At 47.6% G+C, this 57,671-nt stretch carries 46 protein-coding genes and 6 pseudogenes (1 of these 52 running past the window's edge); 48 read left to right on the top strand and 4 right to left on the bottom strand.

Translation table 11 applies throughout. The annotated features are described in order from the left end of the window. Positions 1 to 151: 151 nt before the first annotated feature. The 11 genes and pseudogenes from FYJ45_RS13645 to FYJ45_RS13695 form a co-directional block, all read left to right on the top strand. Positions 152 to 931, top strand: a pseudogene (locus tag FYJ45_RS13645) (ParA family protein); the annotation flags it as partial. Beyond that, positions 888 to 1,814, top strand: coding sequence for a ParB/RepB/Spo0J family partition protein (locus FYJ45_RS13650; RefSeq protein ID WP_154465064.1), 927 nt, complete (start codon positions 888 to 890; stop codon positions 1,812 to 1,814). The pseudogene FYJ45_RS13645 and the gene FYJ45_RS13650, both read left to right, overlap by 44 nt. A 12-nt stretch (positions 1,815 to 1,826) precedes the next feature. Further along, positions 1,827 to 2,102, top strand: a complete 276-nt coding sequence (locus tag FYJ45_RS13655; protein WP_154465066.1) for a DUF5720 family protein — start codon at positions 1,827 to 1,829, stop codon at positions 2,100 to 2,102. A gap of 18 nt (positions 2,103 to 2,120) precedes the next feature. After that, positions 2,121 to 2,312 (top strand): hypothetical protein, encoded by a 192-nt coding sequence (locus tag FYJ45_RS13660; protein ID WP_456298381.1) that lies wholly within the window; start codon positions 2,121 to 2,123, stop codon positions 2,310 to 2,312. 67 nt (positions 2,313 to 2,379) lie between these two features. Further along, positions 2,380 to 3,249, top strand: coding sequence for a DUF6017 domain-containing protein (locus FYJ45_RS13665; protein WP_154465070.1), 870 nt, complete (start codon positions 2,380 to 2,382; stop codon positions 3,247 to 3,249). Positions 3,250 to 3,283: 34 nt separating this feature from the next. Beyond that, positions 3,284 to 3,829: a conjugal transfer protein TraG gene (locus tag FYJ45_RS13670; protein ID WP_456298382.1), complete on the top strand. Its 546-nt coding sequence runs from the start codon at positions 3,284 to 3,286 to the stop codon at positions 3,827 to 3,829. Beyond that, positions 3,816 to 5,924, top strand: a complete 2,109-nt coding sequence (locus tag FYJ45_RS13675; RefSeq protein ID WP_154465072.1) for a type IA DNA topoisomerase — start codon at positions 3,816 to 3,818, stop codon at positions 5,922 to 5,924. Before FYJ45_RS13670 ends, FYJ45_RS13675 begins: the two co-directional genes overlap by 14 nt. Then, positions 5,921 to 6,199 (top strand): immunoglobulin, encoded by a 279-nt coding sequence (locus FYJ45_RS13680; protein WP_154465074.1) that lies wholly within the window; start codon positions 5,921 to 5,923, stop codon positions 6,197 to 6,199. The genes FYJ45_RS13675 and FYJ45_RS13680 overlap by 4 nt, the downstream gene beginning before the upstream one ends. 6 nt (positions 6,200 to 6,205) lie before the next feature. Next, positions 6,206 to 9,610 carry an LPD28 domain-containing protein gene (locus FYJ45_RS13685; RefSeq protein ID WP_154465076.1) on the top strand — a complete coding sequence of 1,135 codons (3,405 nt, stop codon included), beginning with the start codon at positions 6,206 to 6,208 and terminating at the stop codon, positions 9,608 to 9,610. Positions 9,611 to 9,612: 2 nt separating this feature from the next. Continuing rightward, entirely contained in the window at positions 9,613 to 9,828 is a 216-nt protein-coding gene (locus FYJ45_RS13690; RefSeq protein ID WP_154465078.1) for a transposon-transfer assisting family protein, read from the top strand. Between the two features lie 147 nt (positions 9,829 to 9,975). Continuing rightward, positions 9,976 to 10,767: a CPBP family intramembrane glutamic endopeptidase gene (locus FYJ45_RS13695; RefSeq protein ID WP_154465080.1), complete on the top strand. Its 792-nt coding sequence runs from the start codon at positions 9,976 to 9,978 to the stop codon at positions 10,765 to 10,767. 100 nt (positions 10,768 to 10,867) lie between these two features. Here the strand turns inward: FYJ45_RS13695 and FYJ45_RS30685 are convergent, their stop codons facing one another. Further along, positions 10,868 to 11,635: a hypothetical protein gene (locus FYJ45_RS30685; RefSeq protein WP_235930800.1), complete on the bottom strand. Its 768-nt coding sequence runs from the start codon at positions 11,633 to 11,635 to the stop codon at positions 10,868 to 10,870. On the opposite strand from FYJ45_RS30685, the gene FYJ45_RS30690 reads away from it, so the two are divergent. The 9 genes and pseudogenes from FYJ45_RS30690 (at position 11,634) to FYJ45_RS13730 (ending at position 24,412) form a co-directional block, all read left to right on the top strand. Then, positions 11,634 to 11,978, top strand: a complete 345-nt coding sequence (locus tag FYJ45_RS30690) for a TnpV protein (protein ID WP_456298383.1) — start codon at positions 11,634 to 11,636, stop codon at positions 11,976 to 11,978. The genes FYJ45_RS30685 and FYJ45_RS30690 overlap by 2 nt on opposite strands. 1,196 nt (positions 11,979 to 13,174) lie before the next feature. After that, positions 13,175 to 13,285, top strand: a pseudogene (locus FYJ45_RS33420) (MutS N-terminal domain-containing protein); the annotation flags it as partial. Between the two features lie 555 nt (positions 13,286 to 13,840). Beyond that, positions 13,841 to 18,142 (top strand): annotated as a pseudogene (locus tag FYJ45_RS13700) (DEAD/DEAH box helicase family protein); the annotation flags it as partial. A 576-nt stretch (positions 18,143 to 18,718) separates the two neighbouring features. Beyond that, a pseudogene (locus FYJ45_RS13705) lies at positions 18,719 to 20,535 on the top strand (reverse transcriptase domain-containing protein). Positions 20,536 to 20,639: 104 nt separating this feature from the next. Then, positions 20,640 to 22,502, top strand: a pseudogene (locus FYJ45_RS13710) (SNF2-related protein); the annotation flags it as partial. A gap of 1 nt (position 22,503) precedes the next feature. Then, positions 22,504 to 23,322 (top strand): DUF3849 domain-containing protein, encoded by an 819-nt coding sequence (locus FYJ45_RS13715; protein WP_154465084.1) that lies wholly within the window; start codon positions 22,504 to 22,506, stop codon positions 23,320 to 23,322. Positions 23,323 to 23,324: 2 nt separating this feature from the next. Next, positions 23,325 to 23,663 carry a plasmid mobilization protein gene (locus FYJ45_RS13720; protein WP_154465086.1) on the top strand — a complete coding sequence of 113 codons (339 nt, stop codon included), beginning with the start codon at positions 23,325 to 23,327 and terminating at the stop codon, positions 23,661 to 23,663. 150 nt (positions 23,664 to 23,813) lie between these two features. Beyond that, a complete protein-coding gene (locus FYJ45_RS13725; RefSeq protein ID WP_154465088.1) occupies positions 23,814 to 24,116 on the top strand; it encodes a hypothetical protein in 303 nt (100 codons plus the stop codon). Next, positions 24,113 to 24,412 carry a CD1845 family protein gene (locus FYJ45_RS13730; protein ID WP_117566188.1) on the top strand — a complete coding sequence of 100 codons (300 nt, stop codon included), beginning with the start codon at positions 24,113 to 24,115 and terminating at the stop codon, positions 24,410 to 24,412. The genes FYJ45_RS13725 and FYJ45_RS13730 overlap by 4 nt, the downstream gene beginning before the upstream one ends. A gap of 73 nt (positions 24,413 to 24,485) precedes the next feature. On the opposite strand, the gene FYJ45_RS13735 is transcribed toward FYJ45_RS13730, so the two are convergent. Beyond that, entirely contained in the window at positions 24,486 to 25,898 is a 1,413-nt protein-coding gene (locus FYJ45_RS13735; protein ID WP_154465090.1) for an ATP-binding protein, read from the bottom strand. A 114-nt stretch (positions 25,899 to 26,012) separates the two neighbouring features. On the opposite strand from FYJ45_RS13735, the pseudogene FYJ45_RS13740 reads away from it, so the two are divergent. The 19 genes and pseudogenes from FYJ45_RS13740 to FYJ45_RS13825 form a co-directional block, all read left to right on the top strand. Then, positions 26,013 to 27,257: pseudogene (locus FYJ45_RS13740) on the top strand (relaxase/mobilization nuclease domain-containing protein); the annotation flags it as partial. A gap of 81 nt (positions 27,258 to 27,338) precedes the next feature. Next, positions 27,339 to 28,025, top strand: coding sequence for a response regulator transcription factor (locus FYJ45_RS13745; RefSeq protein ID WP_154465092.1), 687 nt, complete (start codon positions 27,339 to 27,341; stop codon positions 28,023 to 28,025). After that, complete coding sequence (locus tag FYJ45_RS13750; RefSeq protein ID WP_154465094.1) at positions 28,025 to 29,056, top strand: sensor histidine kinase; 1,032 nt, start codon at positions 28,025 to 28,027, stop codon at positions 29,054 to 29,056. Before FYJ45_RS13745 ends, FYJ45_RS13750 begins: the two co-directional genes overlap by 1 nt. Before the next feature lie 128 nt (positions 29,057 to 29,184). Then, positions 29,185 to 29,445: a hypothetical protein gene (locus tag FYJ45_RS13755; protein WP_154465096.1), complete on the top strand. Its 261-nt coding sequence runs from the start codon at positions 29,185 to 29,187 to the stop codon at positions 29,443 to 29,445. A 244-nt stretch (positions 29,446 to 29,689) separates the two neighbouring features. Next, positions 29,690 to 31,486, top strand: coding sequence for an FtsX-like permease family protein (locus tag FYJ45_RS13760; protein WP_195841810.1), 1,797 nt, complete (start codon positions 29,690 to 29,692; stop codon positions 31,484 to 31,486). 250 nt (positions 31,487 to 31,736) lie between these two features. Further along, positions 31,737 to 34,160 carry an ABC transporter permease gene (locus tag FYJ45_RS13765; protein WP_154465100.1) on the top strand — a complete coding sequence of 808 codons (2,424 nt, stop codon included), beginning with the start codon at positions 31,737 to 31,739 and terminating at the stop codon, positions 34,158 to 34,160. A gap of 146 nt (positions 34,161 to 34,306) precedes the next feature. Next, complete coding sequence (locus FYJ45_RS13770) at positions 34,307 to 34,972, top strand: ABC transporter ATP-binding protein (RefSeq protein WP_154465102.1); 666 nt, start codon at positions 34,307 to 34,309, stop codon at positions 34,970 to 34,972. A 14-nt stretch (positions 34,973 to 34,986) separates the two neighbouring features. After that, positions 34,987 to 37,371 (top strand): ABC transporter permease, encoded by a 2,385-nt coding sequence (locus tag FYJ45_RS13775; protein WP_154465104.1) that lies wholly within the window; start codon positions 34,987 to 34,989, stop codon positions 37,369 to 37,371. 77 nt (positions 37,372 to 37,448) lie between these two features. Next, positions 37,449 to 39,833, top strand: a complete 2,385-nt coding sequence (locus FYJ45_RS13780) for an FtsX-like permease family protein (protein WP_154465106.1) — start codon at positions 37,449 to 37,451, stop codon at positions 39,831 to 39,833. A gap of 132 nt (positions 39,834 to 39,965) precedes the next feature. Further along, the gene (locus FYJ45_RS13785; RefSeq protein ID WP_154465108.1) at positions 39,966 to 40,289 is read left to right on the top strand and encodes a PadR family transcriptional regulator; all 324 of its coding nucleotides are present in this window, start codon (positions 39,966 to 39,968) and stop codon (positions 40,287 to 40,289) included. Next, entirely contained in the window at positions 40,286 to 40,702 is a 417-nt protein-coding gene (locus FYJ45_RS13790; protein WP_235930802.1) for a DUF2812 domain-containing protein, read from the top strand. Before FYJ45_RS13785 ends, FYJ45_RS13790 begins: the two co-directional genes overlap by 4 nt. A gap of 116 nt (positions 40,703 to 40,818) precedes the next feature. Beyond that, on the top strand, positions 40,819 to 41,229 hold the full coding sequence (locus tag FYJ45_RS13795) for an ester cyclase (protein ID WP_154465109.1): 411 nt from the start codon (positions 40,819 to 40,821) through the stop codon (positions 41,227 to 41,229). Positions 41,230 to 41,241: 12 nt separating this feature from the next. Then, positions 41,242 to 41,418: a hypothetical protein gene (locus tag FYJ45_RS29590; RefSeq protein ID WP_195841811.1), complete on the top strand. Its 177-nt coding sequence runs from the start codon at positions 41,242 to 41,244 to the stop codon at positions 41,416 to 41,418. A gap of 21 nt (positions 41,419 to 41,439) precedes the next feature. After that, positions 41,440 to 41,856 carry a DUF523 domain-containing protein gene (locus tag FYJ45_RS13800; protein WP_154465111.1) on the top strand — a complete coding sequence of 139 codons (417 nt, stop codon included), beginning with the start codon at positions 41,440 to 41,442 and terminating at the stop codon, positions 41,854 to 41,856. A 138-nt stretch (positions 41,857 to 41,994) separates the two neighbouring features. Then, positions 41,995 to 42,663: a response regulator transcription factor gene (locus FYJ45_RS13805; RefSeq protein ID WP_154465113.1), complete on the top strand. Its 669-nt coding sequence runs from the start codon at positions 41,995 to 41,997 to the stop codon at positions 42,661 to 42,663. After that, a complete protein-coding gene (locus FYJ45_RS13810) occupies positions 42,660 to 43,673 on the top strand; it encodes a sensor histidine kinase (protein ID WP_154465115.1) in 1,014 nt (337 codons plus the stop codon). The genes FYJ45_RS13805 and FYJ45_RS13810 overlap by 4 nt, the downstream gene beginning before the upstream one ends. A 101-nt stretch (positions 43,674 to 43,774) precedes the next feature. Then, positions 43,775 to 44,542 (top strand): ABC transporter ATP-binding protein, encoded by a 768-nt coding sequence (locus tag FYJ45_RS13815; RefSeq protein ID WP_154465117.1) that lies wholly within the window; start codon positions 43,775 to 43,777, stop codon positions 44,540 to 44,542. After that, positions 44,529 to 46,769, top strand: a complete 2,241-nt coding sequence (locus FYJ45_RS13820; protein WP_330588664.1) for an ABC transporter permease — start codon at positions 44,529 to 44,531, stop codon at positions 46,767 to 46,769. The genes FYJ45_RS13815 and FYJ45_RS13820 overlap by 14 nt, the downstream gene beginning before the upstream one ends. A gap of 14 nt (positions 46,770 to 46,783) precedes the next feature. Beyond that, on the top strand, positions 46,784 to 48,748 hold the full coding sequence (locus FYJ45_RS13825) for an ABC transporter permease (RefSeq protein ID WP_321170236.1): 1,965 nt from the start codon (positions 46,784 to 46,786) through the stop codon (positions 48,746 to 48,748). Positions 48,749 to 49,077: 329 nt separating this feature from the next. On the opposite strand, the gene FYJ45_RS13830 is transcribed toward FYJ45_RS13825, so the two are convergent. Next, positions 49,078 to 49,272: a hypothetical protein gene (locus FYJ45_RS13830; RefSeq protein ID WP_154465119.1), complete on the bottom strand. Its 195-nt coding sequence runs from the start codon at positions 49,270 to 49,272 to the stop codon at positions 49,078 to 49,080. A 36-nt stretch (positions 49,273 to 49,308) separates the two neighbouring features. Between FYJ45_RS13830 and FYJ45_RS13835 the strand changes: the two genes are divergently transcribed. From FYJ45_RS13835 to FYJ45_RS13855, 4 genes are all read left to right on the top strand, one after another. Further along, positions 49,309 to 49,734 (top strand): RNA polymerase sigma factor, encoded by a 426-nt coding sequence (locus FYJ45_RS13835; protein ID WP_154465121.1) that lies wholly within the window; start codon positions 49,309 to 49,311, stop codon positions 49,732 to 49,734. A gap of 536 nt (positions 49,735 to 50,270) precedes the next feature. Next, positions 50,271 to 50,501 carry a helix-turn-helix domain-containing protein gene (locus FYJ45_RS13845; protein ID WP_002571063.1) on the top strand — a complete coding sequence of 77 codons (231 nt, stop codon included), beginning with the start codon at positions 50,271 to 50,273 and terminating at the stop codon, positions 50,499 to 50,501. Positions 50,502 to 50,585: 84 nt separating this feature from the next. Further along, complete coding sequence (locus FYJ45_RS13850; RefSeq protein ID WP_154465123.1) at positions 50,586 to 51,803, top strand: tyrosine-type recombinase/integrase; 1,218 nt, start codon at positions 50,586 to 50,588, stop codon at positions 51,801 to 51,803. Between the two features lie 148 nt (positions 51,804 to 51,951). Beyond that, positions 51,952 to 53,163 (top strand): tyrosine-type recombinase/integrase, encoded by a 1,212-nt coding sequence (locus FYJ45_RS13855; RefSeq protein WP_154465125.1) that lies wholly within the window; start codon positions 51,952 to 51,954, stop codon positions 53,161 to 53,163. A 750-nt stretch (positions 53,164 to 53,913) separates the two neighbouring features. Here FYJ45_RS13855 and FYJ45_RS13870 read toward each other — a convergent pair. Next, a complete protein-coding gene (locus tag FYJ45_RS13870) occupies positions 53,914 to 54,927 on the bottom strand; it encodes a tyrosine-type recombinase/integrase (RefSeq protein WP_154465129.1) in 1,014 nt (337 codons plus the stop codon). Positions 54,928 to 54,990: 63 nt separating this feature from the next. Here FYJ45_RS13870 and FYJ45_RS13875 point away from each other — a divergent pair, with 63 nt between their 5' ends. The 5 genes from FYJ45_RS13875 to FYJ45_RS13890 all read left to right on the top strand — a co-directional run. Continuing rightward, complete coding sequence (locus tag FYJ45_RS13875; protein ID WP_330588669.1) at positions 54,991 to 55,524, top strand: response regulator transcription factor; 534 nt, start codon at positions 54,991 to 54,993, stop codon at positions 55,522 to 55,524. A gap of 10 nt (positions 55,525 to 55,534) precedes the next feature. Further along, positions 55,535 to 56,371: a sensor histidine kinase gene (locus tag FYJ45_RS13880; RefSeq protein WP_235930803.1), complete on the top strand. Its 837-nt coding sequence runs from the start codon at positions 55,535 to 55,537 to the stop codon at positions 56,369 to 56,371. Between the two features lie 24 nt (positions 56,372 to 56,395). Next, on the top strand, positions 56,396 to 56,770 hold the full coding sequence (locus FYJ45_RS30695) for a sensor histidine kinase (RefSeq protein WP_235930804.1): 375 nt from the start codon (positions 56,396 to 56,398) through the stop codon (positions 56,768 to 56,770). A 62-nt stretch (positions 56,771 to 56,832) separates the two neighbouring features. Next, a complete protein-coding gene (locus FYJ45_RS13885) occupies positions 56,833 to 57,516 on the top strand; it encodes an ABC transporter ATP-binding protein (protein ID WP_154465131.1) in 684 nt (227 codons plus the stop codon). Continuing rightward, positions 57,513 to 57,671, top strand: the 5' portion of a protein-coding gene (locus FYJ45_RS13890; protein WP_154465133.1) for an ABC transporter permease. Its footprint extends 2,175 nt past the window's final position; the window shows 159 of its 2,334 coding nt (coding positions 1-159); it begins with the start codon at positions 57,513 to 57,515; its stop codon lies beyond the right edge, outside the window. Before FYJ45_RS13885 ends, FYJ45_RS13890 begins: the two co-directional genes overlap by 4 nt.

Raw genomic sequence — 57,671 nt, forward strand, 5'->3', positions numbered from 1 at the left:
TTCTTGATTGGTTGAAATCGCTGTAAGGAGTTCTTCCGAATTATGCAAAGTCTAAAGAGCCCGTACACTTTATATAATCAACAAAGTGTGGGCTCCACTTTGCATAATAACTTACTTTTCATAACCAACGTTATGCGAAGCTTCGCATAACGTTGGCAAAACCACTACCTGTGCCAATCTTGGAATCGGCTTGGCGCAGGCCGGAAAGAAAGTCCTGCTGATCGACGGAGACCCACAAGGAAGTCTGACGATCAGCCTGGGCAATCCCCAGCCGGACAAGCTGCCCTTTACGCTGTCGGACGCTATGGGGCGTATCCTAATGGACGAGCCACTTCGTCCCGGCGAGGGTATCCTGCACCACCCAGAGGGTGTAGATCTAATGCCTGCGGACATCCAGCTATCTGGTATGGAAGTATCCCTGGTAAATGCCATGAGTCGTGAGACCATCTTACGGCAATATCTGGACACGCTGAAGGGGCAATACTCCCATATCCTCATCGACTGCCAGCCCTCTCTGGGTATGCTTACGGTCAATGCGCTGGCCGCTGCGAACAGGATCATCATTCCCGTTCAGGCGGAGTACCTGCCCGCCAAAGGACTGGAACAGCTGCTCTCTACGGTAAACAAGGTAAAGCGGCAGATCAATCCCAAGCTCCAGATAGACGGTATCCTGCTGACGATGGTGGACAGCCGAACCAACTTTGCCAAAGAGATCTCCGCGCTCCTGCGGGAGACCTATGGCAGTAAGATCAAGGTATTTGGCACAGAGATCCCACATTCTGTCCGGGCAAAGGAAATCAGCGCCGAGGGGAAAAGTATTTTTGCCCATGATCCCAGTGGCAAGGTGGCTGAGGGCTACAAAAATCTGACGAAGGAGGTGTTGAAACTTGAAAAGCAGCGCGAAAAAAATAGAGCTGGCCTCGGTAGATGATCTGTTTTCCACCGAAGAAGGCCGCCAGGATGCAAAGCTGGAAAAGATTCAGGAAATTCCCTTGTCCGAACTGCATCCGTTTAAGAACCACCCATTCAAAGTCAAGGATGACGAAGCCATGATGGAGACTGCCGACAGTATCAAGCAGTATGGCGTTCTGGTTCCGGCGATTGCCCGACCGGACCCGGAGGGTGGTTATGAGCTGGTAGCTGGACACAGGCGGCACAGAGCCAGTGAACTGGCAGAAAAGGAGACTATGCCAGTCATTGTTCGGGATTTGGATGATGATGCCGCCACAATCATTATGGTTGACAGCAATCTGCAACGCGAAAGCCTGCTCCCAAGCGAAAGGGCCTTTGCTTATAAAATGAAGCTGGATGCCATTAAGCACCAAGGAGCCAGGACGGATTTAACTTCGGCCCAAGTTGGGCCGAAGTTGACTGCAGCAGAAAAAATCGCGGAGAACATTCCAGATAGCAAATCACAGATTAAGAGATTTATCCGTCTGACAGAGCTGATTCCTGAATTGATGGATATGGTGGATGAAAAGAAGATTGCTCTGAACCCAGCCTATGAGCTGTCCTTTCTCAAAAAAGAAGAACAGGTAGATCTGCTGGATGCGATGGACAGCGAACAGGCTACCCCTTCCCTTTCCCAAGCCCAGCGGCTCAAGAAATACAGCCAGGAGGGACATCTGACCCTTGATATGATGCGTGTCATCATGGGTGAGGAAAAGAAAAGCGATCTGGATCGAGTGACATTTACCTCCGACACTTTGCGGAAGTATTTTCCCAAAAGCTATACGCCCCAACGGATGCAGGAAACCATCATCAAGCTGTTGGAGGCATGGCAGAAAAAGCGTCAGAGAGACCAGGAACGATGAAAGGAGCCGCCTATGAGGGATATTTCAGCCCGTGAGCTGAAAGGACACAACATTCTCGCCGTAGAGAGGTTTTGGGATAGTACTCGCTGGATGATCGAGTTTCCCGTCCTGCGTTCCGACACCGCTTATGGCAGCCCCGGAGAGGAAATGCGGCTGTTTTTGACTGAGGACGGGTATCAGGCCGCCCTGCAAAGCCAGCAGCGCCGGGAGATCAAGATCAAGCGTTACGCTCGTGTGATCGAGGGACATATCCTCGATTTCAAACCGGGAAAACGCCGCCGCTCATAAACCCATACAACGAAAGGAATGACTATGTGTACGGTAAAGGAAATTCAAGAAGCAATCCGGGAAGATTGCAGATCCCAGCATGACATGGATTCAACAGATATTGACTGCGTGATGCAAACACTTCCTTTCGCCCAGGAGGAACCATTTACAGGGGCGCGTCCCCAAAAGCCGCTGTTTTGGTTCTATGCGAGAAAATTTGAAAAGCGTTGAACACCGCAATTCTTTGAAATGAGGATTGCGGTTTTTTTGTACCCAAAATTCGGAAGGAGTGAGGTCGATGGCCGTTTTTTGCATTGAACGGACCCGTGATTATACCGTGATGAGCAATCATCATTTACGAAATGCAAACCTGTCGTTAAAAGCCAAGGGGCTGTTATCCATGATGCTGTCTTTGCCGGAGGATTGGAATTACACCACCCGTGGCCTTGCAACGATCTGTAAGGAGGGCGTGGACGCCATCGGCGCTGCCCTGCGGGAACTGGAACGGGCCGGATATATCGTGCGCCATCAGAAACGCGATAAAAGCGGGCGGATCACAGATACCGAGTATGTCATCTATGAACAACCACAGCCAGATCTGTCTCAGCCGGATACGGCTTCACCAGATACGGAAAACCCGGATATGGTAAAACCGGATACGGAAAAGCCCGCAGAATTAAATATAGAGAAATCAAATACAGAAAAAACAATTACTTATGGATCAAGTACCGATTCCATTCCCTTCCGGGAAACAGCGGCGGCAAGACCGCCGGAACGGAAAGGAAGGGATGCGATGTCTGTCACAGAGATAGAAAATTATCGGGAGTTGATTTTGGAGAATATCGAGTATGACTGTCTGAAGCGGCGTTATCCTCTCTACCAGGATGACCTGAACGAGATCGTAGAGCTGTTGGTAGAAACGGTCTGTGCCAAACGAAAGACCACCCGGATCTCTGGGGCAGACTTCCCTCACGAGATCGTGCGTTCCCGCTTTTTGAAGCTGGACAGCTCCCACATCGAGTTTGTCATGGACTGTCTGCAAAAGAACACCACCCAGGTACGCAACATCAAGCAGTACCTGCTTGCGGTGCTGTTCAATGCGCCTACCACCATGAATAACCACTACACTTCACTGGTCAATCACGATATGCACGCAGGCAGCTGGTAAAGGCCGCCTTTTATGATGCCAAAGGAGGCACGACATGAACCAGAATGCCATGACAGTTTCATTATCCATAGATTCCATTCGTCAGCTTTATTCCGGCGATGCGGCAGATTTTGTGGAAGAAAAGATCCTGCCAAATGCGGAGAAAACGATGGCTGTTTTGACGGACCGGGAACAGACAGCAGCCCGTCTGCTCTTATCTGCCCTGATCGGTTATCTTGCAGCTGAGGCCCCTATGGATGAACAGAGCTTTCCCATGATGATGGAACTTCTGAACTGCATGGAAGGGGAAAAAGAAGATGGTTGTCAGGACGCAGTAGATATTTTGCTTGAAGATACCGTCCGCAATACCCACCGCCATGAAGAATATTACAGCAATTATCAACGCTACCAGCTGATGCAGGTGGATAAAACCCGTGTCATTTTGGCTTGCCGCATCATCATCAATGACCTGCTGGGGAAACTGTACCGCTATGACTACCGGTTCGGTTATAACCTGCTGCTGGATGAGGAAAACAGCATAGAGAAAAAACTGCACACGCCTGTGCTGGAAGAATGGGAGGATGAAGATGATGAGATATAAGCTGGTAATCGCTGAAAAACCGTCGGTTGCCCAGAGTTTGGCTGCGGTGATCGGCGCAACTGCCCGTAAGGACGGGTATCTGGAGGGCAACGGCTGGCGTGTCAGCTGGTGCGTGGGCCATCTGGCCGATCTTGCGGATGCAGACAGTTATGACCCCAAATACGCCAAGTGGCGATATGATGACCTGCCTATCCTGCCGGAACATTGGCAGATGGTAGTGGGAAAGGATAAGAAAAAACAGTTTGATATTCTCAAAAAGCTGATGAACGCCCCGGATGTGACGGAGGTGGTAAATGCCTGTGATGCCGGGCGCGAAGGCGAGCTGATCTTCCGCAGCGTCTATGAGCTGGCAGGCTGCCAAAAGCCCATGAAACGCCTCTGGATTTCTTCGATGGAGGACTCCGCCATAAGGGAGGGCTTTACAAACCTGCGCCCCGGTGCGGACTATGACGGACTTCGGGATGCTGCCCTCTGCCGTGCCAAGGCCGACTGGCTGGTGGGGATCAATGCCACAAGGCTTTTTTCCGTGCTGTACCACCGCACCCTCAACATCGGGCGCGTGATGTCCCCGACACTGGCGCTCATTGTCCAGAGGGAAGCTGAGATCGACACCTTTAAGCCGATCCCCTTTTATACCGTGGCGCTGGAGCTGCCCGGTCTTACCGTATCCGGGGAGCTTATGGCAGATCAGGCCGCTGCCCAGCAGCTGAAAGAAGCCTGCCAGGGCGCAGCTGTCACAATCAAAAAGGTGGAGTGCAAGGAAAGGGCCGAAAAGCCGCCTGCCCTCTATGACCTGACCACCCTGCAAAGGGATGCCAACCGTCTGCTGGGATATACGGCCCAACAGACTTTAGATTATCTTCAGGCATTGTATGAAAAGAAGCTCTGCACCTATCCCCGTACTGACAGCCGCTATCTGACCGGTGATATGGCAGACAGCCTGCCGGTGCTGGTAAATCTGGTTGCCAACGCCATGCCGTTTCGTAAAGGGATCGCCATTACCTGTGACCCCCATGCGGTCATCAACGATAAGAAAGTAACCGACCACCACGCAGTAATCCCTACCAGAAATCTCAAGGATGCAGACCTTTCTGCCCTTCCTGCGGGAGAAAAGGCGGTGCTGGAGCTGGTGGCCCTGCGTCTGCTGTGCGCCGTAGCCCAGCCCCATATCTATTCGGAAACGGTTGTGATTGCCGCTTGTGCGGGTGGGGAGTTTACCGCCAAAGGAAAAACCGTAAAACACCCCGGCTGGAAAGCACTGGAGGACGCTTACCGTGCCAAAATGAAGGATGCAGAGCCGAAAAAAGAGGACGCAGAGAAAGCCCTGCCGGAGCTGACCGAGGGACAGTCCCTTTCCGTTTCTGCGGCAATCGTCAAAGAAGGCAAAAGTAGTCCTCCTCAGCACTTTACGGAGGACACCCTATTGTCCGCGATGGAGACTGCCGGAAAAGAGGATATGCCGGAGGACGCTGAGCGAAAAGGTCTGGGTACACCGGCCACCCGTGCCGGTATTTTGGAAAAGCTGGTATCTGCCGGTTTTCTGGAACGAAAAAAGAGCAGAAAAACGGTGCAGCTCCTTCATTCCCACGATGCAGTCTCCCTGATCACAGTCCTGCCGGAACAGCTGCAATCGCCGCTTCTGACTGCCGAGTGGGAGTACCGACTGGGTGAGATCGAGCGTGGGCAGCTTGCCCCGGAGGAGTTTCTGGACGGGATCAGCGCCATGTTGAAAGATCTGGTGGGGACTTATCAGGTCATCAAGGGAGCCGAGTACCTGTTTGCCCCGCCCCATGAGGTGGTGGGTAAATGCCCCCGCTGCGGCGGTGAAGTTGCAGAATTGCAAAAAGGCTTCTTCTGTCAGAGCAAAGATTGCAAATTTGCAATCTGGAAAAACAACAAATGGTGGGCTGCCAAGAAAAAGCAGCCGACCAAGGCGGTGGTGTCTGCGCTGCTGAACGATGGCCGTGTCCGTGTGACGGGGCTATATTCGGAGAAAACCGGCAAGAGCTACGATGCCACTGTGGTTTTGGAGGACGATGGACAGTACGCCAACTTCAAGCTGGAATTTGACCAGCGGAAAGGAGGCAGCCGATGAAGCTCTCTTTAGTGGAACGGGAAACCATTCTCCTCTATAACCAGGCGGAGCCAATGGCTGAGGTCTACACCCACGATCCCCGCTTGATGGAGAAGCTGGAACTGCTGGCAAAAAAGCACCCCGACCAGATCACCCGAAAGGACGCCCATAACTTTATCGTCCCCAAGCGGTGTGTATCAGTCAGGGAGCCATACAGCGCAGAACGCCGCAAAGCCGCAAGTGAATGGGCCAAAGCTGCCGGATACCAGCCCCCTGTGAGAAAGTCCAGCAGTTAAAGGCGCATGGCAGAGAATGTATTTGAAGCGGTCAAGCAGTCGGTCAGCACCAGAGAAGCAGCAGAGTTTTACGGGATAAAGGTCAGTCGAAATGGCATGGCCTGCTGTCCCTTCCACGATGATAAGAACCCCAGCATGAAGGTAGACCAGCGGTTCCACTGCTTTGGCTGCGGTGCAGATGGGGATGTGATCGACTTTACTGCAAAGCTCTTTGACCTCTCCCCAAAAGAAGCGGCGGAGAAACTGACACAGGACTTTGGCCTGATCTATGACAGTCAGGCCCCTCCCCGCAGGAGGTATGTCCGGCAGAAAACCGAGGCACAGCAGTTTCGGGAGGACCGGCAGCGGTGTTATCGCATACTGTCCGATTATTATTATCTGCTGAAAAAATGGGAGATCAACAATTCTCCCCGGACGCCGGAGGAAGAACCGCACCCCCGCTTTGTGGAAGCAATCCAGAAGAAAACCTATGTAGAGTACCTGCTAGATCTTTTTCTTTATGAAAGTGAAGAAGAACAAAAGGCATGGATTGCAGAATACACAGCAGAAATCACACACTTGGAAAGGAGATTGAAAATCATGGCTGAGAACAAACCCACCAACCGAGAGCGGCTAAGGGAAATCACGGACGGCATCGAGCAGGGCATCAAGGAACTGTTCGAGAGTGAAAAGTATATGCGCTATCTGTCCGTTATGTCCCGCTTCCACCGCTATTCGGTAAACAACACCATGCTCATCTATATGCAGAAGCCGGACGCCACACTGGTAGCCGGATACAATAAGTGGAAAGACCAGTTTGAGCGTCATGTAAAAAAGGGCGAGCATGGCATTACCATCATTGCCCCCACACCGTACAAGAAGAAAATCGAGGAGCAGAAGCTGGACCCGGATACCAAGGCTCCGATTCTGGATCAGGACGGAAAGATCGTTACAGAGGAAAAAGAAATCGAGATCCCTATGTTCCGCCCGGTCAAGGTCTTTGATGTGAGCCAGACCGACGGGAAAACTTTGCCGGAGCTTGCCTCCTCCCTTTCCGGCAATGTGCCAAATTATGAGGCATTCATGGAAGCCCTGCGCCGCAGTGCGCCGGTGCCGATCACTTTTGAAGCAATGGCCGCTGATACGGACGGCTATTTTTCTGCCGAACATCAGAAAATCGCCATTCGCCATGGTATGAGCGAGGTGCAGACGGTTTCGGCCACAGTCCACGAGATTGCCCACAGCAAGCTCCACAATCAGAATAAGGTTCAGATTGCCAATGACGAGAAGTATCAGGAGATCGAGCTGTTTGATAAACCCGGTCTGTTCTCCAATGGGCGGATTGCCCGTGATACTTTGCCGGAGGGTGTTTACTGCTATGACCTGCGCGGTTCTGACTATGACCCTGGCGATCCGATTTATGTGGAGGACCGAGTTGGTGTAAACCATGCAGGCTCTGTGATACTGGCAGAACCCTTAGACCTTTCAAAAGAAGGGTATCTTCGGTTGACCGAGGAAGAAGGGCTGAATTTTGTCGGTGGCTTTTCTACCATCGCTCAGTTTTTGCAGGAACAAAAGAAAGACCGCCACACGGAGGAAGTGGAGGCTGAAAGCATCTCCTATGCGGTCTGCAAATATTTTGGGATTGAGACCGGAGAAAACAGCTTCGGCTATATTGCCAGCTGGAGTCAGGGCAAGGAACTGAAAGAGCTGAGAGCCAGTTTGGAGACCATCAACAAGACCTCCGGCACTTTGATCTCTGATATTGATCGTCACTATAAGGAAATCTGCAAAGAGCGTGGGATTGACCCCAATGCAAAAGCAGAGCCGGAAACCGCCCCGATAGAACAGGCAGCAGATGCCGCTAAGGTATCCGATAGACAGCCGACCGGTACTCTGACCTACTATGCAGCAGAGTGTATGGAGTTTCCAAACCTCGGAGAATACCACGATAACCTGTCTTTGGAGGAAGCGGTCCGCATTTATCAGGAGATTCCGGCAGAGCGAATGAACGGGATCAAAGGCATTGGCTTTGAGCTGAAAGACGGAAGCGACTATGAAGGACCGTTCCCGATTTTGACCGGGCAGACCATTGACCTGGACACCATTCAGGCAATCGACTATTACCGTGATAATCCTCTGGTGCAAAAAGCGGTAAAGGATCTGGCTGCGGCAATGCCGGAAATGGAGGTGCTGGGGGCGGACGCCAACCAGCAGGAGGCTTTGTTTCTAATCGACGACGCCACCTATCTTCATATCCAGCCCTGTGACAGCGGCTGGGACTACACCCTATACGATGCTGCGTCCATGAAAGAGCTGGATGGAGGTCAGCTGGATATGCCGGAGCTTTCCCGCAAAAATGCAGTTCTCCAGATTTGTGATGACAACGATCAGGACAGCACTTCGCTCAGACACGCGCCCCTGTCCATGATCGAGACCTTGCAGGAAGCGGCCTACCAGCAGATGCAGGCAGAGGTCAGTCAGATGACCGCTTCTGCCCAGCTGCCGGAGGCACAGGAGCAGGCTCTGGATGAATACCCCATGCCGGATGAGCAGGTTTCTACACCGGATATGCAGGAATACGGCTACTCCTATGATGGGATGCTCCCTGTTACCAGAGAACGGGCGCTGGAACTGGATGCCGCCGGTTTGACTGTCTATGTGCTGCATGAGGACAATACAGAGAGCATGGTGTTTGACCCACAGGAGATCATGGAGCATGGCGGTCTTTTCGGTGTGGACCGTGAGGAATGGGAGAAAAGCCCTCAGTTCCATGAAAAGGTCATGGAGCGTCAGGCACATCAGCAGGAACGAGAACAGGCATTTCTCTCCCAGAACAGAGACTGCTTTGCCATCTATCAGGTGAAGCATACCGATGAAATGCGGGACATTCGTTATGAGGGGCTGGACTGGCTCCGATCCATCGGGCAGGCGGTAAAGCGTGAAAACTATGATTTGGTCTACACTGCCCCGCTGGAGCCATGCAAGTCTCCACAGGTTGCCGTTGAACAGCTTTATAATCAGTTTAACAACGATCATCCGGCAGACTACCACCATCCTTCCATGAGCGTCAGCGACATCGTTGCGATTAAACAGGACGGTAAGGTATCCTGTCATTACTGCGACAGCGTTGGTTTTACCCAGATCCCCGGATTCTTGCCGGAAAATCCGCTGAAAAATGCAGAGATGGCCGTGGAGGACGATTACGGAATGATCGACGGCATCATCAATAATGGTTCAAAGGAACCGACCATGGCGCAGCTGGAACAGCAGGCCCGCAGCGGTCAGCCCATTTCCCTGATGGACTTGGCAGCCGCTGCCCATCGGGAGGAACGGGAAAAGAAAAGATCTGTTGTGGACCAGCTGAAAAGCCAGCCCAAAGCAGAACACAAAAAGACAGCACCCAAAAAGAGTGCAGAAAGAGAGATTTGATTATGGAAAACTTCACTTTTGAGGAAATGAACCTGATGTGCATTTACAATACCGGCAGCCGCACCGGACTGATTGACAGCCTGCGTGAGATGCGCGGAGAGCTTTCGCCGGAGGAAACAGAACTGAGGGAGCTGACCGACAGCGCCCTTACGAAGCTCTGTACGATGACCGATGAGGAGTTTGCAGAACTGGAGCTGTACCCGGATTTTGACCAGTAAGCCTAAAGCTGTTCTTTGTAGGGGACAGAAAGATATTTATTCTACTATTTTTCAAGTAGAGTTTTACCAAAAAGGATGTAGCTCCTTGACAAGATGATGTATAATGTACTTTATGTAAATTAGAAAGCACCAAGGAGTTTTAGAAATATGAAAAAGCTAATAGAAGTATCATTAAAATCTATCATTTTCTTTGTTGGATGGGCAATTTGCGCATCAGTTATACCGATTCCCGATATTGATAATGCAGCGTTGTGGAGGTTCTTGGCAGAACTAATACCGTTTTTAGCGATTGTTGTTATGACCGTCATTTTTTGGTTTGTAGATTATAAAAAAACTAAGTTACATCTCACACAACGCCCCGTCTATAATGGTATATTAGGAGGAATAGTGGGATTAAGCTGGTTAGGTATATCTGTTGGTATTTTGCTTTTTACCGGGTCTGCACGGATAGAAGATACGAATCATATTTCTATGCTCTGGCTCTGGATACTATCAGCCTTTATCAACACAATTATGCAGGAAATGTTGGTTCGTGGTTACCTATATCAGATGATAAAGAGAAACTACAATGTGGTTGCGGCAACTGTTGTGTCTACCATGCTGTTTACTTTTGCGCATGGAGGTGCTTTTGAAGCAGGAATTTTCCCTGTTTTGAATGTTTTGACAATGAGTTTGTTTATGACGGCAGTTTTGGAATATACCAATTCCTTGATTGCACCTATAATTATTCATTTTCTCTGGAACAGTGTAGGAGCGATTATTTTGGGAGGTGTATCACTTGCAGAGGACTATCCGCATCTGCTTAACATGACATTCAGTGGCAATCAACTGCTATCTGGTGGAATTTATAAAATTGAAGGCAGCGTTGTAGTATTTGTTTTGAATGTGCTTATGATAATTGGATTTATTATAGCGAAGAAAAAGAAGAATATTGTATAAGAAGCTATAAAGCAACAAGCAGGAAATCATTTCGGTTTCCTGCTTTTCTTTTACCCAAAAACCGAAAGGAGGACAGAACACTATGCCAACCAAAGCTGAACTATATGCACAGATGGCAGACAAGGTGGCAACGCAGCTCACGGGGAGCTGGCAGGAATGGGCAGGGTTTCTTACCACTGCCTCCCGCCTTTACAAGTACCCGTTCCATGAGCAGCTGATGATCTACGCCCAGCGCCCGGACGCTACCGCCTGTGCAGAGTACGACCTGTGGAATGAAAAGATGGGCCGGTATGTAAGGCGCGGTTCCAAGGGGATCGCGCTGGTGGATGATTCCGGGGACAGACCCCGCCTGCGCTATGTCTTTGATATTTCTGACACCGGAACCCGTGAACATTCCCGCACGCCCTGGCTGTGGCAGCTGGAGGAGCGCCATCTGGATTCCGTGCAGGCCATGTTGGAGCGTACCTATGATGTTTCCGGCGATGACCTTGCCGGACAGCTTACCGAGGTAGCCGGGAAACTGGCTGAGGAATACTGGACGGAGCATCAGCAGGACTTTTTCTATATCGTTGACGGTTCCTTTTTGGAGGAATATGATGAGTATAACATCGGAGTGCAGTTTAAGGCAGCCGCCACCGTCAGCATCACTTACGCTTTGATGTCCCGCTGCGGACTGGAACCGGAACGCTACTTTGACCACGAAGATTTCATGGCGATCTTTGATTTCAACACCCCGTCCACCATCGGGGCGCTGGGAACAGCGGTCAGCCAGATCAACCAACAGGTGCTGCGGCAGATCGGCGTTACCGTCCGAAATGCAGAGCGCGAAGCCAACCAAGAAAGGAGCAAGCAAGATGAACAATCCCATGACCTACATCCAGAACGGAGACTATCTGATTCCCGACCTGAAGCTGAGCCAGCAGCCGGAGAAACCACTGGGCAAGTACGGCAGGATGAGGAAAACCTACCTGAAGGAACACCGTCCCATCCTCTACAACCAGATGTTGCTGAGCGAGAAGTTGTACCCGCACCTTCTGGAGATCGACGAGACCGCCCAGAACAGACTGGAGCAGATGATGCCCCAGATGGCGAAGGAAGCGGGAGCCACAGAGGAACTGAAAGCCAGCGATCCCATGAAGTGGGTGGGGCTGATGAACACCTGCAAAGCCCAGGCAGAGGAGATCCTGATGGCGGAACTTATCAACAGCTGACCCTAAACCTGTTCCTCTCCGAAGCGGAACAGATCCAATCCATAGAAGAAGCAGAGAATGTAGCGCATACATCCTCTGCTTTTTCTTTTGCCCAAAATGACATCGACCATGTGCTGCGTTTGGGCGGCAATACACACCGTCAGAGGGAGCGTGTGGTTGCGGTCTTTGAAAAGCAGAAAACCACCGCTGAGATTGCCGAGATACTGAAAACGCTGTACCACGGCGGCAATGGCCTTGGCAGCGTGAGCGCATGGTATGCCGAGGACGGTATCCATCTTTCCCACGGGAAGTCTGTCCGTTATGACAGGTCTGCCCAGGTAATTTCCTGGGAGAGCGCCGCAGAGCGTATCGGGGAGCTTTTGGAGAGCGGCCAGTTTGCCTCCAATGTGGAGCTTGCAGAAGCGGCAGGCTATGAACGCTATCTCCTTGCGGAAAAACTTTGGTATTTGTACCACGATTTCAGTGAGGATGCCAGAGAAACCGGGTATCTTTCCTGCCTGTCGAGTATCCAGCGCAATGGGTTTCCGACAGAAACAGAATGGCTTGCCGAGCAGCTGAGTGACCCGGCTTTCCGCCAGACCCTCAAGGAAGAATACGCCGCCTTTTGGACTGCCTATCAGCAGGATCGTGACCTGTTGCGTTTTCACTACCATAGACCAAGGGAGATCTGGGAGAGCCTGAAGGACCTTGACCTGCCACGCAGGACTTTTACTTCTGACCTTTCCCAAGTGCCAACCGTCCAGCACTTCATTACCGAGGATGAGATCGACGCCGCCATGACCAGAGGAAGCGGTATCTCCGGTGGTAAAGGCCGTATCTATGCGTTCTTCATGGAAAACCATACGGATAAGGAAAAAGTGAGATTCCTCAAAGACGAGTATGGCATGGGCGGACGCTCTCATGCCCTGTCCGGCGCTATGGGAAGTAATGAAGATCACGATGGAAAAGGACTGCACTATACCAAGCAGGACTGCCCGGATGTTCACCTGAACTGGGAAAAGGTTGCCAGGCGCATTACCTCTCTTGTCCAGAAAGGCCGCTATCTTACTGAACAGGAACAGGCGCAGTATGACAAGGTCCAGGCTGAAAAGGAACTGGCAGAAGAAGATTCCATCCAAGCACAACAGCCGGATTCTGCTGTATGGGAATATAACGATGTCAAGGAGCGCCACCCGGATGATATGGTCCTGTATCAGATGGGCGATTTCTTTGAGCTGTACGGTGAGGATGCCAGAGAAGCCGCTGTGGAACTGGACATCAATCTCACTACCCGTGCGATTCCGGGCGGTGGCCGTGTGGAAATGTGCGGGTTCCCGGCAAACCGGCTGGAACAGATGGTGGAACGGCTGCGTGATCAGCATGATGTGACCATTTCCGCTGTCCCGGAGGGCGGCAAGGAGCGTCAGGAATATTCCATGCCCTCTATCGACCATGAAGCAGAACAGCACATCAACGCTCAGGAAGCGGAGTTTGGTGCAGACGGGAACAGAGTATTCCGGGATACAAAGGCAACCGCACCCCCTACAATTCGGGAACAGTACGAGAAATATAAGCCTGTGGTAACTGCCGCCATTTCCGAGGATGTAGCATACCGCAATGCCTGCGGCCATTCTGACCGTGAAAATGCTGTCATCGAAGGCAATGCCGCTGTGCGTCGTGCGGTCCTTGGTTCTAAGGATATGGAGCTGATCCGCCTCTATTCGGATGTGCCGGAGTTCCGCCAGCGACTGCACCGGGAAGTGATCGACGAAACCTATTCCAAGCTCCACGAGTTGCTGCATCCTCTCTCGGACAATGACATCGACAAGGCTATTCAGAACTGGACCAGTAAAATCGAAAGTAAACACGCCGTTGTCCGTTACATGGAAAAGCATGGGCGGGAAAAAGATACCGCCGCATGGCTGGCTCATGAGTTTGACGGTGGCGATGGCAAAACCCCGTTTTCGGTTCGCCCGGAAAGCCCCGAAGGAACGCAGCTGCCCTGGCCGAAGGTACAGCGCCGGCTTGCCCAGCTCATTCAGGAGGACCGGTTTTATACCCAGGAAGAACAGGACCGATTTGACAACATCGACCCTATCGCCATCCGAGAAGCCCTGGAGGAAAGAGGGATCGTCAACGGCCAGGTGGCAGACCCGGAAAAACTGAACAATGACCCGTTTATCCAGCGGGTAATGTCGGATGCAGAGCAGAGCGCAGCTGCCGGGACAGAGCAGACTTCCGAAGTTTCCATTTCCGATGAGGAATATGACGCTGTTCGCAGTCCCATTCCGCAAAGAACCTCCTATGACCCTGCCGCCCCGGTCTATGCCGTGGGCGATACCGTGTATATCGAGGATGACGCCTATCAGATCACGGAGCTGCGGGATGACACCGTACAGCTTCTGCCCACCGGTATGGTGTATCCTATCTACCGTGCAGAACGCAAAGAACAGTTTGAACAGCTGCTTCGGGCAGACCGCCGCAATGCCTACTATACCGAGTTTCTTCCAATTGACCCGGACAAGGCAGATCAGGACATGCGGGATGTATTGGCCCATGGATTGATGGATGAAGCGGATAAACAGCAGCTTTCCACGCTGCTGCAATCCGGCAGGAGCAACCGTGAGATTGCCTACTGGCTGAGTAGAAACTATCTCCGTGAGATCGAGACGCTGAATCTGGAGACCGGCGATATTGCCGATTACCGTACCACGGCACAGGGCATGGAGCTGGAAGTCCTGGACGCAGAGGAAAAGCGTCTGGCTATGCTGTATTTCCGCTGGGATGAGGTTGCGCCTTTGCTGCGTGGGATGTATGCTCGTCAGCTGGACGGTTTTGGACAGGAACGCCCCGAACCGGCTGCCGAAGCCCCGGCCTTCCATTCCGAGACCGTAGCCGTTTATCCGGGCGATAAGAACAATCTGCCCTATGATGTGGTTGTTCAGACCCTGCGAACCAATGAGCCGGAGCCGCCAGCCCCTGTGACAGAGCCGGAGAAAACCTTTGAGGAAGTGCTGGACGAACACCCGGTTTCCATTCAGATCGATGGCCAGTGGCAGATCTTCCCCAATGCCAAAGCTGCCGAGGAAGCCTCTTATGAGGAATACAAGGCAAACCTGCTCCGCAATGCACAGAACTTCCGTATTACCGATGCGCATTTGGGTGAAGGCGGTTCGAAAGCCAAGTTCCAGGCCAATATTGAAGCAATCAAGCTGCTGAAATACCTGGAGGAAACCACCGGACAGGCAACGCCGGAACAGCAGGAAGCCCTTTCCCGCTATGTGGGCTGGGGCGGCCTTGCCGATGCCTTTGACCCGGAGAAACAGGCATGGGCTTCAGAATATGCCCAGCTAAAGGAGCTGCTGACCCCGGAGGAATATGCAGCCGCCAGAAGCTCCACCCTGAACGCCCACTACACCAGCCCTACGGTTATCCAGGCTATCTATGAAGCGGTGGGGCGCATGGGCTTTGAGACCGGAAATATCCTGGAGCCATCTATGGGTGTGGGCAACTTCTTCGGTATGTTGCCGGAGGAAATGAGAAACAGCCGTCTGTACGGTGTGGAGCTGGACCCGGTTTCCGAACGTATCGCAAAGCAGCTCTATCCCAAGGCGGACATCACAGTAGGCGGCTTTGAGACCACCGACCGCCGTGATTTCTTTGACCTTGCCATCGGCAATGTGCCTTTCGGCCAGTATCAGGCCAACGACAAAGCCTACAACAAGCTGAATTTCAGTATTCACAACTACTTTTTCGCCAAGGCACTGGATCAGGTGCGTCCCGGCGGCGTGGTGGCCTTTGTGACCTCCCGCTATACTATGGACGCTAAGGACTCCACCGTGCGCCGTTATCTTGCCCAGCGCGCCGAACTGCTGGGAGCTATTCGTCTGCCCAATGACGCGTTCAAAAAGAATGCCGGTACCGAGGTGGTATCGGACATCATCTTCCTCCACAAGAGGGACCGCCCGCTGGACATCGTGCCGGAATGGACGCAGACCGGACAGACCGAGGATGGGTTTGCCATCAACCAATATTTTATCGACCACCCGGAAATGGTGCTGGGCAGACAGGAGCCGGTAAGCACCGCTCATGGTATGGACTACACCGTGAACCCCATCGAGGGGCTGGAGCTTTCCGACCAGCTGCATGATGCGGTGAAGTATATTCATGGCACTTACCAGGAGGCAGAGCTGCCGGAGCTGGGCGAAGGCGAAGCCATTGACACCTCCATTCCTGCCGACCCCGATGTGAAGAACTATTCCTATGCCATTGTGGACGGGCAGGTGTACTACCGGGAAAACAGCCGCATGGTGCGCCCTGACCTCAACGCCACCGCCGAAGCCCGTGTGAAAGGGCTGGTGGGACTGCGGGATTGTGTGCAGGAGCTGATCGACCTTCAGATGGACGCAGCGGTCCCGGACAGCACCATTACCCAGAAGCAGGCGGAGCTGAACCAGCTCTATGACAGCTTTTCTGCCAGATACGGTCTCATCAATGACCGTGCAAACCGCTTGGCCTATGCAGACGATTCTTCCTATTACCTGCTCTGTGCGCTGGAAGTCATCGACGAGGACGGAAAGCTGGAACGCAAGGCGGATATGTTTACCAAACGGACCATCAAGCCCCATCAGGCGGTGGCTGCCGTGGATACGGCAAGCGAAGCACTGGCGGTGTCCATCTCGGAAAAAGCCTGCGTGGATATGGGCTATATGAGCCTGCTTACCGGAAAAGCAAAAGAAGAACTGGCCGGAGAGCTGCAAGGCGTGATCTTCCGTGTACCGGGGCAGCTGGAGCAGGACGGATCGCCCCATTATGTGACTGCCGATGAATACCTTTCCGGCAATGTACGCCGCAAACTGCGTCAGGCGCAGCGGGCGGCACAGCAGGACCCTTCCTTTGCAGTCAATGTGGAAGCTCTTACCGCCGCCCAGCCCAAAGACCTGGATGCGTCGGAAATCGAGGTGCGTCTGGGTGCTACCTGGATCGACAAGGAATATATCCAGCAGTTTATGTACGAGACCTTCAACACCCCGTTTTATCTCCAGCGCAGCATCGAGGTCAACTATTCCTCCTTTACTGCTGAATGGCAGATCAAGGGGAAATCTTCTGTATCCTACAACGATGTGGCAGCTTACACCACCTACGGGACCAGCCGTGCCAATGCCTACAAGATTTTGGAGGACAGCTTGAACCTGCGGGATGTCCGTATCTATGACACCATAGAGGACGCAGACGGAAAAGAGCGCCGCGTGCTGAACGCCAAGGAGACTACCCTGGCCGCTCAAAAACAGCAGGCGATCCGGGAAGCCTTTAAGGATTGGATCTGGAGAGACCCGGACCGCCGCCAGACTTTGGTGCGCCAGTACAACGAAGAAATGAACTCCACCCGTCCCCGCGAGTATGATGGCAGCCATATCACTTTTGGCGGCATGAACCCGGCCATTACCCTGCGGGAACACCAGAAAAGCGCCATCGCCCATGTGCTGTATGGCGGTAACACTCTGCTGGCACACGAGGTGGGTGCGGGCAAGACCTTTGAGATGGTGGCGGCTGCTATGGAAGCCAAACGCCTGGGGCTGTGCCAAAAATCCCTTTTTGTAGTGCCAAATCATCTGACCGAGCAGTGGGCGTCGGAGTTTCTGCGCCTCTATCCTTCTGCCAAAATCTTAGTCACCACCAAAAAGGACTTTGAGACCCATAACCGCAAGAAGTTCTGCGCCCGTATCGCTACCGGGGACTATGACGCCATCATCATGGGACACAGCCAGTTTGAGCGTATCCCCATCAGCAGGGAGCGTCAGGAGCGGCTTCTCTATGAGCAGATCGATGAGATCACCGAGGGAATCGCGGAAGTGCAGGCCAGCGGCGGCGAGCGTTTCACGGTCAAGCAGCTGGAGCGTACCCGTAAGTCTCTGGAAGCAAGACTGGAAAAGCTGCAAGCCGAGGGGCGAAAAGACGATGTGGTAACTTTTGAGCAGCTGGGTGTAGACCGATTGTTCGTAGACGAGGCCCACAACTACAAGAACCTGTTTTTATACACAAAAATGCGGAATGTGGCAGGGTTATCCACATCGGACGCGCAGAAATCCTCCGATATGTTTGCCAAGTGCCGTTATATGGATGAGATCACCGGAAACCGTGGCGTGATTTTTGCCACCGGCACACCGGTCAGCAACTCCATGACCGTGCGCCCGTAAGGGGCTGTAAATAATCTTACCTTGAGCAAGTAATAGGGAAAGGTATCAAAGCGGAATTATCCGCACCCTATCGTCACCCGACTTATCCGAAAGGGAAACCAGACGGGGAGCGTAGCATGTCGGAGGGCACGGGGCACGGTAACTTCCACCGTGCCAGCGTGGCAGTGGCGAAAAATTATGAATAAGGATGAAAGCTAGACTGCCTGAATGACAGCCGGAGGTTGGGCAAAATGTTACTCCATGCGTAGGGAAGTTGTACCCGCATGTGCTTTGGTGGATATGGGTCGGCCATACGTATCCACTGGATACCCTAAGCAAACCAGCCACAGGATAATGGAAAACGGCGAACGTCACATCCGAAATCATAGCAGGCTTATGTTATTGCAGTTCTAAACGGGGATTGCCTAAGGCAGAACGCCGGATTACGGCTATGGACGCTGGTTCTGAATATCTGCTATGGCAACAGAGTCTCCGTAGTAGTCCGAGGGCGGGAAAGTCGTCCACATGGCGAAGGGAGACAGTTTTTCTTCAATACAAATAATAAGGAAAGGTGCGTGAGGCATTATGAGAAGTCCCGAAAATGTATTGAAAAGTTTAAGTGAAAAAGCAACAGACAAAACGTACAGGTTTGAAAGGCTATACCGAAATCTGTACAACCCAGAGTTCTATCTGCTCGCTTACCAGAAGATTGCGACCTCACAGGGGAGCATGACCGCTGGGGCAGATGGGCTTACCCTTGATGGCATGAGCATGGAGCGTATCGGGAAGCTAATGCGAAACTGCGTGACCACTCATACCAGCCGAACCCGGCAAGGCGTGTATATATTGCAAAGAAAAACAGCAGTAAAAAGCGTCCGCTGGGCATTCCGTCCACGGATGACAAGCTATTGCAGGAAGTTGTCCGCATGATATTGGAAGCAATTTATGAGCCTACGTTCTCTGAAAATTCCCACGGTTTCCGAACGAACAGAAGCTGCCACACGGCACTGAAAGAAATATTAACTCTGTTTACGGGAGCAAAGTGGATAATTGAAGGGGATATAAAGGCTTGCTTTGACAGCTTCGACCACCACATCACGATACAGTTATTAAGAAAGCGTATTAAAGATGAAGCATTTATCTCCTTGATGTGGAAGTTTTTACGGGCAGGATATATGGAGCAATGGACATACCACGAAACATACTCTGGAAGTCCGCAAGGCTCCGGCGTCAGTCCGATACTTGCAAATATCTATCTGAATGAGCTTGATGAGTTCATGGGGAAGATGAAAGCAGATTTTGACAGAGGGGAAACAAGAAACCGCAAAGTCCATAAAGACCATGATAAAGTGCGGTGGGCGTTCCGAAAAGCCAAGAAAAATCTGGAACTGGTGCACACGGAAGAAAACCTAAAGGCATTTAAAGAAGCCCAAAAGGTATTGCTTTCCACGCCACATCTGGACGAAATGGAAGACGGCTACAAAAGGCTTCAATATAACCGTTACGCCGATGATTTTCTAATTGCGGTGACAGGTTCAAAAGAAGATGCGCAGGTTATGAAAGAAAAAGTCAGGGTCTTCCTGAAAGACAGCCTTAACCTTACAATGTCGGAGGAAAAGACGCACATAACGCATTCTTCCGAGAAAGTGAGGTATCTGGGTTATGACATCAGGGTATCAAAAAGCCAGGACGCAAAACGTGTTGCAAAGAAAGGCCTGCAACGGGTGTGGTATGGGAAAGTGCAGCTTTATATGCCAAAAGAGAAATGGATTGCGAAGCTGCATGAATACGAAGCGTTTAAAATCAGAAAAGACGGAAAGAGTAAGGAAATCTGGAAACCGCTTCACAGGGGCTATCTTATGCCTTTGGACGAAGTGGCAATCATCAGCAAATACAATTCTGAAATCAGGGGATTGTACAATTATTACAGATTAGCAATCAACGTGAGCAATCTGGGAAAATTCCACTCAATCATGCGTGGCAGTTGCCTGAAAACCCTTGCGGCAAAGTATAATTCATCTGTGATGAAAATGTACAAGAAGTACCGCAGTGAAAAGGGGGACTTCGGCGCAAACTACAAAACAAAGAGCGGGATAAAACGGTGCGAGTTTTACCATGAGGGATTTAAGCGCAATAAAAACATTGCCCCCGAATTTGTGGATGTCATGCCACAGTTTAGAAGACGGATAAAGCCAAACAGCCTTGCAGGACGCTTAAAAAGCGGCAAATGCGAAGCGTGTGGGGCAAGCCCCGTCAAAGTTTATATGCACCATGTTAAGCGGCTGAAAGATTTAAAAGCCGATAACGAATTTGATTCGCTGATGATGAAGAAAAGGCGGAAGTCACTGGCTCTCTGCCCAAAATGCTATGAAGAAGCAAGACAAAAATCACTTAGACTATGAAAAATGGCGAGTCGTGTACATCGAGAGGTGTAAGCACGGTTCTGGAGGGGGTTACGCCAAGACCGCTGACGAAAGGAAGTATGGCGTGGCGTTTCCTACCTTATGAACTTTACACCATGCAGCGTTATCTTCAATATGAACGCCTGCAAGAGCTGAACATGACCCACTTCGACTGCTGGGCTTCCCGATTTGGGGAGACCGTCACAGCATTGGAGCTTGCACCGGAGGGAACCGGCTACCGGGCAAGAACGAGATTCAGCAAGTTTTTTAATCTGCCGGAGCTGATGAACCTATTCAAAGAGGTGGCGGACATCAAGACCGCCGACCAGTTGAATCTTCCTACCCCGGAAGTGGAATACCACAATATCGTGGCGCAGCCTACCGAACATCAGCAGGAAATGGTCAAAGCCCTTTCCGAGCGCGCGTCCAAGGTCCACAGCGGCAGCGTTGACCCGTCCCAGGACAATATGCTCAAGATTACCTCGGATGGCCGCAAGCTGGGGCTGGACCAGAGGATCGTCAACCAGCTGCTGCCGGACGAACCCGGCACAAAGGTCAATCAGTGTGTGGACAACATCATGCAGATCTGGCGGGATGGCGAAGCTGACAAGCTGACCCAGCTGGTGTTCTGCGATATTTCTACCCCGCAGGCAAAAGCCCCTGCAAGCAAGGCGGCGAAAACGCTGGATAATCCACTGCTTCATGCACTGGAAGGCGCTGTGCCCCTGCCGGAGCAGGAACCGGCCTTTACGGTATATGACGATATTCGTCAGAAACTCATTGCCCAGGGGATGCCTGCCGACCAGATCACTTTTATCCATGAAGCAAACACCGAAGTAAGGAAGAAGGAGCTGTTCTCTAAAGTCCGTACCGGTCAGGTGCGTGTGCTTATGGGCAGCACCGCCAAGATGGGGGCAGGCACCAATGTGCAGGACCGCCTTGTGGCGCTGCATGATCTGGACTGCCCGTGGAGGCCGGGAGACCTTGCCCAGCGTAAGGGTCGTATCGAGCGCCAGGGCAACCAGAACCCTCTTGTCCATGTGTACCGCTATGTGACCGAAGGGACTTTCGACGCATATCTCTGGCAGACGGTGGAGAATAAGCAGAAATTCATCAGTCAGATCATGACTTCTAAATCGCCGGTGCGCTCCTGCGATGATGTGGATGAAACAGCCCTCAGTTTTGCTGAGATCAAGGCTCTGTGCGCCGGAGACCCCCGTATCAAAGAGCGTATGGATTTGGATGTTGAAGTATCCCGCCTGAAGCTGATGAAAGCCGACCACCAGAGTAAGCAGTACCGCTTGGAGGATCAGCTGCTGAAGTATTTCCCGGAGGAGATTGAAAAGCACAAGGGCTTTATCAAGGGCTTTGAATCCGACCTGGAGGTTTTGGCAGCTCACCCGCACCCGGAGGACGGCTTTGCCGGTATGGAGATCCGGGGCGACCTGCTGACCGATAAAGAGAACGCCGGTGCAGCCCTTTTGGACGCCTGCAAGGAGGTCAAAACCTCCGATCCGGTGCAGAACGGCAGCTACCGGGGCTATGCCATGTCCGTGGAATTTTCCGCCTGGAAACAGGAATATACGCTCCTGCTGAAAGGCCAGATGACCCACCGGGCAACCCTTGGTACAGACCCTCGCGGAAACCTTACCCGTATCGACAATGCCCTGTCCCAGATGCCCCAGCGTCTGGAGGCGGCAAAGGCCCAGCTGGATAACCTCTATCAGCAGCAGGCCGCCGCAAAGGAGGAAGTTGGAAAGCCATTCCTTTATGAAGAAGAACTGAAAAGCAAAAACGCCCGTCTGGTGGAGCTGGATACCCTGCTCAACATCGACGGAAAGGGGCAGGCACACGCTGAAGCTGTTGTTGCCAAAAGCACACGGCCTTCGGTATTGGATCATTTGAAACGCCCGGTGCCGCCCCGCAGTACCGACAAGAAACCAAAACAGCATGAGGAGGTACGATAACATGAATACCAACAATTTGAATACGGCTCTTTATGAAAAGATGGCTGCCGAGCAGGACAAGTACAGGGACTGGCTGAAAAGCCAGCCCCCAGAAGAAATCCTGAATCACACCTATGAGTACACCGTCCGTGAGGACATCGTGATGGCGATGGAGGAACTGGAGCTGACTGACGAACAAGCACAGGCACTTTTGGAATCTCCCTCTCCGCTGGCGGATGTGTACCGCTATTTTGAAAAACTGGAGACCGGCTATATGGATGTAATAAGGGACAGCATTGAGAACCGTGCCGATGATGTATGCAGAGCCAAAGAGGAACTGCGAACAACGCCGGTCTATCCCCATTCTGCCGCCTATGCAAAAGAACATGGGGAGCTGGAGAAATACCGGGCTTCCAATCATGCCAATCTACAATGCAAGGAGGCTATTGAAGCAGCTGTGCGAGAACACTTCGACGGAATGTATCTCAGTCACGATGCGGCAAAGGGTGTGATCGAGACCTATGGCATGGAGCGTGTGTCTCTGGTTCTGGCTAACACCGTCCAGCTTCAGGACTGGGATGGGCGCTACTCCCGACACAACAAAGAATGGGCTAAGACCATTCCCAACGAGAACCCCGAAACTGTCCGTTGTGGTTATGTCCTGAACAGCCACCCTGCTGTGCTGGATGGATTTATTGATCTGGTGCGAGAAGAACAGCAGCGCAGCCGTACTCAGGGAGAAAAGATACAACCATCCCGTCCCTCTGTACGGGATAAGCTCAAGCAGGAACTGCCTGCCCATAAGCCTGCCGCCCCAAAGAAATGGGAGCCGGAGCGATAACTATGGCAAAGCGTAAGCGGGATGTTCCGGTTTTGTTTTGGGTGTCCGCAGAGGAACTGGAGCTGATCCATCAAAAGATGCAGCAATATGGGACAGAAAACCTGAGTGCCTATCTTTGGAAGATGGCTGTGGATGGCTATGTGGTGCAGCTGGATTTACCGGAGCTGAAAGAACTGGTTTCTCTTATGCGATATTCCAGCAACAACTTGAATCAGCTGACCCGTAAAGTGCATGAGACCGGGCGGGTTTATGATACTGATTTGGAGGATATATCCCAGCGGCAGGAGCAGTTATGGGAGGGCGTGAAGGAAATCCTTACCCAGCTTTCTAAACTTTCATAACAGGGATAGATACTCCATTTGCGGAGGGAGGAACGGCGTTTCTTCGCCGCACCTTCCTCCGCTTTTTCTTTTTGCCGGTATCCTTGTCTTTTGCCTGCCCATACCGGATAATATGAGTAGAATAAAAGTGTAGCAAAGGAGTGAAAACAGATGCTGACCTTTGAAAAAGTGTTGGAGATTTTTGCGGACTATCTGGCCGCAGATAAGACCATCGAAGTTTATATCAGCCGTCATGGATGTGTAAGGGTTGAGTTTGACCAGGACTTTCACTATTGCACCGGCGAGGTATGCCATACTCCCAAGGAACTGTTTGACCTCTTATCCGATGATTACCGAACTTATCTGGAGATTGAACTGACCAAAGGCAGACGGGAGCTGACAGAAGATGATGTAAAAGAAGCAGATGCCCTGTGCAAACAATATCTGGATCGCTGGAAGGAGGAATTGGGATGAAGATTTTGAAATGCCTGCTGATGATCGTAACTGCGCCGGTTATTTTGGTGCTGACGCTTTTTGTCTGGCTCTGCACGGGGCTGATCTACATATCCGGTTTAGTGCTTGGCCTGCTCAGCACTGTAATTGCTCTGCTTGGCGTGGCTGTGCTGCTTACCTATTCCCCGCAGAACGGTGTGATCCTTTTGGTCATGGCATTTTTGATTAGCCCTATGGGGCTGCCGCTGGCTGCGATTTGGTTATTGGGCAAGGTGCAGAGTTTGAAATTTGCGATCCAGGATTGGGTGTATGGGTAAATGATGCGAATATAATCTGGAATGAAAAAGAAGCAGGACAATGGGAGATGAGACCCAATGCCCTGCTTCTTGTTTATTCAGAATGAACAGTAATATATTTTTGATTACGACTTTTAGGTTTATCGGGAATCGTCATTTCTAATTGCCCGGATTCTAAAAGTGGATTGATATGCTTCAAGGTGAAATTTCTTAGATCTTTGAAGCCGCAAAATGCTGCAAGCTCTTTCTTTGATTTTGGTTTTGTGCAGAAAGCCAAAATCTGCTCAGATACCGTTGATAGTTCAGCATCTTGGGGGGTAACTTGGTGGGTAACTTGGTGGATGCCACCCTCTAAGTTGTGGTTTACATTTTTCAAAATAACTCTGAAATCTGTTGCTGTCGAGAAAAATTCAGGTTTATATGTTTCTGAATATCCAGGCAGTTTTTCGGTCTCACTGACGATTTTGCGCAGACCGCTTCCACGGCGTTCCATGTATTTCATTCGGTGAAACAGGTCAGCAATCACAGGATTTCGGCGCATAGAACGAATACTGTAAATATCGTATTCCTGGATTGATCCGCCGCCAAACATACCGCCTGGAGATGTGATCTCTACCCGATCATCAAACATATCAATGTGGACTTCGCTGCCAAGCACAATGTAATCACGATGGATAAGTGCATTGACAAGAGCCTCTGTCACAGCTCGTTCAGCATAATCCGGTTTGTCTACCCGATACTGAGCCTCTTTAACAAATCGCACTTTAGAATTATTGCGAATAAATTCGCTGCCACTTTTCAACAGATAAATCAGATTTCCCTCGTATTCTTTATCATCCAGAGCATCATCGAAGATGGAGCCTTTTTCCAAGCCATTCCACCTGGTACAGAACATACGGGAATTGTAAACCGTGTGCTGGTCAGTCATGAGTTTTCCGGCATTGGTCAAAAATCCATTTTTATCAGCCAAACCAAAGGAAAAGTAATCAGATGGCTCAAAACGGAGACCAGTCCGTTCCAGATAAGTTGCTTCCAGAAGCGTAAAGCTGTAATCTTTTTTAGCGGCATCCGTTGTTAGAGTATCAAAGGATTGATTTGTCCCTTTCAGAATCAGCTCATTTACGATATAGTTTGGGGCAATTACACTTTCGTTACCAACACGGATATAAGCTTCCATTACGCCATCGGCTTTATAATAATATGGGGTACTGCGACCAGAAGAAATTTCCAGTGCCAATAAATTTTTACCATCTTCCTGTAAAGGCTTCAAGGTAAACTGAGGTAATGGTGTGATTCGTTCTTTTATTAAGCGGCTGATGGCTTCAGCATCTTTTTGAACATCGGAAAGTCCAACTGGATTCCGGTCGTCAGAGATACCAAAGAATAAGGTGCCGCCAATTCCGTTAGAAAAAGCACTCACGCTTTTCAGCCAGCTTTTGGGCTTCTTTATTTCAAGTGCAACCTTTAAATCACATTCGGTTGCTTCAGCAATTAGCTGTTCTATCATAAAATCCCTCCTTTGAGGTATTGGTAGTTTCTTTATATTATACCCATAAGGAGAACTTATTTCAACGATAGGCACAAAGAGTTCAGAGAAAATATTTTGAGAGGAGGACTTTTTATGGCAACCACAAGAATCATGCCGCTTCATGCCGGAAAAGGCCGCACAGAAAGTCGGGCGATCAGTGACATCATCGACTATGTGGCCAACCCAAAGAAAACAGATAACGGCAGGCTCATTACCGGCTATGCGTGTGACAGCCGGACTGCGGATGCCGAGTTCCTTCTGGCAAAGCGGCAGTACCTTGCCGCGACCGGACGAGTGCGAGGTGCGGATGATGTGATTGCCTATCATGTGCGCCAGTCCTTCCGCCCCGGCGAGATCGCCCCGGAAGAAGCCAACCGGCTGGGCGTAGAATTTGCAAAGCGTTTTACCAAGGGCAATCATGCCTTTGTGGTCTGCACTCATATAGATAAGTCGCATATTCATAATCACATTATCTGGTCATCGGTCAGCTTAGAATATGACCGGAAATTCCGAAACTTTTGGGGCAGCACCAAGGCAGTTCGCAGGTTAAGTGACACCATCTACATTGAAAACGGACTGTCTATTGTGGATAATCCGAAACCTCACGGAAAGAGCTATAACAAATGGCTGGGAGATCAGGCAAAGCCCTCTCACCGAGAGCTGCTTCGTGTGGCGATTGACAACGCATTATCACAAAGCCCTGCTGATTTTGAGGAACTGCTGAAGCTGCTGCAAGACTCTGGCTGTGAGGTATCAAAACGAGGGAAATCGTATCGCCTGAAGCTCTCCGGTTGGGAAAAAGCAGCCCGCATGGACAGCCTGGGCGAAGGATATAGTTTGGAGGATTTGCAGGCAGTTCTCTCCGGGAAGAAAGCGCATACCCCACGAAAGAAAGTGGTCGCACAGGCAGAGCAGCCGAAGGTCAATCTGCTGGTGGACATTCAGGCAAAATTACAGGCAGGAAAAGGTGCCGGCTATGCTCGATGGGCTAAGGTTTTCAATCTCAAACAAATGGCGCAGACCATGAATTACCTGTCTGAGAATAACCTGCTGGAGTATGCGGTTTTGGAAGAAAAGGCTGCGGTTGCTACGGCACATCACAATGAGCTTTCGGCGCAGATCAAAGCGGCTGAAAAGCGCATGGCAGAGATCGCTGTCCTGCGTACCCACATCGTAAATTATGCCAAGACCCGTGAGGTCTATGTGGCATACCGGAAGGCTGGCTACTCTAAGAAATTCCGGGAGGAGCATGAGGAAGAAATCCTGCTCCACCAGGCTGCCAAGAATGCCTTTGACGAGATGGGCGTCAAGAAGCTGCCAAAGGTCAAAGAGTTGCGATTTTTAGATTTAGGACATTTCTGTAACATTTGGTGTTTATCCTATCAGTATAGTTGAAAAATAAGGAAGGAAGTGAATGTCTTGAAGAAGATTCTAATTGTAGAGGACGATCAGCTGTTGAATCGGACCTTGGCATATAATCTGACCTCTGATGGATATGAGGTCATTTCGGTTTTTAATTTTGACAGCGCGGTAAGAAAGCTGCGGGAAAATGAATTTGATGTGGCACTGTTGGATATTAACCTCCCCGATGGCAGCGGACTGGATCTGTGCGAAGAAATCCGGAATCGCGGTCAGCATACCTATATCATCTTTATCACAGCCAATGATAAGGAGAGCGATATGCTCAAGGGATATGAAGTCGGTGGCGCGGATTATGTGACCAAACCATTTTCTGTGACGGTGCTTTGTAAAAAAGTGGCGGCGGTTTTTGCAAATCTGGAACTGCGGACACCCCGGCATGATCTGTTTGATGATGGCTTTCTGAAAATCGACTTCTCAGAACAAAGTGCGTCCCTTGCCGGAGAATCCCTGGACTTTACACCGAAGGAATACCGCACCCTGTTCCTGTTCGTAAAGAACCCCCGGATTATTCTGACCAAGCGGCAGATTTTAGAGAAACTGTGGGACATTGATGGAGACTTTGTGGATGAGCATACTCTGACGACGATCATCAGCCGTATCCGCAAAAAAATCGAAACAGACGAGAGGAAATATATTAAGACAGCTTATGGAATGGGTTATCAGTGGATCGGTGGTGAGCCTTGATGAAGCTGCAAAATTTATCTGTCAGGGCATTTTTGAGAAAAATTGTGGCGGGGACTCTGCTCACTGCCGCTTTGCTGCTGTTGATTTTTTTCCTGTTGACGAAAGATGTGCGTGTTGTCATCTGCGGCATTATTTTGACAGCTGCATTTTTCATTTGGGGCACGGTTTTTCTGCACTATTTTCAAAAGAAACTTTCTCTGTTCACTGATGGTTTGTGCCAGACATTGGATCACATGATGGACAGTACAGACCGGCCCCAGGTAGACTATGAAGCGGAAACACTGCTGTCCCGGATCAGCCACCGTTTGCAACGGCTCTACAATGTGATGCAGAAAACCAGACATACGGCGGAGGTGGAAAAGGAAGAACTGCAATCCCTGGTATCGGATATTTCCCACCAGACCAAAACTCCCATCGCAAATTTGAAGCTAATCAACGATACCATGCTGACAAGACCATTGACAGAAGAAAAGCGCAGGGAGTTTTTGCAGGCCACGGGCACGCAGCTGGACAAACTGGATTTTCTCATTCAGGGAATGGTGAAAACTTCCCGTCTGGAAACGGGTGTCATTACGCTGGAGAAACAGGATGCTGCGATCGGGGATACACTGGTGAGCGCCATCAATGGTGTTCTGGCTCCGATGGAACAAAAAGAGATCAGCCTGTCGGTGGACTGCCCATCTGATCTGACAATATCCCATGACAGCCGCTGGACTTCCGAAGCATTGTTTAACATTCTGGATAATGCGGTAAAGTACACCTCTGTCGGTGGCAGCATCCAGGTGAGGGTACGGGATTGGGAGATGTATTTGAGGATAGATGTGACAGATACAGGCAGAGGCATCCCGGAGCATTCTCAGGGCACGATCTTCAAACGCTTCTATCGGGATGAAGCGGTGCATGATATAGATGGGGTCGGAATCGGCTTATACCTTGCCCGTGAGATTATTACCATGCAGGGCGGCTATATTACCGTCGAGTCTAAAGTTGGGGAAGGATCAACTTTTTCCGTGTTCCTGCCCATAAAATAATTCTGAGGCAGTCTGTTTTGGCAGGCTGCCTTTTTTGAAAAATTTTTAGAGGACAATGGATTTTAGGACAATTCTGCAACATTTGGGATTTATGCTGACAGCAACATCATGAAATTGTAGGAGGCCTTATGGAAATCACAAAGACATTACTCATCAATACAGCTTGCTTGCTGATCCCGCCGGTCGTTGTTGTTCTGCTGCTCCGGCACTTCTTTCCAAGAAAAATCAGATGGTCGGCTGGTGTGGTGGCTCTGGTAGATCTGGTGATCTTCTGGACAGATATTTTTTATTATGAGAGCGTTTGGCTGACGTTGTTTTTTGCTGTAATTCAGTTAGCAATGGTTTTGTTTATGTCTATCCGGCTTTATAAAAAAGATACACGAAAATGAATTGTCCTACCATGTATGAAATTTTTTGGCCGCTGTAACATTTCGCGGACATTTGGGTTTTACCATGACCTTATCAACAAAGCAAGCGCATACATGAATGAAGCAACGCAATAGAAAAAGCTGCTTGTTCAACAAGAAAATGAATTGTCCTAAAATTGAAGCAATTCACCCTTAAACTGTTGTGCCTTTGGGATATTTCTGCAACATTTGGGGGTTAGGATAACAGCGAAAGGAGTGAATGGCTATGACATTACCATTTGAAAATGATACTCGAACCATTACAAAAAAGCTGGAAAAAAACAGCTTAAAAGCAGATAAAAGCAGAAACATCCTCATTATCATTACGATTGCCTTAGCTACCTGCTTGATAATGACAACGACCTTGTATTTTTTTGCTTCGCAGCGAAAATCATTAAATGATGCGGCTGGGCGTTATCAAGCAATTATCAATGAAGTCGATAATGATACCATTACGAAATTAGTAAATGACGATAGGGTTCAAGTGGGTGTAAGTCATTTATTGGGTTTAGTATCTTATGGGGACTACAAATTAACCGTTCGTTCAATGGATGAAACACTAATGAAATTAGCAAAATATCCTGATTTAGAGGGAGAATTGCCCAAATCTATAAATGAAATTGCTATCACAAAAGCGTTTCTTGATAGAGCTGGATTGTCTAAATCCATAGGCGATACTATATCGTTAAATCTGGGAGATGGAGAAAAAGATTATACCTTATGTGGTATTTTGCCTGTCGAAAATTCAAATTACTCCGTATTCGTGTCGCAATCCTATATTAAAAACAAGATCAGCGAACCGGCATACTCCGCTTATATCCGTTTGAATGAATCTGATGGTTGGTCTAAGGCTGCTATACAAGCTGAATTATCAACATTGTGCAGAGAATTGGAAATACAACCGGAGCAGATGCAGTTTTCAACATATTACTTTTCTCTCATTGAACAGAGAAGCAGTCAATATATCACTGTAATAGCATTTATCAGTCTTATTATCGCTTTGGCTTGTACCCTTGTTATTTACAGTCTGTTCTATGTGTCCATAGCCAGAAAAACAAAAGAATATGGAAAACTGCGGACAATAGGGGCAACTGGAAAACAGATGAAAAGAATCGTTTTTAGAGAGGGATTTCATCTTTCCAGAATTGGTATTCCGATTGGAATATTAGCCGGTGCAATAGCGGGATATGTCCTTGTCCCGCAAGGCTGGAACACTTTAATGGTATTTGTAATTGCCGCTGTCACAGCTCTGTTTGTGTATCTATGCGTTATGATTGCTGTAATTAAGCCAGCCAAAATTGCTGCTCATGTTACACCTATTGAAGCAGTCCGTTATATGGCGGGCAATAATGATGTGATGTCCAACAGTACAAAAGTGTTACATCGTTCTCTATCTGCGAAAAACTTAGCTTTCCTTAATTTTGCAAGGAACAGAAAGAAAACCGCGTTAACGATCCTGTCGTTAGGGGTATGTGGAATTTTGCTGATGGCAAGCTCTGCATATTTTAATTCCATTGATCCTTTAGCGATGGCGCGTAGGAGTTTTCCTTACGGAGAAATTCGCCTTGAATTAGGCGATTACGGCCCGCAGGCACATAACAGTGAACAATATTCAGAACTCCAAAAATTGAATCTGCTTACAGAAGATTTTAGAGAATCCATTTTGGACATAGATGGTGTGGAAGAAATAAAAGAATACCAAGGCACCGTTTTGAATGTTCGTATGCCAACGGGAGATATTGAACCGATTGTTTCAGACGCATATACGCCAAGCTCTCAAAAATTGCTTGAAGAATATTTGATTGATGGTACAGCAGATTTGCAGGAACTACTTAATAATAATGGCATTATTATTGAAAATGGCCCACAGTGGAAAGAAACTTTTGGGTGGGATGCAGTGATTGGGGACAAACTTCTGATTGAAGTTGGCGGACAAACATTGGAAGTAAAAGTAATGGGAATTGTGGACGCTAATATCCCGTATGGCGGATATGATAGGGTATCTTCTCTGCACAATCTTTAGTGCAATGAGTATCTTTGGAAAAGTAAGCTATCATTTTCCGACCGCTGAAATGTTCAGTTATTTTATACTGCTGCTTGCCGTCCAAATGCTTTTCTCGTATTTGGCAATCCGGCAGATAAAAAAACAATCTCTGGTAGATCAAATACGGGAATTGTCCTAAAATTGAAGCAATTTCTCCTAAACAGTTGAGCCTTTGGGATATTTCTGCAACATTTGGGGGTTAGGATAACAGCGAAAGGAGTGAAGGACCATGACATTACCATTTGAAAATGATACTCGAACCATTACAAAAAAGCTGGCAAAAAACAGCTTAAAGTCCGGGAAAATGAGAAATATTTTGATTATCCTGACGATTTCACTTTCCGTTGCGTTGATGTCCGGATTGGCGCTGTATATTGCTTCCATGCAGACTGCAAATAGTTGGCAGTTGGAGAATTTGCAGCAGGTATTTTTTTATGATATTACAGAGCAGCAATGTGACACCCTCCGGCAAGACAGTCGGATTTCAGAAATGAGGGTGACAAAATACGGCAAGCGTTCTGAAATAGAAAATTATGTGATCTGGCCGATGTATATAGAACAATCCGAGGGCAAAATCCAAAGTGCTGAAATTTCAGAGGGACAATATCCTATGGCTGAAAATGAGGTTGCCGTTGATGTTTCTTACTTAGATGGGATTGGTGAAAATCTAAAAATTGGCGACACAGTTTCCTTTTCTTTTTATGACGGGACGCAAGAATCTTTTGTGCTTTCCGGCCTTACAGATACCGGCTCCACTTCTGATGTGTACCCGGTCTATTTCTCTGAACGGTATGCAGAACGGGGAAGCCAGTTGAAAGATACTTTATTTGTAGCTGCCGCACAGATTCAGGATGCCAAAAGTATGACAGCAGATGAATTTCTCGATACCATTCATGCAATCGGAGCTGATTGTAATATTGACCGTCCAAGTATCGGAGAAAACAGTGCGTTTGTCCAGTCCTTGACCTTTAATCCGAAAAATATGCTGATTGCCCTTTGTATCGGGCTTGTAGTGCTGTTCGCCGGCGTGATCGTGATATACAGTATTTTCTATATCTCTATCATTAACCGTATTCAGTATTTTGGGCAGTTGAGAACAATCGGAACTACGGGCAAACAGATAAAACGGATCGTAAAACGAGAGGGGACTTTACTGTTTTGCATAGGCGCACCATTGGGGTTAGCCATCGGCTCAATTTTTGCAGGGATTCTCAATGCCGAGGGATGGTCATGGAAGAACTTTCTCATTTGGGGCGGCTTGATTATTTTGGTGGAGTACATTGCTGTTTTGTATTCCATCAGTAAGCCTGCGAAAATTGCAGGTAAGGTATCGCCTATTGAGGCATATAGGACAAAAGGCTCATTACAGAACTGCAAGACACCTAAGCACTTGTCCAGAAAAATTACACCTTGTTCAATGGCAAAAATGAACACCTCCCGCAATAGAAAAAAGTTTCTGATGACTTCTTTCTCTCTGGCGATCAGCGGCATAATCTTTATGGTTGGCTCTACCTTTTTAACCTCCTTTAATCAGGAAGCATACGCCCGAAACGGAATCATGGAGTATGGAGAAATTCGGATTTATTTATCCGAAAATGCAGCACAAGTAAATGAAATGGGGTATGCAGGAGTACAAGTCAACAATCCGCTTAATGAGACTTTTATGCAGGAGATTTCTCAAGTAGGCGGAGTAAACGGGATAATACCATTTGAAAAACTATATTGCACATTTGAATATAATGGCCGTCGTGACAAGGATTTTATGGTTCCATTTACAGAAGAAGAATTTACACATCTATCACAGTACATGGAAACAAGGGACAGGAATTATTCAGACATTGTAAAAAACAAAGAAATTTTTGTCTTAAAAAATGACGCAGTAGAAGAAATTTATGGTTGGAAATTTCAGCCCGGCGATACTATAAAATTTGAATGGTTTGACGGCACAGAATATCGTGAAGATGTATTTTCTGTTGGCGGTGAGATTTCTAACGAAAAAGCATACAGCGATCCAGAGTGTTTTACTGCGCTCGGCGTATCTGGTTGGTTTTTAATGCCGGATGAACTTATTCGCACCATGTTGCCAGAGGGATATAATATCAATTCAGAGGTACTTCTTTCGACAGAGTGGGACTCCAAAGAAGCAGAAATCACGCAGCAAATAAATTCCATAGTTTCCAGCTCGGATGGTCTGCAAATGCGTACTCTGAGGGATTCTATCAATAGCAAGGCAGGAATGTATAACACGCTTTTGACCTCGATTATTGGCATTAGCATTTTTATTATGATGTTCAGTCTGATTAGTCTAATCAATACGCTGGTGACAAATATTATGACCCGAAAGCAGGAATTGTCTGTTTTACAGTCTATTGGTATGACAAAGCGGCAGCTTAATCACATGGTACAATGGGAAGCGGGATTGATTGCCGTGTGGAACATCATTATTACCTTGTTAGCCGGTGGATTTTTAGGGCTTATGCTGATTCGTGGGTTGAACAGCATAGGAATGAGCTATCTGCATTGGGTTTATCCGATTTGGTTTGCACTTTTCTATGCAGTTATCGTCCTTATCATGCCAGCGGTTATAACAAAGGCGGCAATTTATCTCCTTCAGAAAAAGTCTATTGTGGAGAGATTGCGGGAAATCGAATAGATAGTTTGAAACTACTCGTTCAATAAGAAAATGAATTGTCCTAAAATTGAAGCAATTCACCATGGATTTTTATAGCGTTTAGGACAATTCTGCAACATTTGCCCTTTACCCTATACTCAACAAATTAAGAAAGGCAGGTAACTGTTATGAAAATTTTGCAGACAACGGATCTTAAAAAATACTACGGCACAGAGCCGAACATTACCCGCGCCCTGGATGGCGTGAACTTCTCTGTGGAGGAGGGCGAATTTGTGGCGGTGGTCGGTACTTCCGGCTCCGGTAAGTCCACCCTGCTTCACATGATGGGCGGTTTGGATACCCCCACTTCCGGCAGCGTGATGGTGCGGGATAAGGAGCTGGCGAAGATGAACGATGAGCAGCTTACCATCTTCCGCCGCCGCAATATCGGATTTATTTTCCAGAACTATAATCTGGTGCCGATCCTAAATGTTCATGAAAACATCGCCCTGCCGGTGGAACTGGATGGGGATACGGTGGATCAGAAATTCATGGCGGATGTGGTGTCCATGCTGGGTCTGGAGGATAAGCTGAAGAATATGCCAAACAACCTCTCCGGCGGCCAGCAGCAGCGTGTGGCGATTGCCCGCGCTCTGGTGTCAAAGCCCGCGATCGTCCTGGCTGATGAACCCACCGGAAACTTAGACAGCCGGACCAGCGCCGATGTGCTGGGGCTTTTGCAGAGAACAAGCCGTGAATTTAACCAGACGCTGGTGATGATTACACATAATGATGCCATTGCCCAGCTTGCAGACCGTATCGTGCGGATCGAGGATGGCAGAATCGTTGGATAAAGGAGGTGGTAGACATGACATTGCCTTTTGAAAATGACACAGGGCCGGTTATTAAAAAATTAGCGGCAAGGAGTATTCAGACGGACAAGCGGCGCAACCTGTTTGTGATCGTAACGATTACTTTGGCAGCCGCTTTGATGGCAGCGGTTTTCTGCGCAGGAGCTGGAAGCGACAGAAAACTGGAGGCGGACCTGCGGGGACAGTATCAGGCGGTTGTGGTGAATTGTGACCGTGATACGATTGAAAAACTGAAAGACTGCCCGGAAGTGGAACGCTGGGGCCTTTCCCAGAATTATGGTTCCGCCCGCTATGGTGACAGCGTTCTGACTGTGGAGTATGCGGATGCCAACTGGATGGAATTAGGAAAGAAGCCTTCCTTTACCGGGACGCTTCCGCAGGCTGCCAATGAAATTCTGGTAGAACGGGCCTTTCTCGATTATTTTGAAATCCCGGCAGAAGTCGGGCAGACCATAGAAGTGAATCTTGGAAACGGAAAGCAGACCTATACCGTCAGCGGTATCATGGATGTGGAGAATGACTCCCGTATGTTCCAGCTTTATGTATCCGAGGCATTTGTGGAGGAGATGGCACAGGGAGAGCCTCTGTTTGAATTCCGGCTTCGTTATACCGGCGCTGATGATATGGAGTCAGAACAGCTCAAGGCGGATATTGCCAAATTCCTTTCCGCAAACGATGTCTCAGAGGATCAGATTTTTTACAGCTCCAACTATTTCGATATGCAGGGATTTCAGACAGGCGTGATGAAATATTACATTCCCGTGGCGATCCTTTTGCTGATCGCCTGTGCCGTGGTCATTTACAGTATCTTTTTCATTTCCGTAAAGGGCAAAATGCGGGAATATGGACGCCTGAAGGTGATCGGCACAACGCCGAAACAGATCCGGCGGATCGTGCGGCGGGAGGGATTGCTGTTATCTCTTTGCGGTATCCCGCTGGGGCTTTTGGTTGGAGGGGCTGTCGGGTTTGCCATTTTCCCGGCACATTGGAGCTGGATGGGAAATCTGCCCTATCTGGCTGCGACCGCAGCAGCCTGCGCCCTGACAGTATTTCTGTCCATTCATGCGCCTGTCCGCATGGCGGCGAGGGTATCCCCCATCGAAGCGGTCCGCTCCAGTGGTTATGAAACTGCAACAGACCGTAAAGATCAGAAAAACCACCGCATTACGCCGTTCTCCATGGCACAGATGAACTTTCGGCGCAGCAGGAAAAAGACGGTCATCACGCTGGTATCTCTGGGGCTGACGGGTGTGTTTCTGGTAACAGCCGCTACGGTTCTCAACTCCATCAGTCCCGAAAAGATGGCGGTAGAAGCCATGGGGGATCACTGCAACTATGAGGTCAGCTGGATGGATTCGGGAGGCGCGGAAGGAGTGCCTGCCATCGCACGAGAAAATCCATTGACAGAAGAACTTCGTCAAAAGCTTCTTGCCATAGATGGCGTGGAATCTATCACAAGCCATGAAGTGACATCCGCAACGGTGAAATTCCCTCAGGAAAGTGTTGCATTAAAGTTCCCGGTGTTTGACAGAGAGCAGATGGAACAGTGGCTGCCGGAGGAAAATCTGGAACAGGGCAGTGCAGATTATGAGGAGCTTGCCGCAAACAACGGTGTGGTCGTGACTGATTCGGAAGACCACCTTTTAAGTATGTTTTATGGCTATACGCCTGCTGTTGGGGATGTGCTGACCTTTGAATCCATGGACGGTAAAGCCATAGAAGCAACGGTCATGGGGATTGCGAAACCGTCAGTGACATCAGGCACCGGCGCATGGGGGATGTTTACCCTAACGGAAGAACTGGCCGATCAGCTCTACCCGGACATTGAGAACAGGGAGGCCGTTTGGAATGTCCATACATCGGAGGACTCGGATGCGCTCAGGGCGTCGATTTTCAGCCTGCTGGAAGATCCGGTTCTGACGGTCTTTTCCAGAGCAGACCATGCGGCCTCTCTGGAATCGCAGCTGAAAATAATGACTCGCGGCGTTTATCTGCTGCTGGCGTTCCTGTTTGTGTTCTCCATGGTAAATCTGGTCAACACTCTGATGACCAATCTGCTGGCAAGGCAGCAGGAGCTTGGGATTTTGCAGTCTGTGGGCATGACCGGAAAGCAGGTTTCCCGTATGCTGATCGCAGAATGCCTGTGGTACGCAGGGGTTACGGTATTTTTGTCGGTTGGCATTGGAGGAATCCTGGGCTGGATTTTTGACTGTGTGATCAGCAGTTTTAATATTTTCGGGGAACTGTCCTATCAATTCCCTTTGATGGAAACGGTTGTTTTTATTCTGGCACTTTTGGTTGTGACCGGAATCTTCTCTGTGGTTGCGGTCCGTTACTCGAAACGGCTTTCCCTTGTGGAGCGGATCAAGACCATGGACTAACCAGAGGCGGCGGCTTCCGATATGAAGCCGCCGCTTTGCTGACAGCAGGAATATAAGACTTAAAGGAGATGATCAAAATGACAGTACCATTTGAGAATGATACGGGAAATATTGTCAGGAAGCTGGCAAAGAAAAGTTTGCAAAGCGAGAAGCGCCGAAATCTCATGGTAGTGATCGCCGTTGCGCTGGCATCCTGTCTGATCTGTTTTTCGATTGTGATGGCTTTGTCTGCCCGGCAGATAGAGAAAAATCATGTGGAGGATACCTATGAGGCGGTCTATACCAGGATTACCGAGGAAGATGTGTCCACCCTGAAGGGGCTGGATGACTTCTCAAGGGTAGGAGAGTATTATATGCTGGCTATGGAACCTGCCCAGCAGGGATACAATGCCTCCTACATTTATTGTGATGAGGAAACGATGTATATTGCCCGTGACCAGATGAAGCTTTTGGAGGGCCGCCTGCCCCAAAAGGAGGATGAGGTGGTGGTGAGCCGTTATTTCCTTTCCAATTACGGTGCAGACGCCGGGATTGGTGAAAAGGTTATGTTAAGCAGCGAGAGCTTTCACGGAGAATATACGGTGACTGGTATTCTGGAAGGTTATAAGGAAAAAGAGGTAAATGGCTGTTCCATCCTTCTTTCCAAAGAAGCCCTGAAGGGATGGAGCGGCTATGACCCCGCTGATTATCGTGCCTATGTGCATTTTAAGAATGAGCATCAGATGGATGAAACCCAGCTGACTGCCCGCAGCCGGGAGATTGCCAAGGAATATCAGCTGGAAATGCCGATCATGAACCTCAGCTATATGAAATTCTATAAGCAGCCGGTGAATGTCAGTATGCTTGCGCTGGTTGCCGGAATCGCAGTCTTGGTCATCATCGGAGGGTATGTTGTGATACAAAGTATCTTCCGAATCTCGATCAATGACAAGATCCAAAGCTATGGACAGCTGCGGACTATCGGCACAACGCCAAAGCAGATCCGGCGTATTGTCAAAAAGGAAGGCCGTTTCTTAGGATGGGCTGGCATCGGAATCGGTATTTTGCTGGGATGTGCAGCCGGGTTTGCGCTGTTTTCCCGTGGGTTTCATCTGCCGTTTTATGCTGCTGCGATTGTTTTGACTGCGCTGCTTGGCAGGTTTATGGTATCCATTGCGATCCGCAGACCGGTAAAGATTGCCGCCGGTATCTCTCCGATTGAAGCAGTCCGCTTTACCGGCAGTCAGAGCGGAAAGACCCACACCCATAAGAAGAATATGCGGTTAAATCCCCTCTCCATGGGAATTGCAAATTTCAGGCGTGACCGCAAAAAGACCATCAGCATCGTGGCTTCCCTGAGTCTGGGTGGGGTGATCCTTTTGGTGACAGCCTCTATTCTTCTGGTTCGTTCGCCGGAGCGGATCGCAAGGCAGTTTTTCCCGGATGGGGATTATAAAATCTATATGCACTCTGAAAAAACAGAATATGAGGTAATGTCGGAGGGAAATCCTTTGAATGAAGCGCTTCGGCAGGAGGTGCTGGCCGTAGATGGCGTAACAGATGTGATCGAGAATCGTCAGGCGGTTCATGTGCGGTTTGAAAATGAGGAGAGTTCTTCAGGCGGAATGTGCGATCTGTTGAGTGACCAAAACAGGGATAATATGGAAACGGCGCTTGTGTCGGGGACCTTGCCTCAAGATTCCCATAGTATCGCACTTGATATGAACTATGCAGAAGATATGATCGGCGTGGAGGTAGGATCGGTTATCAAACTTTCCATCGGGGATCAGATAATTCCTGTCACCGTTTCCGGTCTGCTTGCGAACGGTAAACTGCAAAATGGTCACGGTGCTCTGGCATTGGACAGCACCTGCATGGTTGCGACCAAAGAGCTGTTTCAGGAAGCAATGCCCATGATCGATTGCTTTGATTATTCCTGGAGCATTGTCAGCGATCCCCAAAAGGCAGAGCAGATTGAAAACAGTCTGAGCGCGATCATTTCTTCCAATCCCGACATTGAACTGGATACCATTGGGATACATAAGGAGTATGAGGAAATGGAAAACCGGGTTGTTTTTGGAGGGTTTCAGGCGCTGTCGTGGCTGGTATTCCTCTTTGGCGTGGTCAACCTCATCAATACCACCCTCTCCAACCAGATGTCCAGAAAGAGGGAAAACAGTGTCTTTCGTGCCATTGGTCTGACCAGAAAACAGCTTTGTCAAATGACTGTCTATGAGGGAATTTGCTATGCGTTTTCTGCTGCATTGGCAACTCTGGCAGCCGGTCTCCCGATTGCAGTGATCGCTGCCCGAAAATTCAGTGAAATGACTTTCCATGGAGTCATCATGCCATATTCCTTCCCCTTCCTGCAAATGGGGCTGTTCGTTCTGGTGCTGTTTGGTCTGGAGGTAATCCTATCCTTCTGGACAATGCGCAGACAGAAAAATCAATCGCTGGTGGAAGAAATGCGGGCGATGGAATAACCATATAGGATCGGCGGGGTGGCGTGTGCTGCCCCGCTTTTTAAGTTTGCTGTTATATTTTGGATCGTTATTGACTTCTATTACGGTTAGTGATACATTTATTACAGTAACCGTAATAAGGAGGCGGGTGTTATGCGAGACAATGCGAAAGGTGGTGCGCTCACAGAGGTGACATTCTTTATTTTGCTCTCCCTTTATACCCCGAAACATGGATATGCTGTCATGCAATTTATTGAAGATAGTACAAAAGGGCGGCTCACGCTGGGAGCAGGTACTTTATATGGTGCTTTGAACTCGTTGCAGGAAAAAGGCTGGATTGAACCTTTTGGAGATAGTGCGGGACGGAAAAAAGAATATCTCATTACAACACAAGGAAAAGAAATTGCAGAAAAGGAACTGATAAGGCTCAATGAACTTGTAGGCGTGGCTAATGGAATTATTGGAGGTACAGTATGAGCAAAAAGTATTATCGTTTCTTTGGCGGTTTGTTGACGGCCCAGGAACATTGGCTGAATAAAATGTCTGAAAAGGGCTATCGTCTGATTCGGGCGGAAAAAATGTTGTATGAATTTGAGGCGTGTAAACCGGATCAGGTAAAATACTGTGTGGAGTTTATCGGGCAAAAATCGAAGGCCGACGCATCCGATTATCATGAGTTTTTAGAGGGAATGGGTTACAAAGTATTTTATAAAAACATCAACCTGAACTACTCTGTTGGTAAAGTGCGTTGGCGGCCATGGGCTGAAAAAGGCGGACGCATAGCAACAAATGTCACGACCTTTAACCGGGAACTGTTGATCGTAGAAAAAGATAATGACGGTAAGCCGTTTGAACAGGTGTATAAGTCAGTGTGCTTCCCTGGTTTGTAAGCAGATTATTATTGAAAAAAGAACCCTGCCACTTATTCAATAATGTATCGTAGATTATGAGTGAAAGTGATTTGTAAAATTACCCTGTAATTCAAAAATGGAGGATTAGAATATAAATGGGAAACAAACAAATTGTAAAGTATTTCTATGAAGCAGTTGTATCAAAAAACTTATTGCAAGAACTCCAACAGTATATATCACAAGACTGTCTCCTTAATATTGGTAATGAAAAAACGCCATTGGGATTAGAAGGTATGAGAGAACATCTTGTTGCTATAAAAAAGACATACCCGGATTATACGATAAAAATATTACGACAATTTGCTGAGGGTGATTATGTAATCTCCGAATTTATTATGGAAGGTACGCATGAGGGAGAATGGATAGGAATAAAACCGACACATAAAAAGCTGGTATTTACAGGTGTTGATATTGACAAAGTAATAAACGGAAAAATAGTGGAACATGGAGGCTCTGTTAATACATTTGAAACTTTGCTTGAGCATGATTTAATTAGACCCGTATAAGGAGATAAAAATATGATGTATCGGACAGAATTAGTAGAAGAAATTACCGTGGAAAATGTGACGGTGAAAATCAATGAAAAAATAGAAGAAATGGAAAAGGAAAGCTATCGTCTCGTCACAATGTCTTTTTTAGGAATGGAAAGAGCAGTATTGGTTTTCAAAATTATCACGGGTTGGATAAGCAAATAATTAGAATTTGAGGTGATAAATATGAAGGTATTGGTTAGTGCCTGTATTATGGGAGTGAACTGTAAATATAATGGGAAAAACAACAAAAATATAGCGGCTGTCAATTTCTTAAAAGATAAAGAAGTTATTTCTATTTGCCCGGAAATATTAGCAGGGATGAAAACACCAAGACCATGCGCAGAAATTGTGGATGGGAGGGTAGTTGATGAAAACGGAACAGATGTTAGTTTAGAATATGATAAAGCAGTATCTGTTGCATTATCGGAAATTCAGAATGAAGAGATTGATTTAGTTATATTACAATCCAGAAGTCCCACCTGTGGTGTTAATCAGATATATGATGGCAGTTTCACTGGAAAGTTGATTTCTGGAATGGGCTTGTTTGCAAAAGCATTAAAACAAAAAGGATATCATGTTATTGATGTTGAAGAAATATAGGTTTAGTATTTCTCATTCGTTGATAGGCGAAGTTCTTAATGCATTAAGGTTGCATTTATATATTTGCCTGATGTAAAGGTCAATGGAGAGCATGAGAAACTACATTATATGATGTTCTTTTTCTTCACGGAGGCTGATATGAAAGAAAAAATATTGATAATAGAAGATGAACCGTTAATACGGAATGAATTGAAAACGCTGCTGCAAAGCAACGGCTATGAAACGGCGGCTCCGGAAGATTTTTCTGATGTGATCGACCGAATCAAAGCCGAACAGCCGCACCTGATTTTGCTGGACATCAAGCTGCCCGGAGAGAGTGGTTTTGCTTTATGCTCTAAAATCCGTACCTTCTCCGAACTGCCAATCATCTTTGTGACAAGCTGCAACACGGATATGGATGAACTGAATAGCATCATGCTGGGTGGAGATGCTTTTATCACGAAGCCATATAACACGGCGATTCTGCTTGCAAAAATCGCTTCCCTACTGAAAAAAGCATACCCCGCACAGCAAAGGGAACAGATTGTTTATGGAGATGCAGTGCTACATCTGGAATCCAGCAGTCTGGACTATCATGGACAGAGCGTAGAACTTACCAAGAATGAATTGAAAATTCTATATTACCTTTTCAAGAACGGAGGAAAAATCTGTTCTCGCGCAGATATGATTGAGTATTTGTGGGACAATCAGTTATATGTGGATGACAATGCTTTGAGCGTCAATATCAACCGCATCCGGGAGAAGCTGTCGGGCATCGGTCTGACAGATTTTATTAAGACAAAGCACAGACAAGGGTACACGATATGAACAGCAGACGATATTGGAAAAACAGGCTGCCATTTCTGCTGACGAACTTTGTTTGTATGGCTGCACTCACTGTATTTCTTCTGGTGTGCGGCAATTCGGTTTCCGCAGTAGTATTGCTCCTGATCGTATGGGCATTGATTTTGCTGTCTGGACTTGTCCTTACTTACTGGAAACGGAAACGGCAGATGAAAAAACTTCTGGATATGGCGGAGCAGCTTTCCGAAAGATACCTCATTTCCGAAGTGATGGAACTGCCGGAACAGGCCGAGGATCAGGTTTACTATCAGCTTTTGAAAATGGCCGGAAAATCCATGTTGGAGCAGATTGGAGAGGTCGAGCGGGAACGCCTGGAGTACAAGGAATACATTGAACAATGGATTCACGAAATCAAAACGCCCATTACTGCCATGAAACTCCTATGTGAAAACCATCGGACGGACTGGACAAAGGAACTTCTGTTGGAGCTGGAAAAGACCAACCGCTTTACCGAACAGGCTCTTTATTACGCTCGCAGCGAACATACAGAGAAAGATTATTCTGTCCGGGAAATGGCGCTGTCCCAAGTGGTACATCAGGCGATTGCAGATAACAAATATCTGCTGCTCCAAAGTGGTATGCGCCTGGAAGTGGAGGAAATGCAGGACACGGTTTATTCAGATGAAAAGTGGGTGCGTTTTATCCTAAATCAACTGATTGCCAATGCGGTCAAGTATTGTACTGAACAGCCGGTTCTCCGCATTTCTACTCATAAACGGCAGGATCAGGTTGTCCTTGTCGTGGAGGATAATGGAATCGGGATTGCTGCGTCCGATCTGCCCCGCATTTTTGAAAAGGGCTTTACCGGTCAGAATGGTCGTATGGTCCAGCAGTCCACGGGGATTGGTCTGTATCTGTGCAAACGGCTTTGTGAAAAGCTGGGCATTGGCATTGCAGCAGAGTCGTCGGAATATGGCACAGCCGTTTCCCTTTCTTTTCACATCAACTGTCTGATTCATGAAGTGCAGGACTGAAAAGCGTTCTGCACTTCTTACATTTTTGTTAGAACTTTGTAAGAAAACTTGATACAAACGAAACCGCTCTTATCTTACAATAGAGACAAGAGGTGATAACAATGAAAGAAATTTTGAAACTGGATCATATCCAAAAATATTACGGAAATGGCGGGAATGTTACAAAAGCCATTCAGGACATCAGCTTTTCCGTTCAAGAGGGAGAATTTGTAGGGCTCATGGGAGCATCCGGTTCCGGCAAGACTACCTTGCTCAACTGCATTTCTACCATTGATACCGTCAGTGCGGGGCATATCTATCTGGATGGGACCGATGTGACAGAAATCAACGAAAAACAGATTGCCCGGTTTCGCCGGGAAAATCTTGGATTTGTGTTCCAGGATTTTAACCTGCTGGACACGCTGACCATTTCGGAAAACATAGCTCTGGCGCTGACCATCAACAAGGTTCCCGCAGGCGAGATTGATGGGCGGGTGCGGGAAATGGCCGGAAAGCTGAATATCACGGATATTCTGGACAAATACCCCTATCAGGTGTCCGGCGGCCAGAAGCAGCGGTGCGCCTGTGCCAGAGCTATTATCAACCAGCCTAAGCTGATCTTGGCGGACGAACCTACCGGCGCGTTAGACAGTCACTCCTCCCAGATGCTGCTTTCTACGATTCAGAGTATCAACGAAGAGCTGGGGGCCACGATCCTGATGGTGACCCACGACGCTTTCTCGGCAAGCTATGCCAATCGTATTCTCTTTTTGAGGGACGGGACAATCTTTACAGAGATTCTCAAAGGCAGTGATTCCCGCAGGACTTTCTTTGAAAAAATCCTGGATGTCCTCACCATGATGGGAGGGGGCATGAATGATGTACGCTAAACTTGTTTTTAAAAATGCGAAGCGGTCTGTAAAGGACTATTTGATCTACATCGTGACCATGACACTCTGTGTCACCTTGTTTTATGCGTTTTTGTCTATCACCAGCAGCTACTATCATCCGAATATCGGCGCTGAATATAACATTTCCCTGCTGGCTGGAGGGATGAAACTGGCGATTTGCGGAATCAGTCTGCTTCTGTTGTTCCTGATTCACTATGTCAATCGTTTCATGCTGAGAAAAAAACAGAAGGAGTTTGCGGTTGAGGCAACATTGGGAATGGAACAAAGAACCATAGGGATGCTCTTTTTTAGCGAGACCTTTTTTTTGCTTATATTCTCTGTAGCGGTGGGTATCCTTCTGGGAATGATTGTTTCCCAGGTCATTACGGCTATGCTGCTTGTATCTTTTGGGAAACCGTACACCTTTTCCTGGTCATTTTTCCCGGATACCGTTCTGCTGACAATCGGATTTTTTACCTTTTGTCAGATTCTAATTGGGATTGGAAATGTCAGAATTCTCAATAAAAGCAGGATTATCGAGCTTATGACGGCAAACCGTCAGAATGAAAAGCCTCTTCATAAAAGCAGATGGATGCCGATGATCTGTCTGTTCTATGGCGTCCTGCTATTATGGATGCTGGAAGTGGGCATTGTAAAATATCATTTTTATTTTGATTCCAGACACCCGCTTCCGGTAAAACTCATGTATTGGGGGAATATCCTTTTTCCTGCACTGACACTGCTGTGGGGAATAACAGGTGCTTTTCGACACAAAAAAATAGGATTTTCCAGATACCTTTGCGGGCTTTTGGCTGGTGCAGTATTGACCGCTATACCGACTTTTTCCATCGCAAAGCTGGAAAACACCTATTTTCTGGGATTTGATGCCCCAACCCTGAACCAATATTTGATGTTTGGAGTTGCGGATATTTTGTTTATCATTGCCGCAGTTATTTATTTATCGAATGCAGCGCTCCTATACTGGAAAGAATCTAAAGTGTCTCACAAATATCACAATACAAATTTATTTCTGTTTGGACAGCTTTCGTCTAAGCTTGCTACCAATACAAAAACGATGACTGTAATTTGTGTGACATTGACCTTCTCTATCTGTCTGTTTGTCATTGCACCGATTTTAACAGGATGGAGTCTTGGCTATCTGGACAGTCGTGCTGTCTATGATATTCAAATTTCAAGCCGCTACAACGATGTTTATGACCTGGAAAATCTTCCGGATACAAATTATTGGGAAATTACCGACTTCATAGAGGAAAACAAGATTTCGATAAAGAATGATTTGACTTTTTCAGAGTATCTTCCGAAACGGGACTCCTTTCACCAGCGGGTAAAGTACGATTTTCCTCCCTTGGCAATTTCGCTGTCAGATTATAACGCCGTTCGGGAAATGTTGGGATATGAGCCAATCATCCTAAAATCAGATGAATTTGCCACGCACTGGCATCGTGCAACGGAGGACAAGGATATTGAAAAATTCATCGCTGCTCACACTGTGCTGGAAACTGATGCTGGCACACTAAAACTTAGTGAAAACGCAGTATTTCAAGAGCCTGTGGGGGAATCCATCTACAATCTTTATACGGATGTGGTGTATATTGTGCCTGACCAGGCAGCGCAAGCCTTGCTTCCGGTTCAGACCAACCGGTTTGTGATGACCCAATCTCCACTTCCATTTAAAGCGGCAGAAGCGCTGGAGCAGCTCCTTGTGCGTTCTTACCCAGAGGACCCCGGTAAAGACAATCTGCCAAGTTATAGTACAACAATCCATACCACGGAGGTAAACCGCACAATCGCCCTGAACTTTATCCTGAAAGCGTCCTTGATCTACAGTGCAATCGTTCTGGTGGTGATGTGTCTTACCGTGCTGGCTCTCCAACAGCTCTTGGATGCAGAAAAATATCATTATAGGTTTTCGGTTCTGCGAAAAATGGGAGTGGAAGAGAAAGAACTTCATACTTTGGCTCTAAAGCAGCTTGGTGTTTGGTTTGGGCTGCCGATCACATCGGCAATCGTTGTAGCAATGGTTGTGCTTGGCTATTTTCTGCAAAGTGCTTCTGTTGAAATTTCTACTTATATCGGCATTGGAGCCTTGATGCGGCAAATAGGTATCATTGTCGGGATTTTCGCCTTGCTTCTGAGCTGCTATTTTCTCAGTACATGGCTGCTGTTCCAGCGTTCGATTCGCAGCAGTTCCGATAGCGTAAGGTGATGGGAGGAAGATGTGTGTACGGGAAGTTAGCCATTCAAAATATCCGCAGAAGCCTGCGGGATTATATCATTTACTTTGTGACGCTTACCTTGACTGCGGCATTGATGTACTCATTTTTGGCATTAGGCTTTTCATCAGATGTTCTTGCTATGGCAGAAAATATGTCGATGCTGACTACTGGAATTCTGCTTATGTCAGCTCTGGTTGCTTTTATGTCCTCGTTTGTGGTCGGTTATGCGATCCGCTTTATGCTGGGACGACGGAAAAAGGAATTTGCAACCTACGAACTGATTGGCATGGAAGCAAAGACAGTACGTAATTTGTTCCTTGCTGAAAACAGTATCATCGGTACAGGGGCCTTTCTGCTTGGTTCTTTGGTTGGCACAGGGCTTTCCGGTTTGCTAAATCAGGTGGTAAAAAATATCTTTGAGGTGCCGCATACCTATCAGGTTTCTTTTTCTCTCCAGGCATGGACAGTAACATTTTTGTTTTTTGCCTTGATGTATGGCTTGGGGATGCTCCGAGCGGCAAAGATTATCCGGCATCAGAAAGTGATCGATCTGCTGTATGATAACCGCAAGAATGAAGAATACCGTTTCAAATCATGCAGTCGTAGTCTTCTGGTAGTATTGCTTTCAATCGCTGCAATGGTTACAGGCGTGATTTTGCTTGGGCGGATGCTTCAGACACAAACCAATGAAGCATTTTTGTACCTTGGCGGAGCTTGCTTGCTCATTCTGGTGGGTGTTTACGAGCTGCATCGCCAGATTCCGCTTTTGCTGCACCGATTTGCAAAACAAAATTTGCGCCATAAGTACAAAGAAGAAAATCTGTTCTTCCTGGGGCAGATTGGGCGGCGCATCCATTCTGCTGGCCGGACAATGGCTGTGGTGGCGATCCTTTTGACCATATCTTTGGCAACCATGTTTGTGGGGCTTACCATGGGGGCAGGCTACAAAGCCAATATGAAAGCCTATTATCCCTATGATGCAGGCGTGGCGATTGATGCACCTTTGAAAAAATCCAGCATGGATTCCATCGTTTCCTTTACGGAGGAGCATTGTGAAGTCGAGGATTCTGTGATCTATTATCTGTATGTGGTTCCTGAAAAATCAATCGAAGCCTTGTCCTTGTCCGATTATAACCACCTGCGTGAAATCCTGGGGCTTTCTCCTATTGTCATGGGCAACAACGAATTTTTGGTTCATTGTGATACATGGAACTATATGGACGGAATCCGGCAGGGCTTGGAGCAACAGCCGGAGATCACATTAAATGGTCGGACCTTGACCGTTGCGGAAACACCGATCCTGACAGAGCCGATGGAGCAGTATCAAATGGCCGGAACGAAGGGATATGTGCTTGTTCTGCCGGATGAAGCAGCTTCACAATTAGTCGGAGAAAAAATCCGTCTGGCGATGAAACTGGAAGATGGCGGATACCCGGAATTAAAAAGCGACTTGAAACAATTCCTGAACAGTGGGAAATGGCAGCCGGAATTGCAGTCCGGTCAGCAGCTCCCGGAAAAAGTAACGATGGGTGTTACAGTAAAGGCGTGGGGTATTGCCAATTCGCTGACTGGATTTACAGCGATTTCATTCTGCGGATTGTATTTAAGCATTATTTTTATCATCCTATCCTGCTCGGTTCTTGCATTTGAGCAGCTTTCTGCCATAGACAAAAACCAGAAGAATTATGCGGTCATTGACCGTTTGGGTGTACCGGGTCATAGGCAGGCTTCCCTAATCCGTAGGGAACTGTCCACAGTCTTTTTGATCCCACTGCTATTCCCTCTTTTACTAACGGTTTTGCTGATAGCAGGGGCGCAGTTCTTTTTTGGAGAGGCAATTTTGCAGCAGGGGCTTGTACCCCTTTATGGCCTGGTGACGATCCTGCTATTCTGTGCAATCTACCTGACCTATTTTGGTGCAACGATGTTCTTGTTCAAACGGGTTATTCTTCGACCTGAAATGAGATAAAAATTGAATTGCTACAAAAATGAAGCAATTCAGCCTGTTTTCTTGCTGAAAAAGAAAGCGGTTAGGAGATTTCTGTAACATTTGGTCTTTATCATAGAATCAAAAGTAAGATAGAAAATGTGATTAAATCTGCCGAACGACGGCAAAAGAAAAAAAGCCGTCGTACAGCAGACACATTTCTATGCACCTATGAAGTGGCAGCTTTGAGAAATCAGAGCCGCCGTTTCTTTTTGTTTTTCCGACGATGCTCATGCGATTAAGAGGGCGGTACACAGGAGGATACCGCTATGGCAATTATCGTCATTCATAGCACCCATGAGCTTCATCAATTAAAAAAAGTCTTGTCCCTCCTCCGGGGAGGTATGGCTATCTATCAGCATTATCGTTCCATCTAAATCAGAAGAATAGTAGGTATTTTTGTCGCGCCAGTTTCCCATTGCGGAGAGCTGGCGCTTTTTATTGTCGATTTTTCGGGAAAGCTCCCGAAGTATGTCGCTGCCGATCCCCGCCTCATTTCGATTCACTCGTCAATCGCCCATGAATCGAAATGGAGGTACATAATGAAGAAAGTCAATCTTAGGGAGTTGTATCCTGATATATACAAAACGGATGTTTTTATAGAAGTAAGCAGTGAAGTACAAGAGGTATTCCTGACAGATAAGCGAGCAGAAGCTGCACGCCAGCGCCAGATGTATAACTACAAAGCGTACTATTCTTTGGACTGTGATAATGGTATAGAAAAAGAGGTAGTGTATCAGCCGCCGACACCAGAAATACTCTTAGAGGAAAAGCAGCTTCGAGAGCAGCTTTATGCTGCGGTGATGGCCTTACCGGAGAAGCAGGCAAAGAGGATTTATGCTCGGTTTTATCTGGGTATGACAGTTAAAGAAATTGCCAAGACAGAAGGCGTTGATCTCAGTAGAGTGTATGACAGCATCCAACGCGGTTTGAAATGGCTGGCTAAAAATTTGAAAAAGTTTGATTAGCATAGCGAAAATATTGCTCTTTTTTTCATTACTATTAAAAGGACAAGTTTCCCCCTTCAACAGCACTTTGACAATTTCATATACAGCATAACAGGTACATAACCCGTGTACGAGCGAGTGTGGAACGTCGCGAAGATGGAGCAGTCAGGGAGGTGATGAACAAAGCTGCTTAGGAGCGATCTACGATTCCACAAAACGGATGGTGGCAGATCCGGCGCGAGGATTGCACGGGGGCTTAAAGATACTTCCTCACGGCCTCCTAAAGACTTGGGGGAAACCCTGCGGCGCACGAGTAAAACGACGCTGCGGAGTTATGACAACCGCGCCAGCGGAGACCTGCTATGTTCCCATCGTCAGGGTTGCGTGGCAAATATGGCGAGAATTGAGTCATATTAAAATAGGAAGCGATTACTCTCTTTGGTGGCCGTTTTCTATTCAAAATCAGATACCATGCGCTGGCAGTTTCGGCTGCCAGCGTATTCATGTGATTTTGAAAGCACGATGATAACCTTGACAGATTGGAGGGAATATAGTCTATGGAAAAACTCATTACACGAAAAGAAGCTGCTGAAATCTTAGGAATCAGCATAGCAACGCTGGATGCCGCCCGTAACAACGGCTTGATCTCTTATGTGCAGTATGTTCAGAATGGCTGTGTGTATTTTACTGCGGCAGGTCTCCAGGAGTATATCGCAAAATGCACGCACAGAGCAAAGCCAGTTGAGAGAAGCACAACTTACCGTAAGCCTCGAAGCGGAAGATCGTGAGCCGGTCCGTATCCTTGATGGAATCAGAGAGGTCTGATAAAACAAAGGTACAGCGCTGGAAATTATTCTTAGGAGGTGGAGGAATTGGCAAATAGAAAAATAATACTTCCTCAATATGGCACAGTCATGAAAAGAGGTGTCCTATATTATAGGACCAGAATCAAAGATGCGAATGGAAAGCTCGTAGCTCTCTACGCAAAAACACCTGAAGAATTATATAACAAAGAAACGCTTGCGTTGGAACAGATTGAGAATGCCACTTTTCATCGAAAAACGCCCACGGTTGCAGAGTATTGTGAAAAGTGGCTGCTGATGCAGTCGGTTCATATACGAGCTACTACCTTGACGGATTACACCTCAAAGGTCAGGCGGCATATTATAGCGGAATTAGGAGATAAACGGATAGGAGAGGTTAGTCTGGATGATATTCAACTTGCCCTTGTTCCGGTTTCCAAGAAATCGGCTTCGGTTTATAAATCTGTGGTGATCCTTTATAAGTCTATCTTTCGCGCAGCGATGGAAAGCAGGATCATTGACCATAACCCGACGATTTATCTGACTACAAAAGGTGGAGGAGTTCCCCAAGAGGAACGCCAGGCTTTGACAGATGAACAGGCAGAGCGCCTTTTGGATGCTATCCGGGATTTACCGCCGTATGTGTTTGTCATGATTGGTTTGTATGCGGGACTACGGCGGGAAGAAATTCTTGCGCTGCAATGGGATTCTGTATATCTGGATACAGATACTCCATATCTGACGGTAAGGCGGGCATGGCACACAGAACATAACAGACCAGTCATCTCAGATGAATTGAAAACCAAGGCTGCGGAGAGAAATATCCCTCTCCCTGTTTGTTTGGCCGAGTGCCTGAAGGCAGCAAAAGAAACTTCGACTTCGGAGTATGTAGTTTCAAACAGGGATGGCGAACCGCTGTCCTATACGCAGTTTAAGCGGCTGTGGCAGTATATTGTTACGAGAACGGTCAAGGAACGAAGCTATTACCGGTATGAAGATGGAAAAAGAGTAAAGCATACTGTCACACCCGTCTTGGGAGAAAAGGCCGCTCATAACGGAAAAGTGGTTTACAGCCTGGACTTCGAGGTAACACCCCATCAGCTGCGGCATACTTACATTACCAACCTCATTCATGCATCGGTAGATCCCAAAACGGTTCAATACCTGGCAGGCCATGAAAGCAGCAAGATTACTATGGACATCTATGCAAAGGTTAAGTATAACAGGCCGGATGAGTTGGTCAGATCAATGAGCTGCGCGTTTGCAAGTTGGGACGCTGCACAGTAATAACAAAATAGGAAGTGACGCAGGAGCGAGGCAAGGATGTCTCGCTCTTTGTTTTATACCGGCCGTATCTTTGATTAAATGGAGGCTTTCTGATAAAAAGAGAGTGTAGATACGGGAACTACACATTATCAAGAAAGGACGATCAAAGATGGCAAAAAAGAAAACAATGATCCCGAAGTATGGGACGATTACATTAAAAGGAATCCAGTATTACAGAACCAGGATTAAGGATGCAGATGGCAAGGAGGTAAGTTTGTATGCCACAACTTGCGAGGAACTGTATGAGAAACAATTAGAGGCGCGACAACAGGTGGAGGAAATCATCTTCCGCCGGCAGCACCCAACGGTAGCCGAGTATTGCGAGAAGTGGCTGCTGATGCAGTCGGCAAAGGTGTATGCGTCTACACTCAGAGGTTATACGAGGGATATGCAAAACTATGTCATCAAGCCCCTGGGAGAGATGTATATGGAAGAAGTGACCGCTGATGATATTCGGCTGGCACTTGTTCCATTGTCAAAGAAATCGGAAGGCTTATACAACAAGGTTAATATGCTGCTCAAGTGCATTTTTTACGCGGCAGAGAGAAACCAAATTCTTGAACACAATCCCTGTGTGGGAATATCGGGCAAGGGCGGAAAGCCCGCAAAAAAGAGAGAGGCATTGACAGATCAGCAGGTAGCCGTGCTTCTGGATACGGTCAAAGGGCTTCCCCCCTACCTATTTATTATGCTTGGATTGTATTCCGGTCTGCGCCGGGAAGAAATCCTTGCACTGCAATGGGATTGTGTATTTTTGGATGAGAACACCCCGTATCTATCAGTAAGGCGGGCATGGCGTACAGAGCATAACAGGCCCGTAGTCTCTACGGTGTTAAAGACTCCGGCAGCAAAAAGGGATATTCCGATACCGAAGTGTTTGGTGGATTGTCTGAGAGAAGCGAAAGAAAATTCCATATCAGACTATGTGATCGCTGACAGCAAAGGAGAACCACTGGCTGCTTCGCAGTTTCAAAGAGTATGGCAGTATGTAGTTGTCCGCTCCACTAAGCCCCGAAACTATTATAAGTATGTAAATGGGGAGAGTATCAAATATACGGTTACTCCAACGCTGGGCATGACCCAAAAGAATCAACCCAAAATCAAATATACGCTGGACTTCGATGTGACGCCCCATCAGCTGCGGCACACTTACATCACCAATCTTCTTTATGCGGGTGTCGATCCAAAGACAGTGCAATACCTTGCCGGACACGAAAACAGCAAAACAACTATGGACATCTATGCAAAAGTGAAGTATAATAAACCCGAAGAGCTGTTTGGGGTAGTAAACGGTGCGTTTCATCAGGCTATTGCTGAATGAAAAAGGGCTGTTTTTTATGGTCCGCATACCGGATAACTGAGAAGCAGAAAGCCGGAAAAGCCCGGAATATCAAGGAAAAACAGCTCAAAAACTCGCGCAGTACGGTCTCAAGGCAGCTCGTCGCGCACCTCAGTTCAGCAAGAGATAATCTGCTGTTCAAACCGTATCAAAATGGTTCAAAAACCCCGGAAAATCAAGGTTTTCCGGGGTTTTACTGTATCTAAACGGGCTGATATAGTTTGACCAAATTTGGCAAATCGAGAGCCGTTTTCACCCAATTTTTAGTGGTTAAATATAGGACAACCGGCAAAAATTGGGGTAAAAAAGGGGTTAGCGGTTAAATTATAGGACAACCGAGAGCCGATTTTTGGGGTGCTTTTCGTTCCTCCCTCCCCTCGTTTTTGGCTGTGGCAGTTTGGCATAGTTTGACCAAATTTGAATAATTGAATATTAATTTGATACAGCACTCATTATAAAATGCCTGGGTGCTTTTTTCATTTCAGGAATTCCGGCGATAGAAAGAGCCGTCACTTCACTTTTTATTTTGGAGTGGCGGCTTTTTCTATTTCCAGAAGCAACAGCAATAATCAGAAATGAGGTGAAGTCAATGAACACGCAAATCATCGCCATCGCCAACCAGAAGGGCGGCGTTGGTTATGAAAAGTAAGTTATAATGAAAAGTTGAGTCCATACTTTATTAGACTTCTTGTGGTATGGACTCGTTTTACTTTGCATAATTCGGTGAAACTCTTACAGTGATTTCAACCAGTCGAGAAGATCTTTATCTTGTTTCCATGTTGGTAAATCTTCAGATGTTGGACTGTCATAGGCTTCCATTAATGCTTTGCGTTTCATCTTTTCGTCTGCTCTTGCATAGATTTCTGTTGTTGAAATATCAGAGTGACCAAGTAGATCTCTTATATAAACAAGATTTACTCCTGATTGAAGCAGATGCATCGCCTTGCTGTGGCGCAGCCAATGGGGAGTGATTTCATCAGAAATGTCCTTTGCCCCTGTAGCCTGAGCCTGACCAGCGTATTTTTTTAAAATGTATGTTACGCCAGCTCTTGTCAAAGGTTTATTACCTCGATTCGTAAATAAAGGATTTCGACTGTATACAGGAGAAGATAATCCAGCACTTTCAATGTACTGTTTAAGAAGTTCTCCTGTCGGCTTCATCACAGGAACAATGCGACTTTTCCCACCCTTACCTGTCAGTGTGATTGTAACGGTATCGTTTAGTGTAACATCACATACTTTTAAATCCACCAGTTCCTGAACTCTGGCACCGGTATCGTATAAAAGAGATAATAATACAGCATCTCTTTTACCCTGAGTTGGTGCTCTATCAGGCTGTTCAAGTAACCCTTTAATACTATCTAATGGAAGATACATTAGAGGTGGCTTATCTGTCTTTTTCATAGGAATAGACAAAACTTTCTGGCATTGTTGGATATACTGTGGTTCTTCCACCATTAAAAAACTGAAAAAAGAATGTATAGCCGCAAGACGCTGATTTCTAGTAGCAGCCTTACAATTACGTTCCTCTTCAAGCCATTGAAGAAAACATATAACCAGTTCTTTATCTACTTGGGCAATGGTCAACTTTTCAGGTGATAGGTTTTTCTGGTCTCTACAGTATTTTAGAAATAGCGAAAAAGAATCCCTGTATGCCAGTTGGGTATTACGTTTACTTCCAACCTGACCAGGAAGGTATATGGATAGGAATTGAGTCAGATATCGTGCAAAATCAGTTTCCCTCATGGCATACCTCCGGAATGACATATGCAATGAGAAATACCAGCAACTTCCAAATATCCGGCGCTGCTGGATGTTACACTACCAGATGGAACCGGTTTCGATATTTGCAAAGAGGTGCGTACTAACTCAACTGTCCCGATTATATTTCTGACAGCGTCCAATCAGGAAATCAGCATTGTCCGGGGCCTTGATATGGGGGCTGATGATTATATTACAAAGCCGTTCAAGCTGAATGAACTACTGTCCAGAATTAAGGCTATTCTACGTCGTTCGTTGAAATTTTCCAAAGCAGATACTACTTTAGAAGCAAACGGTATTCGCATAGATACCGCCGAAAGGCTTGCCTGGAAAAATGGCGAGCCTATTGATCTGCCTCTGGTAGAGTACAAATTGCTGTGTCTGTTCATGCAAAATCCTAATCATCTCATGCCGCGGGAAATGATTTTAGACCGGATGTGGGATGGCAACGGGAATTTTGTAGATGATAATACTTTATCCGTTTATATCCGGCGGCTACGAAACAAAATTGAAGATACACCAAATGCGCCCAAATATCTGCTGACCGAACGAGGAATTGGATATAAGTGGGTTGTTGAGTGAGGGCGGATTTATGGGTAAATTAGGGAAAGAAACAAAGACACTGTTAATCGCTGTTACTGCTATCTGCCTCGTTTCCTTTCTCTTGGAAGGAGGGATTGCCACACTTCTGGCAAAAAATTTTCAGCAGGAATTATTACTCCATGATTATGGTATCGCAGGCCATTTGTTAAACAATGAAAACGAATTGTCAATTTCCGCTTTCACTTCACAGCCAAACGAGAATGACATGGAATGCGGCAGGGAGGCTTTGGCTTCTGTTGGATATGATGAAACGGTTTCCATACGTTTTCTGTCTGCTGTTCAGACGTACCGAAATCAGATGATGCTTTCTGTATTTCTGCTGTTGGTTTTCCTGTTTGGAGTAATCTGTTTATCGCTGTTTCTCTATCTCCATCGCCAGCATAGGGTTTTCAGTAACGCTGAAAATACCATCCGACAATTTCTGGATGGCGATACCACGTCCCGTATCGAATGTTCCCAGACTGATGACTGGTACAGCCTTTTTCATGCCATCAATGAAATGGCAACCATCCTTTCTGCTCATGCCAAGAACCAGCGACAGACCAAAGAATTTTTGCAGGACATTATTTCGGATGTATCACATCAGATTAAAACGCCGCTGTCTGCCTTAAAAATGTACCATGAGATTATAGCGAGCCATAAAGATGATACCGCAACTGTGAGCAGCTTCACCGAAAAATCTCAAAGAGAGATTAAGCGGATGGAAGATGTGATTTACACCTTACTGAAACTGGCGCGGCTGGACGCAGGAATTATCCAGATGGAAAAGGCCCCGAAAAATCTTTCTGCTCTTATGCAGGATGTTCTGGAACGCTTTGAAACTTGAGCAGAACGGGAGCATAAAACAATTATGCTTTCCGGCAAAGAAGATATTGTTTTATCATGCGATGCCCTATGGGTATCGGAAGCTATCAGCAATATTGTAAAAAATGCTTTGGAGCATACAGAGAACGGCGGTCATATTGGGGTAAAGTGGAGCCAATCTCCTTTAATGACACAGATTGAAATTTCCGATGATGGAAAAGGAATACACCCGGAAGATCTATATAACATTTTCAAACGGTTTTACCGCAGTCGTTTTTCTTCGGATGTTCACGGAATCGGCTTGGGGCTGCCGCTGGCGAAATCTATTGTAGAAGCTCACGGCGGAACCATTTCCGTAACCAGCAGTTTAGGCGCAGGAACCACTTTTACATTGAATTTTCTAAACATTACAGATGAGTAAGATAGATTTCACTTAAAAGTAAGTCATGGGGAGTATGATGTGTCTGTAAGGAGGTTTTGAATATGAATATTCTTGAAGTACAAGACCTGTGCAAGACCTATGGCACAGGCGAAACAGAAGTTCACGCTTTGAATCATGTATCATTTTCTGTCCGTAAGGGTGAGTTTATCGCTATCATTGGAGAGTCGGGTTCCGGCAAAAGTACCTTGCTGAATGTGATCGGCGCTTTGGACAGCGCCACTTCCGGCAAGGTATGGATTGATGGACAGGATATTTTTTCGATGCCGGAGAAGAAATTAACTGTGTTCCGGCGGCAGCACATCGGATTTATTTTCCAGTCGTTTAATTTAATCCCGGAACTGAATGTGGAACAGAACATCACATTTCCGCTGCTGCTTGACTATAAAAAGCCAAATCAAAAGTTCGTCAACGAATTGTTGCAGGTGCTTGGGTTGAGCGAGCGCCGAAAGCACCTTCCCTGCCAGCTTTCCGGCGGCCAGCAGCAGCGTGTGGCGATTGGACGGGCATTGGTCACACGCCCCGCCCTGATTATGGCAGATGAACCGACCGGAAATCTGGACAACAAAAACAGTCAGGAAGTTTTGGCTTTACTGCAAACCATGTCGGACAGGTATCAACAGACTATTTTGATGATTACCCACAACAAAAATCACGCCAGCGCAGCAGATCGCGTGTTCCGTATGACCGATGGCGTGCTGAAAGATTTGGGGGTGTCGTCACGTTGAAAAGCTATCTTGGATTGGTACCGCAGTATGAAAAGGTACACCGCAAGAACAATCGGATTTCGGTTCTCTGCATTGTCCTTTCGGTATTGCTGGTAACTGCTATTTTCAGCATGGCCGATATGGCGCTGCGTGCACAGAAAAATTATTTTATCAAG

The sequence above is a fragment of the Eisenbergiella porci genome (assembly GCF_009696275.1).
GTDB lineage: Bacteria > Bacillota > Clostridia > Lachnospirales > Lachnospiraceae > Eisenbergiella > Eisenbergiella porci.

Bases quoted from the DNA above. Each gene is read 5' to 3' on its own strand.
- FYJ45_RS13725 (WP_154465088.1), top strand. From the start codon at position 23,814: ATGCTGACCTTTGAAAAAGTGTTGGAGATTTTTGCGGACTATCTGGCC.
- FYJ45_RS13760 (WP_195841810.1), top strand. From the start codon at position 29,690: ATGACATTACCATTTGAAAATGATACTCGAACCATTACAAAAAAGCTG.
- FYJ45_RS13755 (WP_154465096.1), top strand. From the start codon at position 29,185: ATGGAAATCACAAAGACATTACTCATCAATACAGCTTGCTTGCTGATC.
- FYJ45_RS13780 (WP_154465106.1), top strand. From the start codon at position 37,449: ATGACAGTACCATTTGAGAATGATACGGGAAATATTGTCAGGAAGCTG.
- FYJ45_RS13845 (WP_002571063.1), top strand. From the start codon at position 50,271: ATGGAAAAACTCATTACACGAAAAGAAGCTGCTGAAATCTTAGGAATC.
- FYJ45_RS30695 (WP_235930804.1), top strand. From the start codon at position 56,396: ATGCTTTCCGGCAAAGAAGATATTGTTTTATCATGCGATGCCCTATGG.
- FYJ45_RS13820 (WP_330588664.1), top strand. From the start codon at position 44,529: ATGATGTACGCTAAACTTGTTTTTAAAAATGCGAAGCGGTCTGTAAAG.
- FYJ45_RS13785 (WP_154465108.1), top strand. From the start codon at position 39,966: ATGCGAGACAATGCGAAAGGTGGTGCGCTCACAGAGGTGACATTCTTT.
- FYJ45_RS13880 (WP_235930803.1), top strand. From the start codon at position 55,535: ATGGGTAAATTAGGGAAAGAAACAAAGACACTGTTAATCGCTGTTACT.
- FYJ45_RS13790 (WP_235930802.1), top strand. From the start codon at position 40,286: ATGAGCAAAAAGTATTATCGTTTCTTTGGCGGTTTGTTGACGGCCCAG.
- FYJ45_RS13795 (WP_154465109.1), top strand. From the start codon at position 40,819: ATGGGAAACAAACAAATTGTAAAGTATTTCTATGAAGCAGTTGTATCA.
- FYJ45_RS30685 (WP_235930800.1), bottom strand. From the start codon at position 11,635: ATGGGATTGTTCATCTTGCTTGCTCCTTTCTTGGTTGGCTTCGCGCTC.
- FYJ45_RS13690 (WP_154465078.1), top strand. From the start codon at position 9,613: ATGGAAAACTTCACTTTTGAGGAAATGAACCTGATGTGCATTTACAAT.
- FYJ45_RS13870 (WP_154465129.1), bottom strand. From the start codon at position 54,927: ATGAGGGAAACTGATTTTGCACGATATCTGACTCAATTCCTATCCATA.
- FYJ45_RS13775 (WP_154465104.1), top strand. From the start codon at position 34,987: ATGACATTGCCTTTTGAAAATGACACAGGGCCGGTTATTAAAAAATTA.
- FYJ45_RS13800 (WP_154465111.1), top strand. From the start codon at position 41,440: ATGAAGGTATTGGTTAGTGCCTGTATTATGGGAGTGAACTGTAAATAT.
- FYJ45_RS13720 (WP_154465086.1), top strand. From the start codon at position 23,325: ATGGCAAAGCGTAAGCGGGATGTTCCGGTTTTGTTTTGGGTGTCCGCA.
- FYJ45_RS13750 (WP_154465094.1), top strand. From the start codon at position 28,025: ATGAAGCTGCAAAATTTATCTGTCAGGGCATTTTTGAGAAAAATTGTG.
- FYJ45_RS13670 (WP_456298382.1), top strand. From the start codon at position 3,284: ATGAACCAGAATGCCATGACAGTTTCATTATCCATAGATTCCATTCGT.
- FYJ45_RS13665 (WP_154465070.1), top strand. From the start codon at position 2,380: ATGGCCGTTTTTTGCATTGAACGGACCCGTGATTATACCGTGATGAGC.
- FYJ45_RS30690 (WP_456298383.1), top strand. From the start codon at position 11,634: ATGACCTACATCCAGAACGGAGACTATCTGATTCCCGACCTGAAGCTG.
- FYJ45_RS13680 (WP_154465074.1), top strand. From the start codon at position 5,921: ATGAAGCTCTCTTTAGTGGAACGGGAAACCATTCTCCTCTATAACCAG.
- FYJ45_RS13715 (WP_154465084.1), top strand. From the start codon at position 22,504: ATGAATACCAACAATTTGAATACGGCTCTTTATGAAAAGATGGCTGCC.
- FYJ45_RS13730 (WP_117566188.1), top strand. From the start codon at position 24,113: ATGAAGATTTTGAAATGCCTGCTGATGATCGTAACTGCGCCGGTTATT.
- FYJ45_RS13765 (WP_154465100.1), top strand. From the start codon at position 31,737: ATGACATTACCATTTGAAAATGATACTCGAACCATTACAAAAAAGCTG.
- FYJ45_RS13855 (WP_154465125.1), top strand. From the start codon at position 51,952: ATGGCAAAAAAGAAAACAATGATCCCGAAGTATGGGACGATTACATTA.
- FYJ45_RS13815 (WP_154465117.1), top strand. From the start codon at position 43,775: ATGAAAGAAATTTTGAAACTGGATCATATCCAAAAATATTACGGAAAT.
- FYJ45_RS13675 (WP_154465072.1), top strand. From the start codon at position 3,816: ATGATGAGATATAAGCTGGTAATCGCTGAAAAACCGTCGGTTGCCCAG.
- FYJ45_RS13810 (WP_154465115.1), top strand. From the start codon at position 42,660: ATGAACAGCAGACGATATTGGAAAAACAGGCTGCCATTTCTGCTGACG.
- FYJ45_RS13660 (WP_456298381.1), top strand. From the start codon at position 2,121: ATGACTATGTGTACGGTAAAGGAAATTCAAGAAGCAATCCGGGAAGAT.
- FYJ45_RS13805 (WP_154465113.1), top strand. From the start codon at position 41,995: ATGAAAGAAAAAATATTGATAATAGAAGATGAACCGTTAATACGGAAT.
- FYJ45_RS13685 (WP_154465076.1), top strand. From the start codon at position 6,206: ATGGCAGAGAATGTATTTGAAGCGGTCAAGCAGTCGGTCAGCACCAGA.
- FYJ45_RS13735 (WP_154465090.1), bottom strand. From the start codon at position 25,898: ATGATAGAACAGCTAATTGCTGAAGCAACCGAATGTGATTTAAAGGTT.
- FYJ45_RS29590 (WP_195841811.1), top strand. From the start codon at position 41,242: ATGATGTATCGGACAGAATTAGTAGAAGAAATTACCGTGGAAAATGTG.
- FYJ45_RS13695 (WP_154465080.1), top strand. From the start codon at position 9,976: ATGAAAAAGCTAATAGAAGTATCATTAAAATCTATCATTTTCTTTGTT.
- FYJ45_RS13770 (WP_154465102.1), top strand. From the start codon at position 34,307: ATGAAAATTTTGCAGACAACGGATCTTAAAAAATACTACGGCACAGAG.
- FYJ45_RS13885 (WP_154465131.1), top strand. From the start codon at position 56,833: ATGAATATTCTTGAAGTACAAGACCTGTGCAAGACCTATGGCACAGGC.
- FYJ45_RS13655 (WP_154465066.1), top strand. From the start codon at position 1,827: ATGAGGGATATTTCAGCCCGTGAGCTGAAAGGACACAACATTCTCGCC.
- FYJ45_RS13835 (WP_154465121.1), top strand. From the start codon at position 49,309: ATGAAGAAAGTCAATCTTAGGGAGTTGTATCCTGATATATACAAAACG.